Raw genomic sequence first — 55,771 nt, 5'->3', positions numbered from 1 at the left:
CTAACCGGGATCGAGGCGGTGACCGGACCGCTGTCGCTGGCCGCCGACCGGGCCGGTCTGGAGGGCGCCGTCCTGGCCGGTCCCGGCTACCGTCCCGACCCGCTCGACGGTCTGCCGACCGTCCCCGTGGACACCGACCACCTGTGGGCGGCACCGGTGCGCAAGTTCTACGTTCAGCATCCCGAACTGGACGGGGATCGACTGCACGAGATCGCGTCGCGGCTCGCCGGGCACCTGGTGACCACGACGAAGGCCGGACCGGGCGAGATCGAGATCCTGCCGCTCGGACTGTCGAAGGCGACCGGGCTGGCCCACGCCGCCGGTCTGCTCGGGCTGTCCGGCGCGGACACCATCGCCTTCGGTGACATGCCGAACGACGCCCCGATGCTGGCCTGGGCCGGGTACGCGGTGGCCATGGGCAACGCGCACCCCGAACTCAAGACGGTGAGCGACGAGGTGGCGCCCGGAAACGACGACGAGGGCGTCGCGGTGGTCCTCGACCGCCTCCTGGGCGCCCGCCGAAAGCGACCGGGTCCGTCGTCGCCGGGTACGGGGTGAGGTCGGGGCCCGAGGGCGCGTGTCCCCCGGGGGACGCCTCCGCCAGGAGCGGCACGCCGGGGCCCAAAGCCCGCGGCCGCTCCGGGGCCGCCACGCGGCGTGCGGATAGCACCGCGGGGACACACAAGGGTGCCCGTGCCCCCGGGGGCACGGGCACCGAGACCACGGCCGCAGAGCCTCAGTCCAGGCAGAACTCGTTGCCCTCGGGGTCGGCCATCACGATGAAGCCGGTCTCCATCGGCGGCTCCGGCTCGTGGCGGCGCACCCGCGTCGCCCCCAGCTCCAGAAGGCGCGCGCACTCGGCCTCCAGTGCCGCCATCCGCTCCTCCCCCAGCAGCCCGGGAGCAACGCGGACGTCGAGGTGGAGGCGGTTCTTGACCACCTTGTCCTCCGGTACCCGCTGGAAGAACAGCCGCGGGCCGCTCCCCTCGGGATCCTCGACGGCCGACCTCGTGTCGCGCTGGTCCTCGGGCACGCCCACCTGTTCCAGGAAGGCGTCCCACGCGGCCAGCGGGTCGGCGCCCTCGGTCAGGACGACGCCGGGCGGCCCGGGGTGGACGTAGCCCAGCACGTCGCGCCAGAAGGACGACAGCGCCCGGGGGTCGTGGGCGTCGAAGGTGATCTGGACGTCGAGACTCATCGGTTCGCTCCGTTCGCGGCTGCCGCCGTGTGCAGGTAGAGGTCGCGCAGCAGGCAGACCTCGGACAGATGATGGATCAGCTCGCGGTGGATGTGCAGCACCAGGTCCGCCATGGGCGCCTCGGGGTGGGGCTCCTTGTCGCCGACCGGGGCCCGCAGCGCGGCCTCGTCCAGGCCGCGCACCCCGGCCAGCCACACGTCGACCTGGGTTTCGAGCTGGTCGAGCGCGTCGGACGCGCTTCCGGCGTACTCCCACGTCTCGTACGAGGCCGCCGGTGCGCCGAAGTGCGACGCGTTGCGCATGGCGAGCACGCCTACGATGACGTGGCCGAGCCGCCAGGCGATCGTGGTGAAGGGCGCGGGGTCGGGCTCCGGGAAGGCGAAGTCGATCGTGAAGTCCCCCGAACCGCCCCGCACGGGCGCCGTCGAGCCGCCGCGCGGCCGCACGCTCCAGGAGCGGGAGTCCGGTACCGGCGACCAGAAGTACTCGTCGTCGGTGAGGCCCTCCAAACGGGGCCGGATGTGGTGGTTCCAGTGGAACTCCCACTGCTCGCGCAGGGTCTGGTTCCAGTCGGGTTCTGCTGTGCTCATGGGGCAACCCTGGCACCACTGGCGGACAGGATCGGTCCGCTATCTCTGGCAGGGTGGACCGCATGGACACGGCTGGCGCAGACGAACGCGGTACGACGGAACGGGTGCTCACCCTGCTCGGGCTGTTGCAGCGGCGCCGGGTGTGGACGGGTCCCGAACTCGCCGACCGGCTCGGGGTCACCCCGCGCACGGTGCGGCGCGACGTCGACCGCCTGCGCGCGCTCGGCTATCCGGTGCACGCCAGCCAGGGCGTCGGCGGCGGCTACCAGCTCGGCCCGGGCAAGGACCTGCCGCCGCTGCTGCTGGACGACGAGGAGGCGATCGCCACCGTGGTCGCGCTGCTCGCCGGAGCGGGCGGTGTGGACGGGGACGCGGGCGGCGCCGCGCTGCGGGCGCTGACCAAGCTCGACCGGGTGCTGCCCTCCCGTTTGCGCGACGAGGTGCGCGCGCTCTCCGGCTCGGTGGAGTCCTTCGGCTCTGGCCGCACGCCGGTCGATCCCGAGGTGCTCATGACGCTGGCCCGGGCCTGCCGCGACGAGGTCGAGGCCGGTTTCGACTACCCGTCCGGGGGCGGGGTGCGACGGCGGCGGGTCGAGCCCCACCGCCTGGTCGCCTCCGAGCGGCGCTGGTACCTGCTCGCCTACGACCTCGACCGCGACGACTGGCGCAGCTTCCGCGTGGACCGGATGACCGCTGTGGTCGCGCGGACCTGGCGCTTCCGAGCCCGTGCGGCCCCCGACGCGGCGGCGTACGTGCAGGAGGGCGTGGCCAGCCGGGTCTACCCCCGTCAGGCGCGCTTCCTCGTGCGCGCGTCGGCCGAGACGGTGCGCGCGCAGATCCCCGCGTCGGCGGCGGTCGTGCGGAGCCGGGTCGACGGGCGCTGCGAGGTGGTCAGCGGCGGCCACGACCTCGATTTCGTGCTCGTGCACGTGCTCCTGTTGGGCCACGAATTCGAGGTGCTCGACCCGCCGGAGCTGGCGAGGAGCTGTCATGTGCTGGCGCGAAGACTGATGTCGGCGGGGGCGGCGGTCCCGGCCGAGAAGGACCGCGAGGCACCCGGACCCTGAGTGGTCGGTCGCCCGCGAGGGGAACGGTCCGAGCCCCGGCTCCCACGAACCGACCGCGTCACCACGCGCGCCCCGGGGCGGCGCAGTAGGCCGCCAGCACCGCCGCGCCCCACACCGCCTGCGCCACGAACAGCGGCCCCGTCACCCCGGTTGCGAACGCCAGGAGCGCGGGCAGGCACCCGAGCACGGCGATGTCGGCGCCGGTCAGCGCCCACACCACCGGCCCCAGCGGCACCGGGCCCAGGGGCGTGTCCACAACGGGCATCGTGTGCTCTACGGGTCGGCGCCGGGCCAGCCGCAGCGCCCCCGCCGCCAGCGCCGGAGCGCACAACAGCCCCAGCGGCCACAGGAGCCCTCCGAAGCCCGTGAGGCCCAGCCCGGCCAGCGCGAGGGTCAGCCACAGGCCGCCGAGCAGGGCGGGCAGCACCGCCCGCGCTGCCGTGAGCACGCGCGGACCGGTGCCCAGCAGCCGCGCCAGCGCCGCGTCCCCGGCGTCCCGGCGCGCCCCCGCGGTTCCCGTCGCCGCGGCCGCAAGCGCGCCCACGGCGAGGACGGCCAGCGCACCCGCCTCCCCTGAGCCCGCCCGCGCGGCCAGCACGGGCAGGACGGTCGCCGCCGCCACCAGCGCCAGGAGCCCCGGCCGCCGCGCCAGCCGCCGCCAGTCCAGCCAGGCCACCGCCGCCGCTCCGCGCAGCCGCGACGGCCACGCGCGCGAGCGCAGCACGCGTGGTCGCCAGTGCGCGTCCTCGGCGATCCAGGACAGCGAACCCGGGTCCATGACCAGGAGCGCGCCCGCCGCGAGTTCCGCCTTGGACGAGGCATCCAGGACCGCCCGGGCCGGGATGCGCGCCAGGGCGCGCCAGGCCCGCCACGCCAGGGCCGCGGCCACCCCGGCCGAAGCGCACGCGGCCGCGCCCCACGCCGACACTGGAGCCGACGCGATGCCCACGAGCACCCCGCGCCCCGGGCCCGCGCTCATCACCGTCGCGGCGGCCGCCGCGACGACGAGGGCGACGAGCAGCGTGGTCAGCCGGTCGTCCCAGGGCTGCGACGCCTGCGCCAGCACGGCCGTCGCCGCCCCGCCCACCGTCCACGACACCGCCAGGACCACGGACGCCAGCAGTCGGAGCGCCAGCGCGTCGGGGGCGCCGAGCCCGCTCAGCAGCGCCAGACCGAACACCGCACCGACCACTGCGCACACCGCGGCCATGACAAGCAGGGCGGGGGCCAGCACCCCGCGGCGCGGCAGCGGTGAGAGCACCAGCCACGCCGCGTCCGCCGCCGACACCGCCGTCGGCCCGACCGCGCGCGCCAGCCTCAGGGAGGCCGCCAGCAGCAGCGCGACCAGCGCCAGGCCCGCACCCGCCCGCACCGGATCGGCCACGCCGGGCACGGCCGCCACCGCGCGGACGACCACCGGGGACACCGTCACCACCAGCAGCCCCAGGGCGAGCAGGAAGACGTAGCGGTCGGACCAGCTGCGGTGCCGACGGTTCCGGGCCCGCGCGAACGCCCGGACCCGAGCCGCCCCCGCTCCCGCCTGTGCCGTCCCGTTCACGCGGCGGCCTCCAGGGCGACGTGGCGGGCGTCCTCGGCGAACCCCGGGTCGTGCGTCACCATCACCACCGTTCCGCCGTCCTCGGCGTACTCGGCGAGCAGTTCCGCGAGCCGTTCCCGGAAGGCGGCGTCGAGCCCGCGTTCGGGTTCGTCCAGCAGCAGCAAACGGCTCGGCCGCAGCAGCGCCATGGCCAGGGAAAGCCGCTGGCGCTGACCGGTCGAGAGCGACGAGGGGGCCCGGTCCGCGCAACCGGACAGTTCGAACAGCTCCACGGTCGCCGCCACCTCCAGCCGTCCGGGGCCGTGCACGGCCCGCATCAGCTCCAGGTGCTCGCGCACGGTCAGCCCCGGGTACCAGGTGGGCTCGTCGCCGACCAGGGCGACCTCGCGCCAGAACCCGGGTTCGTCCACGGGCGGTCGGCCCAGGACGCTGACCTCGCCCACGGTCCGCTGGAGCCCCGCGAGGCAGCGGAGCAGGGTGGTCTTGCCGACGCCGTTGGCGCCGAGCACCGCGACCACCTCCCCGCGCGCGACCGTGAGGTCGACTCCGCGCAGGACCGGGACGCCGCCGAGTTCCACTTCCACGCCACGGGCCACGATGATCGGTTCGCTCACCGGACCAGCCTAGGGCTCGGGCTTCCCTCCGGCGCCGCCGGTGCCGGGGCGGACGCGGGGACAGCACGGCCGTCCCCGCCGCGCATGGGGGCCTTCGGCGCGCGTGCCCTCCGCTCAGGCCCTCCCGGGGAACGCCGGTCAGCGCTCCAGGTAGGCCCGCAGGTGGCGGGCGGTGAGGGTGTCGCCCTCCGCCACCAGCCGGGCGGGGCTGCCCTCGAACACGATCCGGCCGCCGTCGTGCCCGGCGCCCGGCCCCAGGTCGATGACGTGGTCGGCGTGCGCCATCACCGCTTGGTGGTGCTCGATCACCACCACCGTGTTGCCGTCGTCCACCAACCGGTCCAGCAGCGCCAGCAGGCGGTCCACGTCGGCCAGGTGCAGGCCGGTGGTCGGCTCGTCCATCACGTACACCGCCCCGTCGCGGGCCATGCTGATGGCCAGCTTCAGGCGCTGGCGCTCACCGCCCGACAGGGTGGTCAGCGGCTGGCCCAGACCCAGGTAGCCCAGGCCCACGTCGTGCAGCCGGTCCAGGATGGTGCGGGCGTTGCCGCCGGAGAAGAACCCCCGCGCCTCCACCACCGACATCGCCAGTACCTCGCTGATGTCCTTGCCGCGCAGCTTGTGCGCGAGCACCTCGGCCCGGAACCGCTTGCCCTCGCAGTGCTCGCAGGGCGAGGAGACCCCGGCCATCATCGCCAGGTCGGTGTAGACGACCCCGGCGCCCTTGCACTCGGGGCAGGCGCCCTCGGAGTTGGCGCTGAACAGCGACGCCTTGACGCCGTTGGCGCGGGCGAAGGCGGTGCGGATCGGGTCCAGCAGTCCGGTGTAGGTGGCCGGGTTGGAGCGCCGCGACCCCTTGATCGCCGACTGGTCGACCACCACCACGCCCTCGCGTCCGGGCAGGGCGCCGTGGATGAGCGAGCTCTTGCCCGAGCCGGCCACACCGGTGACCACCGTGAGCACCCCGGTCGGGATGTCCACGCTGACGTTTTTGAGGTTGTGCGAGTTCGCGCCGGTGATGGAGATGTGTCCCCGGGGCGTGCGCACCCGCTCGCGCAGGGCGGCCCGGTGGTCCAGGTGGTCGCCCGTGAGCGTTCCCGAGGCGCGCAGCCCGGCCACGTCGCCGGTGTAGGTCACGCGTCCGCCCGAGGGCCCGGCGCCGGGCCCCAGGTCCACCACGTGGTCGGCGATGGAGATCGTCTCGGGCTTGTGCTCGACCACCAGTACCGTGTTGCCCTTGTCGCGCAGGCTCAGCAGCAGGTTGTTCATCCGCTCGATGTCGTGCGGGTGCAGGCCCACTGTGGGCTCGTCGAAGACGTAGGTCACGTCGCTGAGGCTGGAGCCCAGGTGGCGCACCATCTTGACCCGCTGCGCCTCGCCGCCCGAGAGCGTGCCCGACTCCCGGTCCAGGCTCAGGTAGCCCAGCCCCACCTGCACCAGGGATTCCAGGGTGTGGCCGAGGTTGTCCAGCAGGGGCTTGACCGAGGGCTCGTCCAGGGAGCGTACGAACCCGGCCAGCTCGTCCACCTGCATGGCCGAGCACTCGGTGATGGTGCGCCCTGCGACCCGGACCGCCCGGGCCCGGGCGTTGAGGCGGGCGCCCCCGCACCCGGGGCAGGTGGAGAAGGTCACCGCGCGGTCGGCGAAGGCGCGCACGGCCGTCTGCATCTTCTCGCGGTCCTTGGCCAGGTAGGTGCGCCTGATCTTGGGGACCAGCCCCTCGTAGGAGAAGGAGTTGCCGACCGACTTGACCTTGGTGACGGGCAGGTACAGCAGGGTGTGCCGCTCCTGGTCGGTGTAGTCGGCCACCTTCTTGTCGGCGTCCAGCAGACCCGAGCTGACGAAGACCTGCCAGTACCAGCTGCCCACCCCGTAGCCGGGGACGGTGATCGCGCCCTCGTTCAAGGACAGGTCGCGGTCGAGGAGTTGGTCCACGTCGATCTGGTTGGTGCGCCCCAGGCCCTCGCACTCACCGCACATGCCCTCGGAGTTGTTGAAGCTGAAGGCGCTGGAGGGTTCCAGCCGCGGGGTGCCGACCCGGCTGAAGACGATCCGCAGCATGGCGGCGGCGTCGGTGGCGGTGCCGACGGTGGAGCGGGAGTTGGCGCCCATCCGCTCCTGGTCGACGATGATCGCCGCGCTGAGGTTGCGCAGGCTGTCCACGTCGGGCCGCCCCAGGCTGGGCATGAACGACTGGACGAAGGTCGTGTACGTTTCGTTGATCAGGCGCTGGGACTCGGCGGCGATCGTTCCGAAGACCAGGGAGGACTTGCCCGAGCCGGACAGGCCGGTGAAGACGCTCAGCCTCCGTTTGGGGATGTCCACCGAGACGTCGGCGAGGTTGTTCTCCCGGGCTCCCCGGACCTGGATGGTGTCGTGGGTGTCCGCTGTGGTGGGGTGGGAAGACACACTGCTCCTCAGGAGTCCTTATGGCGTAAGCTGATGGCTGGAGAACGTTAGTTTATAGCGTAAGGAGATGCAAGTGGTGGTCTACGCCGGGCAGGGTGACGCCCGTCGCACCATGGAACTGCTGTGGCGTTCGCGCGGCGGGGACAGCGCCCGGACGGCTCCCGGCCCCAAACCCGAACTCAGCGTGGACCTGGTGGTGGAGACCGCCATCGCACTCGCCGACGCCGAGGGGATGCAGGCGCTGTCCATGCGCGCGGTGGGTCAGCGCCTGGGGCGCACCGCCATGTCGCTCTACACCTACGTGGCCAGCAAGAACGAACTCGTGGAGCTGATGTACGACCACGTCTTCGCCGACCTGGCCGACGCCGCCGAGGCCGACGCCGAACCAGACTGGCGCACGGCTACGACATCCTGGGCCACCCGGCTGTGGGACTTCTACCTGGACCACCCCTGGACCCTGGAGGTCTCCCAGGCGCGGCCGGTGCTGGGCCCCAACGAGTACCGGCTCTTCGAGTCGCTGGCCGTGGTGCTGCACCGCGCCGGGCTGGGCCCCACACAGATCCGCAGCGCCTACGGCAACCTGTTCACCCTCGTGCGCGGACCCGTGCAGATCGCCTCGGAGACGCGCCGCGCCCCGGAGGTCACGGGCGTGGCCGAGGACGCCTGGTGGTACGAGCGTTCCGCGCAACTGGAGCGGGTCGCCCCGGACTTCGACCGGCGCTTCCCCGTGCTGGCCCTGCTGTCGGAGCAGGGGGCGTTCAGCAACGAGAACCAGGACGAGCCCTACCTGGAACAGGAGGCGTGGGAGACCTTCCTGTTCGGGCTCAACGCCCTGCTGGACGGGCTCCAGGCCAGTCTCGGCCCGCGCGGGTGAGCCCGCCGGTGTCCGGACCGCCGCCGGGGCGGGCGCCGCTCACCGGGGCCGAGCGAAAGTGATGATCTCCGTGCTCGCGTCGGTGAGCGGACCGCGGTCCCAATAGCCGTACTGCGCGCTCACGTCGAATCCGGCCTCGGCCAGGAAGCCGTTCAGGGCCTCGGCGTCCAGGAAGCGCAGCGTGCTGCGGCTGCTCTTGGGCCGGTCCCACCCCTCGACGCCGTAGTCGGAGGTGAAGGTGACCAGGTCGCCCTCCACGCTCTCCAACCGGTGGACACACGTGGCCCTGCGCCCTCCGGGGCCGTCCACGGTGCGCACCCGTTCGGGGGTCCACGCCTCCCAGCCCCGCGCGGCCGGGTTGCGGGTCTCGAACACGAACCGTCCGTCGGCGGTCAGGGCACTGCGCACCGCCGACAGGAACTCCCGCAACTCGTCGTCGGTGAGGAACACCTGGAAGGCGTGGCCGGTCATGACGACGAGGTCGAACTCACCCTCGAAGGGACGTGTGAGCAGGTCACCCAGGGTCCACTCGACGTCGTCGCGGTCAAGCCGCCCGACCTCCAGCATCGCCTCGGCCGGGTCCAGGCCGACCAGGCGCCCGGTGTGGCCGCGCCCGCGCGCCATCCGCTGGAGCTTGCCCGTCCCGCAGCCCACGTCCAGGACGGATCGGGCGTCCATGACCAGGTCGAGGTAGAAGTCGTCCTGGGGCGAGCTCCGCCAGGGATTGAAGTAGTCGTAGAGCTCGGCCAGGTCCGGCTGGGAGAAGTGTCGGTCGACCATCGGGCCATTGTGGCCCACCGCTCCCCCGCCGTCACCGGGTTTTCGGGTGCGCGCGAACACGCGGCGCCACCGATCGAGGCCCCGCCGCACCCGGTCGATCTGCGTTAGAGCGGCTTCGAGAACCGCACTCCCGACGCGGTGTAGCCGCGCCGCCTGTAGAAGGCGTGGGCCCCGGTCCGTCCGGTCGAGGAGTTCAGCATGGTTCGGGCCGCGCCCCGTTCCGCGGCCCAGGCCTCGAACGCGGCGCACAGCGCCGTGCCCACGCCCTTCCCCCGTGCCTCTTCGGCGGTGACCAGCGCGATGAGCTGAGCGGCCGGGGTGTCGTCCTCCACCGGGAACAGCAGGTGCCCGGCGGCGAAGCCCAGCAGCTCTCCCGAAGCGGCCTCGCCGACCCAGAAGCCGTAGGTGGGATCACCTGCCAGCCGTTCGAGACGACTGCGCACCTGAGCGGCCGTGGCGGGGTGGGACAGCGCCGCGTAGAGCGGCACGAGCCCGTCCGCGTCGGCGGTCCGGACCGTGCGGATGGTCGCGTGGTGAGCCATTTCCCGCACGTTACCCAGGGGTGTGCGGGCCGGTCGTCACCCCCACCGGTTTCCGGCACTGCGGGCCGGGCGGGGAGCACCGTGACCTCCTCGGGCCCGGCTGTCGTCCGGGTCCGGCCGATACCGCCGACTCCGCCCGCCGACCGTCTCCACCTGCGAGCATGCCCCCCATGACCACCACCGCACCGCACTACCGGGACGGCGCATGGGCGCCGGGGCCCGGCCCCGTCGAAGGAGCGTGCGCCACCCAGACCGTCGAGGAGGACTGGACGGACCGCGTGGCCCGCTGGGCCCCCGCTTTCGCCCTCCAGAACGAAGGCCCCGAGCTTGCCTCGCCCGACGTCGGGGCCGCCTCGACCGTCCCGAGCTTCGCCGGGGACTTCGACGAGGAGGAGCTGACCAAGCCGCGGCGGGCCCCCACTCCACCCCTGATCCGGGCTTCCTCCCGGTCGGTGCCGGTGGGTGGACCGCCTCCAGCCGTCTCACGGCCTCGCGGTCCTCCGAGGTCTGGTGCGCGCTCCCGCACCCTCCCGGCGCTGGGCCGCCGCTTCGTCCGGCCCGCCACCGCACGCCCCCGCGACGGGTCGTCCACAGCCCGGAAGAACTCCTTCTCCCGCCGCCCCGGGCCTCCTAGCCTGAAGGTATGAGCGATACCCCCGGCACCTCCGGTCAGCACGAGCACCCCTTCGACGTCGACGCCTTCCTCGCCCGACCCCTGGTCGCCAGGGTGGCCGCCTCCGACTCCTCCGGCGCACCCACGGTGCGTCCGGTGTGGTTCCTGTGGGAGGAGGGCGCTGTCTGGTGGATCACCGGCGCCTACTCGCGGATGTCGCGGTTCCTGGCCAAGGACCCCCGGGTCGCTCTGGTCGTGGACACCTGTGACCTGGAGAGATTGGAGTTCCTCCAGGTCATCATGCGCGGCGGGGCCGAGGTCGTGCCCTACGACGAGGAACGCTCCAGACGCAAGCTACGCCGCTACCTCGGCGACGACGAGACCACCTGGCCCACCGGCTTCAAGGACTTCGACGACGACGCACGCCTCGTCCGCTTCGTCCCCGAACGGACCATCGTCCAGGACCTGTCCAAGACCCGCCCCTGATCCCGCGAACGGCTGCCGGGCTCCGGATCCCGGTCCGGAGCCCGGTCCCGGCACGGTGCGCCCTCCTCCTCAGGTGAAACCGGGCGGGAAGGCCCGGCGGCCCCGGGACGCGCCCCCGTTCCGGCGGGCGCGCCCCTCAGGCGCCCATGGCGGGCCCGGTGGTGGCGTCCACGTGGTCGGGCACCTCCTCGTGCCGGTCACCCACCGTCAGGGTTCCCGTCGGCTCGAACAGGAGGATGACGGCCCCGCCGTGGGACTCGGGCCGGTGCTCGGTCCCGCGCGGCATGACGAAGACCGACCCCCTCTCCAGGGTGACCACCCGTTCGGCTCCCCCTGCGTGCTCGCGCAGCCGGATGCACAGGTCCCCGTTCAACAGCAGGAAGAACTCGTCGGTGTCGTCGTGGGCGTGCCACACGTACTCGCCCCGGACCTCGGCCACGCGCACGTCGTAGTCGTTGACCCGGGTGACGATGCGCGGGCTCCACAGCTGTTCGAAGGAGTCCAGTGCGTCGTTCAGGTTGATCGGCTGTTCGCTCATGAGGGCCCTCCCGGCGATGCCGCCCGGGCGTCGGTCAGCGCCGCGAGCCCGCACCGCCGTTTCCGGGCGGAGCTGGGTACGACGGTTGGCCAGCGCCACGAACAGCACCAGCGACCGCAGTGGCACGTCGCCCCACACGAAGCGCAGCCCTTCGGACAGGTCGGAGAGCACCGACCGCGCCGCCGCCGCGCGACCGCCGCCCACGTGCGGCTGCGGTGAGGGCGCCGCTCCCGGCCCCCGGGCCGCCAGGGGCAGGCCGAGCAGCACCAGGGCTCCCAGGGCCCAGGCTCCGGCGTTGACCGCCAGCGGCAGGAACGCGGCCACCACGAACAGGAACCCGCCCAGCGGCGCCCCAACGAACTCCTGGGCGACCTCGCGCCCGCCCGCAAGACGCCCGTTGGCCCGGTCCAGCGCACCCCGTGCCGGGGACGGCAGCACCGCGCGCGCCGCCACGTCGTAGAAGATCTCGCAGGTCATCACCGTGAACATGACCGCGTAAACGGTGCGGGGACCACTCGTTCGAGCCTGGTCCAGCCGGACCAGCCCCGCTCGCCCAGCAGCTCGATCAGCCGCTGGGCCGGAGGCACCGTGTCGAAGACCAGTCTGTCCATCAGCTCGGCGAGCGCCGGTTCGACGCCGGTGTCGTCCACGTAGTGCCCGCCCCGTTCGTCGGCCATCCGCGTGAGGTAGTCGGCCAGTTGGTCTGCCAGCCCGGCCAACCGCGGGTCGTCACCGCTCCAGTCGAGCGCCCGGCCCAGGACGAGGTAGAAGTCGACGAACTCCGGATCGGCGAGCTGTTCGCGCTTGCACGCCGTCCACTCCGCGACCCGTTCGGGTGAGTGCGCGGCCATCAGGATCCAGCCCTCACGCTCGGCCCGGACGATCCGCTCGTGGACCCCGAGCGCCCGCAGCCGGGCGAGGTGGTCGACCACCTCCGGTGGCAGCGCCAGGGCGTCCCCCGCCCTGAGGCGGGCGACCTGCTCCCGGTGCCGCTGCCGCTGCCGGATCTCCGCGCGCAGCCGCGCGTCGATGTCCGCGACCGCGGCGGCGAACTCCTCCTCGTCGGCCCGCAGCAGCTCCCGCACGCGCGCCAACGGGACTCCGGACCCGGCGAGGGTCCTGATCCTGATCAGCTCGACCACGGCGTCGGCGCCGTACCTGCGGTAGCCGGAGCGGTCGCGTTCGGGCTCGGACAGCAGTCCCTTGGCGTGGTAGTGCCGCACCGCGCGCACTGTCACCCCCGCGTACGACGCCAGTTCGCCGATGGTCAGCACGGCACCGATCCCTCCTGGTCAGGATGTGTGCGGGGGTTCGGCTCGCCCGGCCGGGCCCCGCGTGTCCCGGATGATACGGGCGATCTCCGGGGCGTGGGTGAAGACGAGTTGGTGGTCGGCGTCGAGCCGGTGCACCACGATGCGCGGCTGCGCGCGGACGAGCCGCGCGACACCGGCACGCCAGTTCCGGTTGAACCGCGGCGCGTGCTCCCCGCCCCTGTCACCGGCCATCGCGGCCGACACGACCATGCTGATGGGCAGGTCGATCCGGTCGTAGCGGTCGAGGATCGTGGACCGGGCGGCGTCGATCTCCCTGTTGAGGTCGATGACCTCCTGGGTGGTGAGCAGCACCTGGTGCGCGGTGCCCCGCTGGGCTTCCCGCCGCTCCGCCTGCTCCTGCCACATCGCGCGGAAGAGCGGCAGGTCGGCCTCGGTGACGAACGGTTCGGGCGTCGGGTTCGCCCCGTCGAGGAGCACGAGTTCGGCGATGCCGCCGGGGCGCTCGGAGGCGTGGTGCACGACCAGGTCCGCACCCAGCGAGTAGCCCACGAGCACGGGCGCCTCGGGAAGGTCGAGCCGTTCCACTCCCGCCATCACGGCGCCGAGGTCGCCGAGGAAGGACTCGAAGGAGTACTGGTCGGCGGCGGAGGCGAGGCCGTGGCCCCTGAGGTCGAAGGCCACCACGTCGTGGTCGCGCCGCAGCAGCCCGGTCAGCTCGCGCAGGTCGGCCTGGGTCGTGTGCAGCCCGGGGCACAGGACCAGCGGCCGTCCCCGGCCGCCCCGGGTCACCGGGATCGTGACACCGTCGTGGTGGACCGTGAAGCGCCGCAGCGTCCCGCCGCCCCGTCCGCCGTACGGCTCTTGGGGTCCGTTCGTCTCGGTCGTGGTGCTCTCGGTGTCCATGCCGCCATGGTGCGGGGTTGACCCCGGGTCAGGGTCAACCCCGCCGCCGGCGCCGAACGCTATCAGGGGAGTCCACGCAGATGGGAACGCTCCCAAGGGCCTAGGATCGCACCCATGGAAACACGCGTACTCGGCCGCACCGGCAACAACGTGGGCGTCATCGGTTTCGGCGCCTGGCAGATCGGCGCCTCCTGGGGCGAGGTCAGCGAGGCCGACGCCCTGGCCGCCCTGCACGCGGCCGCCGACGCCGGTGTCACCTTCTTCGACACCGCCGACGTCTACGGCGACGGTCGCAGCGAGCGGCTCGTCGGCCAGCTGATCAAGGAGCGCCCCGGCATCACGGTGGCCACCAAGATGGGCCGCCGCGCCGACCAGACCCCCGACAACTACAACCCCGACAACTTCCGCGCCTGGAACGACCGTTCCCGCCAGAACCTGGGCGTGGACACGATCGACCTCGTCCAGTTGCACTGCCCGCCCCCGCGGGTCATCGCCACCGACGCCGTCTTCGACGACCTGGACGCCATGGTCGCCGAGGGCCGCATGCGCGCCTACGGCGTGTCGGTGGAGACCGTGGACGAGGCCCTGACGGCGATCGCCCGGCCCAACGTGGCCACGGTGCAGATCATCCTCAACGCCTTCCGCCACAAGCCGCTGGAGAAGGTGCTGCCCGCCGCCCGCGAGGCCGGGGTCGGCGTCATCGCCCGCGTGCCCCTGGCCAGCGGTCTGCTGTCGGGCAGGTTCACCGCCGAAACCGCCTTCGGCGAGGACGACCACCGCAACTTCAACCGCGAGGGCCAGGCCTTCGACAAGGGCGAGACCTTCTCCGGCATCGACTACGCGACCGGGTTGGAGGCGGTGGAGCGCCTGCGCCCGCTGGTGCCCGAGGGCGTGACCATGGCCCAGTTCGCCCTGCGCTGGATCCTGGACCAGGAGGGGGTCAGCGTGGTCATCCCCGGCGCCCGCAACGCCGACCAGGCGCGCGGCAACGCCTCCGCCGCCGGACTGGCCCCGCTCGACCCCGGGGTCCGCGCCCGGGTGGCCGAGGTCTACGACGAACTCCTCCGGCCCCGGGTCCACCACCTGTGGTGACGCACGGGTGACCGCCTCCGGGCCCCGATGCCCGCTGGCCCCCGCCCGAGGGCCGTGAGCCAGCGGGCCGGGGCGCCGACGCGCGCCCCGGCACCACCCGTCCCCGGCCGCCGGAGCACCGGCGGCCGGGGGCGCGGGTCAGGCCCGGTCGGAACCGTCGGAGACCGCCTCGGGGATCTCGGTAGGCCGCACCAGGGTCCGCGCGCTATCGCCGGTCAGTACCGAGTGCACTCCGACGGCCACGGCCTCAATGCTGTCCACCCCGTACTGCATGCCGTCGTTGCCGTCGGTCAGGACGACGACCCCGTAGTCGCCGATCGGCGTGTCCTGGAACCCGCCCATGCTGTTGATCCGCCAGGTGTCGGTGTTGTCGTAGGGCAGCCAGCCGTTCTTGAGGTAGACCCGCGCGCCCGCGGGCGCACCCGTGGGAACGCCCCAGCGCTGCGACTCGACCACGTCGCCCATGAGGCCGCGCGCGTACGCACGCTCCTCGGCTCCGAGTACGTCGTTGTCGGAGCCGATCACGTCGAGCAGGGTGAGCTGGTCCCGAACGTTGATCTTCATCAGCCCGACGTAGCCCTCGGGGTGCAGCGTAGTGCCGTCCATCCCCGCCAGGTCGAGGAACCGCTGGAGGCGGTCCAGGCCGAGCTGGTTGCGCAGCTCCACCGCGGAGTCGTTCCCCGACACCGTGATCATGTCGGTCGCGAGCTCCTTCTCGCGGGGAGTGAGTTCGCGCCCCTCCTCCATGGCGGTGCGCAGCAGCGCGCCCAGGACCACCACCTTGCCGACGCTGGCGGCGTCGAACCCGGTGTCCGCGCCGAGCGCGCAGGTGAGGTCGCCCCCGTAGGCGGAGACTCCCACGGCGACGGTCCCGGCGCGCTGGCCGACCTCCTGGCGGATCCGCTCGTCGAGGCGCTGCGCGACCTCGGGGTGGGTCTGCGAGACGCAGACGGGCTCCGGCCGCATGTCGGCGGCGGCCGCCGAGGGCAGGGCGACGGCGGACCCCGCTGCGATCAGCGCGGTGAGCACTGCGGCCGTGCACTTGCGGCGGGGGTCGGTGTTGGCGCGGTCAGCGGACATACGTGTCTCCTCGTGGTGCTGGGACGACCTGTGGTCGGATGACGGGCGGGGAGTTCGGGGACGCCGGATTTCAAGGAGCGGGGGCCTGCCAGCCCAGGCGTCGCGGACGCGTCGTGTGCGGCGGCGCCGAAACCACCGCGGCGCCGGGGGTATCCTCCGTTTCCTTCGACGGCCCGGGCGAAGTGCGTCAACGAGTGTTAGCGGCAGGGATGATCACCGCAAGCCGATGTCCGGCCTGCGGTTCTTCCGGTTTTTCCGGAGTTTTCTTTTTCGGCACGGAACGAGCGGCGGACGGCACGTCTTTTCACCGGTCGCGGCCGTTTTCTCCGGGAATTATTTCTCACCTCGGAGAACAGGGGAAGAAAATGCGGGGAAAATTCACGGTGATCCCTGATTGGAATTCCCTGACCTATCGGGTCGGGAACGGGCGACGGCCCGTCCCGCGCCCGTACCGACGGGATCCACGCGCCTTTCCGCGTTCCCGCACCGAAGAAACGCTCCTGCCCGCGGGTCGAGGGAACAACGGCGAGGGCATGTGTGACAGAGGGCAAACGGCGACGTCTCTCGGCACGCGCGAACTCCAAAGGCCAGAACCAAGTGCGTTCACATCCTTCACCCTCCGCGTTCGGAGTGTCAATATCCTCCGAAACCCCACACAGGTTCTTCACAAGTCACTCCGGGGCAGAGGTGCGGCACGTCACTGTCGCGGCCAAATTACGGCCTCCTGCCCGGAGCAAAGGAGAAGCCTCCGCCACAGTTCCTCGTAACGGAGGCTTCTCCTGGAATTACTCGACTGGTCCGCGTCAGATGAGGCCCTGGGCCAGCATCGCGCCCGCAACCCGCTCGAACCCGGCCACGTTGGCGCCCAGCACGTAGTCGCCCGGGGCCCCGTAGCGCTCGGCCGCCTCCTCGCAGCGGTCGTGGATGCCCGCCATCGTCTCGGCGAGCTCGGCCTCGGCGTGCTCGAAGGACCACGACGTGCGCCGCGCGTTCTGGCGCATCTCCAGCACGCTGGTGGCCACACCGCCGGCGTTGGCCGCCTTGCCCGGCGCGAACAGCACACCGGCCTCGCGCAGCACCTTGACCGCCTCGGGCGTGGTGGGCATGTTCGCGCCCTCCGCCACCGCCGCGACGCCGTTGCGCACCAGCGTGTGCGCCGCGTCGGCGTTCAGCTCGTTCTGGGTGGCCGAGGGCAGCGCCACGTCGCACGGCACGTCCCAGATGCTGCCGCCCTCGACGTAGTGGGCGCCCCCGCCGCGACGATCGGCGTAGACGCCGATCCGGGCGCGCTCGACCTCCTTGACCTGCTTGAGCAGGTCAAGGTCCAGGCCCTTGTCGTCCACCACGTAGCCGCCGGAGTCGGAGACGGCCACCACGTTCGCGCCCAGTTGCTGGGCCTTCTCCACCGAGTAGATCGCCACGTTGCCCGACCCGGAGACGACCACCCGCTGGCCGTCCAGAGCGCGGCCCGACCGCTCCAGCATCCGCTGGGTGAAGAGCACGCTGCCGTAGCCTGTGGCCTCGGTGCGCACCCGCGAGCCGCCCCACTCCAGGCCCTTGCCGGTGATCACACCGGCCTCCCAGCGGTTGGCCAGGCGCCGGTACTGGCCGAACAGGTAGCCGATCTCGCGGCCGCCCACGCCGATGTCCCCGGCCGGGACGTCGGTGTGCTCACCCAGGTGGCGGTGCAGCTCGGTCATGAACGACTGGCAGAACCGCTCGATCTCCGCCTCGGAGCGGCCCTTGGGGTCGAAGTCGCTGCCGCCCTTGCCGCCGCCGATGTTCATGCCGGTCAGGGCGTTCTTGAAGATCTGCTCGAAGCCCAGGAACTTGATCACGCCGAGGTTGACGCTGGGGTGGAAGCGCAGCCCGCCCTTGTAGGGGCCCAGCGCGCTGTTGAACTCCACCCGGAAGCCCCGGTTGACGTGCACCCGGCCCTGGTCGTCACGCCAGGGCACCCGGAAGATCACCTGGCGCTCGGGCTCGCACAGGCGCTCCAGGATGCGCTGCTCGGCGTACTCGGGGTGCCGGGTCAGGGCCGGGGAGAGGTCGTCCAGGACCTCCAGCACCGCCTGCTGGAACTCCGGCTCGTCGGGGTTGCGGCGCACGACGTGCTCGTAGGCGGATCGGACTCCGGGGTGGTGGTCACGGCCTGCCTCGTCGGCGAAGGGCATGGGTGAACGTTCCTTTCAGCACAGGTGGAACGGGCACCCCACACGCCGTTGTGTCGGGAACCTCGAACGCGCGCACGCTGGCGCAACACATGGTGGTGATCCCAGGCCCTGAGGTCCTCACGCCTGCGGATCGTGGCTGTGTGAGGAGTGTATTACCTCGATGTAAACATAATCCTTCGTGGCCCCGGTCGGTCCGCCGCCTCCGGAGAACTGGTGTCCCCGCAGTTCAGAGCATGCCCGTACGGGGAGTGCACCCGAGGAGGGGCGGGGTCGCTCCCCGCCGCCGGTGTTTCCACTGTGTTGCCTTCGGGTGACACTGTGCGGAACTGGTTTTCGCATTCCGAAATCTGAGTAGTGCCCACGACCGGCGCCCGGCGCCCGGCGCCCGGCGCCCGGCGCGCCCGCTCCCGTGCCCGCCGGGACCCGCGGGGGACGATGACGCCCCCATGCGCGTGTGAGTGGTGGGACTGGGGATGGGCCTGCACTTGGCGGCGTGGGCCGCCAGACTGGGCATGGACGTGGCGGCGGCCTGCGACCGCGACCCCGCATCGCGCGCCGCGGCCCGGGAGCGGCTGTCCGGCGCGGTCCTCACCGAAAGCTGGCGGGACCTTCTCGACCAGGACCTGGACGGGGTGGTCCTGGCCAACGACTCCGACGCCCACGCGCCCCCGGCCCTGGCCTTCCTGGACCGCGGCGTCCACGTGCTCTCCGAGGCAGTCGCGTGCGCGGACGAGGCCGAGGCGAGGGCGTTGGTCGCGGCGGCCGACCGCTCCTCGGCGACCTACTCCCCGGCCGGGAACCGCGCCCTCCACCCGCACGTGCTGCTCGTCCGCGAGGCCGTCCGGGCGGGCGAACTGGGCCGGATCAGCCTCATCGAGGCCGACTACCTGCACGGCATGTCCCACGAGGGCGTCACCGGGCTGACCGGCGACCCCGCCCGCTGGCGCGGGTGCGGGGAGAGCGCGCCTGGCCGGTGCGCGTGCGCCACGAGGGGTGGACCCGCCCCGACGGCGACGCCCGCGAGGAGGAACGCGTCCCGCCTGCGCTGCTGCTGGACGGCGAGCCCGTGGTGCGCGCGGCCGTGGCGGCCTCCCTGGTCGGGGCCGAGGCGCTGGCCCGGGGCGTATCCGGTACCGGTTCCGCTGCTGTGATCGGGGTTTCTCCTCTTCCGAAACGACCTCGAACGCGGCGCGGCCTCCCCTTGGGCGGTCGCTGGCACTAGTTTCGAGGTGGACCCGCCGCCGCAGGTCCTCGACGCCGAGGAGAGCGATGACCCACCCGAGCGACACCGACAGCGGCACCGACAACAGGGGGAAGCGGCTGGCAGGCGGCATGATGACCACGGTGTTCCGGTACGGCGGCCACGTCGTGCGCACCGCGACACCCGCCGCACCCGCGATCCACGCCCATCTGGGCGCCCTGGCCGAGAGCGGTTTCAGGGGCGCGCCGGTGCCGCTCCGGCTGCGCGACGACGGCCGCGAGGAGCTGACCTTCGTGGAGGGGGACGTCGCCCTTCCGCCGTTCCCCGACTGGGCGTACACCGAGCACACCCTGCTCTCGGCCGCCGAACTGCTGCGCCGCTACCACGACGCCGCCGCACGCGTGCCCGTGGACACCTCGGCCGCCTGGAACACAGGCTCCACCGGGATGGCCGACCCCGAGGGCGGTCCCATCCTGTGCCACAACGACCCCTGCCTGGAGAACATCGTCTTCCGACGGAGCCGGGCCGCGGCCCTGATCGACTTCGACCTGGCCGCGCCGGGCCGCCCGGTCTGGGACGTGGCGGCGCTGGCCTACTACCTGGCGCCCGCGCTCGACCCGGCCTCGGCCGCCGGAACCCCGCACGAGGAGAGCGGTGTCGCGCACCGGCTGCGCCTCATCGCCGACGCCTACGGGCTCTCCCCCGACGACCGCCGCGCCCTTCCGGGGGTGGTCGAGGAGTACACGGCCGTCGCCCGCGTCTTCGTGGCCGAACGGGTCGAGAACGGTGACGCGCTGTTCGCCCGCGACCTGGAACGGATGGGCGGCTGGGAGCGCTGGGACCGCCGCCAGGCCTGGTTGGCCGACCAGCGCGCGGTGTTCGTCCGGGCGCTGGCGCCCTGAGTCGGGCGGCGTTTCCCCGGCCCGGCCGCCGTCTCAGGCTCCGCGCCGGGAGATGACCACCAGGTACCGGCAGTCCGCCCCGGTCGGGTTGTGGAACTCGCACGGCTCGGGCGGGCCCAGGTGCAGGCAGTCGCCACGCTCCAGCACGTGCTCCACACCCCCCTCGCGGAAGGCCAGCGTGCCCTCCAGCACCCAGATCTGGTGGTGGGTGAGGGCGTAGGCCTGCGCGGGGAAGCCCACCCGCGCACCCGGCGGCAGCTCCACCTCCACCAGTTCGATCGGGCCGCCGGACGCGGGTGAGACCGCGCGCCGCCGGTAGCCCGTCCCGGGGTCGGTCCACACGGGCTGCTCGTGCGCGCGGACCAGGCGACGGTCCCCCTGTTCGGCGCGGGCGATCAGCTCCGACAGGGTGATGCCCAGCGCGGCGGCGATCCGCCCCAGCAGGGAGGCGGTGGGCTGGGCCTCGCCGTTCTCGATCCGGCTGATCATGCCCCGGGAGACACCGGACAGCTCGGCCAGCGCCCCTCCGCTCAGCCCGCGGGCCCGGCGCAGCTCTCGCAGGGTCGAAGCCAGGGCCGTGCCCAGTGTGTCGCTCATGATGCTCACTATAGGGAGCAGAACTGAATACCATGATCGACATGACTTCGATGCCGACCCTCACCGTCCGCGACGCGACCCCCGCGGACGCCCCGGCGTGCGCGGTGATCTACTCTCCCTACGTCACCGACACCGCGATCACCTTCGAGTACGAGCCGCCCACCGCCGAACAGATGGCCGAGCGGATCGCCGCGGCCCAGCGGCGGCACGCCTGGGTCGTGCTGGAGGACGCCGACGGGGTCGTCGGCTACGCCTACGGCGGGCCCTTCCGCGCCCGCGAAGCCTACCGGTGGTCGTGCGAGGTCAGCGTCTACCTGGCCACGGGCCGCAGGCGCACCGGCGCGGGCCGCGCCCTGTACCGGGAACTGCTGCCCCGCCTGGCCGAACGCGGAATGCGCACCGCCGTCGCGTGCATGACCCTGCCCAACGAGGCCAGCCTGGGCCTGCACCGCTCCCTGGGCTTCGAGGACGTGGGCGTCATGCGCCGGGTCGGCCGCAAGTTCGACGCCTGGCACGACGTCGCCTGGGCCCAGATCGACCTCACACCCGCACAGGACTGAGGCAGGTTCCACCGGCGGGCAGCGCGGTCCCCGCCCGGTCCGTGCCCGCGCACAGCATCCGGTGCCGAAGGGCGCACACCGCCCGAAGACTTCCCCGGACCCAGCCGTATGCTCGTCAACACCCCCATGTCCCCACCATCCCCCGGGAGCACCGCCGTGTCCGTCCCAACCGCGCGCCACCGGAGCTCGGGGCTGGCCTTCGCACTCGCCTCGGCACTCGCCTTCGGCGGATCGGGCGTCTTCGCCCGCCCCCTGCTGGACGCGGGGATGGACTCCCTCCACGTCACCTGGCTGCGCGTGGCCGGTGCGGCACTGCTGCTGTCGCCCGTGGCCCTGGCCCACTGGCGCACCGCCCGCCGCCGCCCGCTGCTGGTCCTGGCCTACGGCGTCCTCCCGATGGCCGGGGTCCAGGCCCTGTACTTCGCCTCCATCTCGCGTATCCCCGTGGGCATCGCCCTGCTCATCGAGTTCCTCGGCCCGGTCCTGGTCCTGCTGTGGCTGCGCCTGGTGCGCCGCACCCGCGTCTCACCCGCCGCCGTGGTCGGCGTGGTCCTGGCCGTGGCCGGGCTCGGCCTGCTGCTGGAGGTGTGGGCGGGCGTGCGCCTGGACGCGGTCGGCGTGGGGCTTGCCCTGGGCGCCGCCGCGGCGCAGGCCGTCTTCTTCCTGCTGTCGGACAGCATGGACGAGGACACCCGCCCGCTGGCCGTGGTGGCCTTCGGTTCCCTGGTCGCCGCGGTGCTGCTGGGAGTCCTGGCCCGGCCCTGGACTCTGCCCTGGCACATGCTCGCCGACCCGGTCGCGCTCGGCGGGTTCTCCCTCCCCGGCTGGGCGACGGCCCTGTGGCTGGGCATGGTGTGCACCGCGCTCGCCTACTTCCTCGGCATCTCGGCGATCCGGCGCCTGTCCCCGCAGGTCGCCGGAGCGGTCGCCTACCTGGAGGTGGTCACCGCGATCGTGCTGGCCTGGGCGCTGCTGGGCGAGGCGCTCACCCCCGTGCAGGCCGTCGGCGCCGCCGTCATCGTCGCGGGAGCCCTCGTCGCCCAGACCGCCGTGCCCCCGGCCCCCGCGCCGCCCGAGGCCGACCCCGAGGAACCGCCGGTCACCGCCCGGCCCTGAGGAACGGGGAACCGCGAGCGGAGGCCACCCGAACGCCTCACCGGGCTGCCGCCCGCGCGCTGGTGCCGGTAGGTCCGGATCAGGCCTCGCCGGTGGCCGCCTCGACCTCCGCGATGAACTGCTCCGCGGCCTCGGCCGGAGTCAGGTCACCGAAGGTCAGGTCCTCGGTGACGCGCTTGGTGATGTCCACGACCTGACCGGCGCCGATCGGCGGCGGCGGGTTGCCGTCCACGATCGCGCCCTCGATCTCGGACAGGAACACCGCACTGCGGGCGTCGGCCTCGGGCAGCGAGTCGATGACCTGGGCGCGCACGTCCACGTTGGCGGGCAGACCGCGGTCGGCCAGGATCAGCTCGGCGGCCTCCTCGCTGTTGAGCAGGAAGTCCACGAACAGCGCCGCCTCCTCCGGGTGCTCGGTGCCCGAGGAGATGGAGTAGAACATGGCCGGCTTGAAGAACATGCCGGTGCGGTCCTCGGTGCTCTCACCCGGGTAGCGCAGCAGTTCGATGTCGCGGCCGGAGGAGGCCGAGATGCCGCCCAGTTGGTTGGTCCAGAAGTGGGCCATCGCGCCCTGGTTGGTGGAGAGCACCGACTGGTCGGGGCCGCCCGCCTCGATCTCCACGCTCTCGGCCGCGCCGGGCTGGCCCCCGTTCTCCGTCAACTGCTCGGTGACGGAGAACCACTCCTCCAGCGTCTCCTGGGAGAAGCCGAGGGACCCGTCCTCGGCGTAGAGGTTCTCCCCGCGCTGGCGGGCGAAGATCTGGAAGCCCGTCTCGTTGTAGGACATGCTCTGGGTGCCCACGATCTCGCCGTCGGTGGCCTCGCTGATCTGGGCCGAGATCTCGACGTAGTCGTCCCAGGTCCACGTCTCGTCGTCGGGCATCTCCACGCCCGCTTCCTCGAAGGCCTGGGGGTCGGCCAGGATCGCGTAGGCGTTCACGCCGGTGGCCACTCCGAAGGTCTGCCCGTCCAGGTCGCCGCTGTCGGCCACCAGGGGATCGATCCCCGACAGGTCCAGGTCGACCTCGTTGAGGTCGAGGAGGGCGCCTCGGTCGCCGTACTCGCGCAGGTAGCGCTCCTCCTGCGTGATGATGTCGGGGGCGTCGTTGGCGGCGGTGCTGGTGGCCAGGCGGTCCCAGTAGCCGCCCCAGTCGGTGTACTCGGGGACGATGGTGATGCCCGGGTTCTCGGCCTCGAACAGGTCGATGACCTGCTGGGTGGTGGAGTGGCGGTCGTCCGCGCCCCACCAGGAGAAGCGCAGCTCGACCGTTCCGTCGTCGGCCTCGGAGCCGCCACAGGCGGTGGCCGCCATCACGATGGCGCCCACTGCCGCGGCCACGGACAGGAAAGGGCTGCGGCGACGGGCCTGGGGGCGCCCGCTGCCAGGGTGTGCGTGCATGTGTTCGGTTCCCTTCGACTACTTGATTCCGGTGGTGGCGATGCCCTTGACGAGGTATCGCTGACCCGCGAGGAAGAAACCGAAGACGGGCCCCAGGGCGACGATCGACATGGCGAACAGCGGACCCCAGGAGGTCTGCGAGGTCGAGTCGACGAAGGTGCGCAGGGCGACGGGGACGGTGTACATCGACGGGTCGGTGAGGAAGATCAGCTGGCTGAAGAAGTCGTTCCAGGTCCAGATGAAGGTGAAGATCGCGCTGGTGGCCAGGGCCGGCAGGGACAGCGGCATGATGATCTGGAAGAAGATGCGCACGTGGCCGCAGCCGTCGATGCGCGCCGCCTCGTCCAGGTCGCGGGGCAGTCCGCGGATGAACTGCACCATGAGGAAGATGAAGAACCCGTCCGTGGCCAGCAGCTTGGGCACGATCAGCGGCAGGAAGGTGTTGATCCAGTCCAGCTCGGCGAAAAGGATGTACTGCGGCACGATCACGACGTGGATCGGCAGCATGATCGTGGCCATCATGACGGCGAAGAACAGCCGCTTGCCGCGGAACTCCAGCCGGGCGAAGGCGTAGGCCGCCATCGAGCAGCCGATGAGGTTGCCCACGATCGCACCGGCCACCACGATCGCCGAGTTGAGCAGGTAGTGGTGGAACGGGAACTGGAGGGCGTTCCACCCCTCGGTGTAGTTGCCCGGGGTGAAGGTCTCGGGGATCAGTCCCGGAGCGCGGAAGATCTCCTCGGTGGGCTTGAACGAGCTGGAGAGCATCCACAGCAGCGGGTAGAGCATGACCAGCCCGAAGCCGATGAGCCCGATGTGGGTGATCAGCCGTCGTGTGCGTTCGGCCCGCGTGCGCTTCTGCGAGGTCACGGGGGCCATTGTCTTAGTCGCCATAGAAGACCCAGTACTTGGAGGCGACGAAGTTCACCGCGGTGAACCCGCCGATGATCAGCAACAGCAGCCAGGCCATCGCCGAGGCGTAGCCCATGTCGAAGGAGCCGAAGCCGCGCAGGTAGAGGTAGAGCGTGTAGAAGAGCGTGGAGTCCGAGGGGCCGCCGGTGCCGCCGCTGACCACGAACGCCTGGGTGAAGGTCTGGAAGGCGTTGATGAACTGCAGCACCATGTTGAAGAAGATGATCGGGGTGAGCATCGGCACGGTGATGTTCCAGAAGCGGCGCAGGGGGCCCGCCCCGTCCACCGCGGCGGCCTCGTAGTACATGGCGGGGATCTGGCGCAGACCCGCCAGGAAGATCACCATGGGCGCGCCGAAGGTCCACACGTTGAGCACGATCAGGGTGCCCAGCGCGTAGTCGGGGTGGGAGACCCAGCCCTCGCCCTGGACGCCGAAGAAGGCCAGCACCTGGTTGATCAGGCCCTCAGCCCCGAAGACCTGGCGCCACAGGATGGCGATGGCCACGCTGCCGCCCAGCAGGGAGGGCAGGTAGTACACCGACCGGTACAGGGGCAGTCCCCGCACGCCGCGGTCCAGGATCATCGCCAGGGCCAGGGCCAGGGCGAGCTGGAGCGGCACCGAAACGAAGACGTAGACGAACGTGACCCTGAGCGCGCTGTGCAGGCGCTCGTCGTCGAACATCCGCTGGTAGTTCTCCAGGCCGACCCACTCGTAGTCGCCGATGAGGTTGTAGTCGGTGAAGGAGAAGTACAGGGAGGCCAGGAGGGGGCCCGCGGTGATGAGCACCAGGCCGACGAACCACGGGGCCAGGAAGCCGTAGGCGGCGAGGTTCTCGTTCCGCCGCTTGCCAGGGGCCGGGCTCTTGCCGACCCTGCGGCGCGGCTCGGCGCCGGCAGGGGCGTCGGGGGCCTTGGCGGGCCGCCGTTGCAGGATGGCGCTCACGGGGATCCACCCTCCTGTGGGGCCACCGCCGGAGCGCTGGCGGGCGCGTGCGGTCCTGGATTCATGGAAACTGCCAATCTCGTTCGGAGACGCGTACGCTGTGGGCGAGAACACGTGTTGAACTGCCTAAACATGTTCTGGTAAGCGCTATCCACGTACTAAGATGTTCAGTTTCTAGCACCGGGTCACATGGGTGTCAACGGCAGATTTCCCGAAAACTGTGATCCAAGCCCCATATCGTTACGCTTCCCGCGGCCCCGGAGGGGCGGATTCTGCCGCGCGCTTTCCAGCCTCGCGCTCGTTCGCACGAGAAATCCCACTCTCCGGATTCATTCGACTACTCCCAGTCTTGCGTCACGGATGCGCGGATGCTCGGACACGTCTTGGCCGACGCCCTTGTCGACCGAATGGGAAAGCGTTTACCATGCCCTGTGTGAACCACACCACCCCACGCAGGTACGCGATCGTCGGCACCGGATCCCGCGCACGGATGTACACCCGGGCCCTGACCGGCACCCACCGGGACCGGGGACGTCTGGTCGCCCTCTGCGACACCAACAGCACCCGCATGGCCGTGCACAACCGCATCGTCACCGACGCCGGGCTCGACGCCGTGCCGACCTACTCCCCCGACGACTTCGTCCGCATGCTCAAGGAGGAGAAGGTCGACGAGGTCATCGTCTGCACCGTCGACCGCACCCACGCCGACTACGTCGTGGCGGCCCTGGACGCCGGGCTCGACGCCATCACCGAGAAGCCCATGACCGCCGACCTGGAGGGCCTGCGGCGCATCAACGAGGCCCAGGCGCGCACCGGGGGGCGGGTGACCGTCGGCTTCAACTACCGCTACAACCCCGTCCACCGCCAACTGCGCGACCTCATCTCCTCCGGAGTGATCGGCGAGGTCGGGTCGGTGCACTTCGAGTGGCTGCTGGACCTGCGCCACGGCGCCGACTACTTCCGCCGCTGGCACCGCGACAAGACCCAGTCCGGCGGCCTGCTCGTGCACAAGGCCAGCCACCACTTCGACCTGGTCAACTGGTGGATCGGCGCCCGCCCCACCGACGTGTTCGCGTCGGGGAGGCTGTTCTTCTACGGTGACGACAACGGCCGCCGCCACGGCCTGTCCGCCGATTACGAGCGCGGCCACGGCGAGGACGCCGCCCAGGGCGACCCCTTCGCCCTGCACATGGACGACAGCGCCGACCTGCGGGCCCTGTACCTGGACGCCGAGCACGAGGACGGCTACCGCCGCGACCTCAACGTCTTCGGCCCCGGCATCACCATCGAGGACGACATGTCCGTGCTGGTCGGCTACGACAGCGGCGCGCGCCTGACCTACCACCTGGTCGCCTACGCTCCCTGGGAGGGCTACCGGATCGCGATCACCGGCAGCCGGGGCCGCCTGGAGCTGGACATGACCGAGTTCGAGTACACCTCGCCCGAGCAGGACGAGACCACGCCCGTGCGCGGCATGCCCGCGCCCAAGGAGCACACCAGCGCGCGGCTGTGGCTGCGCCGCCACTGGCAGCCACCCGAGGAGATCCCCGCGGCGGTGGGCGAGGGCACCCACGGCGGCGGCGACCAGCTCATGCTGGACTCGCTGTTCGGCGGCGAGGACGACGGCATCCGCCCCGACCACTCCGACGGCGGCAACGCCCTGCTCACCGGGCTGGCGGCCAACGCCTCCATCGCCTCGGGGGCGCCGGTCCGCGTCGCCGACCTGCTCGGGGGCAGCTGATGGGCGAACCCGTGCCCGTGCTGCTGGCCGGGGTCCACGGACACGGCCGCGCCCACCTGCGCTCCCTGCGCGAACTGGCGCAGAGCGGCCTGGTCCGGCTCGTGGGCGTGTGCGACCAGCGCCCCGTGGCCCAGGACGACGACCTGGAGGGGCACGGCGCACTGCCCTGCCACGCCGACCTGGGCGAGGCGATCGAGAGCACCGGCGCGCGGATCACCGTCCTGGCCACGCCCATCCACACCCACCTGCCCCTGGCCCGCACCGCGCTGGAACACGGCTCCCACCTGCTGCTGGAGAAGCCCACCACCGCGACCCTGGCCGAGTTCGAGGAGCTCACCGCGGCCGTGGACGCCTCCGGGCTGGCCTGCCAGGTGGGCTTCCAGAGCCTGGGCTCGGCCGCCGTGGAGGCCGTGCGCACCCTGGTGCGCGAGGGCGCGGTGGGGCGCGTGCGCGGCATCGGCGGTACGGGCACGTGGGTACGCACCTCGGCCTACTACGACCGCGCCCCCTGGGCGGGGCGCCGCCGCCTCCAGGGGCGCGACGTGGTGGACGGGGCGCTGACCAACCCCTTCGCCCACGCCCTGGCCACCGCGCTGGCCGTGGCCGGAGCAGCGAACGAGGCGCCGCGGGGCGTGGAGCTGGAGATGTTCCACGCCCACCCCATCGAGGCCGACGACACCTCGTGCGTGCGCGTGCGCACCGCGGACGGGCTGCCCATCACCCTGGCGGTGACCCTGTGCGCGCCCGAGCACCTGCCGCCGCGCCTGGTGGTCCACGGCGACCTGGGGCGCATCGAGTTCGAGTACACGCTGGACCGCGTCACCGTGCACCGGCCGGGCCGACCCCCGGCCACCACCACGCACCCGCGCACCCGCCTGATGTCCAACCTGGTCGAACACGTGCGCGGGGGCGAGCCGCTGCTGGTGCCTCCCCGGGCCACACGGGCGTTCATGCACGTGCTCGAAGCGGTGCGCACCGCGCCCGACCCGGTGGCTCTGCCCGCGGGCATGCAGCACGTGTACCGGACCGAGGAGGGGGTGCGCCGGATCGTCCCCGGCATCGAATCCCTCATCCACCGCAGCGCCGAGCACCTGGCGCTGTTCTCCGAACTCGATCCGGCCTGGTCCCCCGCGGCCCGGGCGGGAGCGACCGACGCGAAGGCCACGCCGTGAACACGCTGACCCTGGACGGTTGCGTCCTGGCCGTCCTCAGGGACGGGACCGACATCGAGCCGGCCCTGTCGCCGCGCCCCTACCTGCACCCGGTGCGCACCCTCGCCGGGGTTCCGGTCACCGAGGAGCGGCCCGCCGACCACCCGCACCACTTCGGGGTGGGCGTGGCCGTGCCCGACGTGTCGGGGGTGAGCTTCTGGGGCGGGCGCACCTTCACCCGCGACCGGGGGTCGGTGCTGCTGGACAACCACGGCCGCCAGCGGCACGTGTCCTGGCTGGAGCTGGCCGCGGACCGCCGTGTGGAGGCGCTGTCGTGGACCGGCCCCGACGGGGCCGAGATGTTGAGCGAGGAGCGCACCGTGCGGGCCGCGGTCCTGGACGGGCGCACCTGGGTGCTGGACGTGCGCACGCAGTTGCGCAACACCTCCGGGCGCGACCTGAGCATCGGCAGCCCCGCCACCAACGGCAGACCCGGCGCCGGGTACGGGGGCCTGTTCTGGCGCGCGCCCGTGGCCGCGGCCCCGCCCGCGGTCGTGGGCGCGGGCGGGCTGGAGGGCGAGAGGGACCTGCACGGTTCGCGGGCGGAGTGGCTGGCCATGGTCGGCGTCGGTGGTGAGGGAGTCGGGGCCGCTGGCGCCGCTGAGGGAGAGGGCGCCGGAGGCCGTGATGCCCCGGGCGGCGGCGCGGCGGACGCCGACGAGGCCGTGGGCGGGGGGTGGACCCTGGTCTTCCTCCAGCCCGGGGAGCACACCGACCCGTGGTTCCTGCGGGCCGAGGAGTACCCGGGGGTGGGGCCCGCGCTGGCGTGGGACACGCGGCTGCCCCTGCCCGAGGGCGGGCGGCTGGAACGGCGGCTGCGCGTGGCGGTGCGCGACGGGCGCGCCGACGGGGCCGGGGAGCTGGCGGCCCTGGCCGAGGCCGCCCGGGACCTGTTCTAGCCCGGGGTCCGCCCTGGCCGGAACCACGCGGCTGGGAACCGCCCTGGTGCGGTGACCGTGAAAGGCCGCCGCTGCGCTCCTCGTCCCTTTCCGCCGTTCGGGGGACGGGCCCCTTCCACCGCAACGGCGACGTTCGCGGCCGCTCCGCCCCACGGTTCCCGGTCGCCGGTGAGGTCCGCCGGTGCCCCGGCCCTCGGCGAACAGGTCCTCTAGGGCCCGGACCGCGAACGGCTGGCTGGAGGAGGGGAAGGGCGGCCCGGGCATCGGGGGCTGCAGCACGAAGCGGGCGGACCCGGGGCCTCCGACGTCAACGTTAGGACCGCCGCGCGGGGCGGCGCCAGTGCCCCGCACGACCTGTGGACAACCCCCCGGACCCGGGGGCTAGGGAAGGAAGACAACACCCATGCGCGTTCTCGTCACCGGCGGCTCCGGACGGCTCGGCCGCAGCGTCGTGGCCGCCCTGGCCGCACGTGGACACCAGGTGACCTCCGTGGACACCGCCGCGGCCGACCTGCCCGAGGGCGTCGACGCGGTCACCGCCGATCTGCTGGACCCGGACGCCCTGGAGGCGGCCTTCACCCGGGCCAGTCCCGAGGCCGTCGTCCACCTGGCCGGGATCGCCGTGCCCTTCGCCCGCCCCGACGTGGAGACCCTCCAGGTCAACACCGGCCTGGCCTGGGCGGTGCTCTCCGCGGCCGTCGCCCACGGCGCCCACTCGGCGGTGGCCGCCTCCAGCCCCACCGTCTACGGGTACAACACCCCCTCCTGGGCGCCCAGCTACCTGCCGCTGGACGAGGCCCACCCGGTCGCGCCCTGGCACGCCTACGGGCTGAGCAAGGCGATCATCGAGGACACCGTGCGCGCCCTGGCACGCACCTCCGCCACCTGCGTCCTGTCGTGCGTGCGCCCGGGCTACGTCGTGGCCCCCGAGGAGTGGGAGGGCGCGCCCACCCAGCTCGGGCACACCATGGCCGAGCGGCTGGCGGACCCGGCCCTGGCCGCCACCTCCCTGTTCAACTACGTCGACGCCCGCGACGCCGCCGAGCTTTTCGCGCTGGTCATCGAGAACCCTGCCAAGGTCAGCGGCGGCCAGGTGTTCAACGCCATGGCCCCCGACCCGCTGTCCGAGGCGCCCGTCGACGCCCTGCTGCCCCTGCACCACCCCGGCACCGGCCCGGCGGCCGCCGCCCTGGCCGACGGCCGCGCGGTCTTCTCCTCCCAGGCGGCCCGCGCCGCGCTGGGCTGGGCCCCCTCCAGGACCTGGCGCACGCAGCTGCGCACCGGGCGCAGTCGTGCGGCCGCCTCCGAGGCCGGGGCCGCGGCAGACGGGGCGCGTGGGGCATCAGAGCGTCCGTGAGCTGGTCGAGGGCTCCGCTAGGGTAGGAAAGAGTTTTCCCATGGGCCGAGGCAGGAGAGGGAGCGGCGTGGAGTCCGGTTACGTGACACTGGAACAGGTCGCCGAGCACGCCGGGGTGTCCCTGGCCACGGCGTCCAGGGTGATCAACGGCAGTACACGTCAGGTCAGTCAGCGCCTGCGCGACAAGGTGACCGCCAGCGCGCGCGAACTCGGCTACCTGGCCAACGCCTCGGCCCAGACCCTGGCCCGCAACAGCAGTGCCCTGGTCGGCCTGCTCGTCCACGACATCTCCGACCCCTACTTCTCCTCGATCGCCGCGGGGGTCACCCGCCACACCGAGGAACGGGGGCTGGTCCTGGTGCTGGGCACCACCAACCGCTCCGCGCAGAAGGAGGGCCGCATCCTGGCCACGCTGCGCGCGCACCGGGCCCGCGCGGTGGTGCTGGTCGGCTCGCGCTCCACCGACGAGGAGAGCAACCGGCGCCTGTCCGAGGAGATCCGCATGTTCCGCCGCCAGGGCGGGCGGGTGGCGTGCGTGTCCCAGGAGGGCCTGCCCGCGGACACGGTCACCCCCGACAACCACACCGGGGCCTCCGACCTGGCCCGCCGCCTCATCGCCCAGGGTCACCGCGAGTTCGCCATCCTGGCCGGGCCCACCGACCTCCAGACCGCACGCGAACGCCTGGACGGGTTCCACTCCGCGCTCTCGGGCGCGGGACTGGAGCTGGCCCACCACAACGTGGTGCACGGCGCCTTCACCCGCGACGGCGGCTACGAGTCCACCCGCCGCCTGATGGCGGTGGGCACCGACGCCACCTGCCTGTTCGCCGTCAACGACGTCATGGCCACGGGGGCGATGGCCGCGCTGCGCGACCTGGGACTGCGGGTGCCCACCGACCTGTCGGTGGCCGGGTTCGACGACATCCCCACCCTGCGCGACCTCACACCCGCCCTGACCACGGTGCGCCTGCCGCTGGAGGAGATGGGCGAACGCGCCGCGGTGCTCGCCCTGGACGGCGAGCCCAGCGACCAGCCCCGTGTGGTCACCGTGCGCGGCGAGGTCGTCGAGCGCGAGAGCACCGCGCCGCCCACCCGCTGAGCCCCACTGGCGGCTCCGGTACGCCCGACGTGTGCGGTGCGTTTCCCCGGGCACGCCGGCGCCCCTCATGAGGGTTGGCAGCGGGCCCTGATGTGGAAACGTCCGCCCCGCGCCCGAGGGCACACGCCACACCCACGACACCGTCCTGCGAGCCCGCCGCGCGGGATGACGCCGCACCCCGCCCGGTGACCGCGCCGGGCGGTGGCAGGACCGGCGCGTGCGGGGACGCTCCGCGAACGCCCCCTTGCGCGGGGGCGCGGGCTCAGGCGCGGGCCGAGCGGCCCAAGCCCAGGATCAGCACCGCCCCGACCAGGACGTGCATCCCCTCCAGCACCAGTACCACCACCGGTGCGGCGCCGCTGGTGAGGGGGCCGGCCAGGGAGAGCACGAGCACCGCGCAGGCGGTGACCGTCCACGCCAGCCGGGGCCGCCGCGCCGTGCGCTCCAGCACGGCGAGCAGTGCCCAGGCCGCAGCGGCGCTGAGCATCCCCGCGAATGCCACGGCCCCCGGCCCCACCGGGCGGGCCTGCCCGCCCGGGAAGGCGGTCAGGTCCACGCCCATCAGCGGCACGGCCAGGCCCCACAGGGCCAGCGGGGCGAGCACCGCGGCGGCCGCGGTGAGCATCCGCCGGGGGACGGCGGAGGCGGTTCGGTCGGCGGTTTCCTTGGCGGCCATGGTCTTTCCCAACGTCGTCGTGTGGTGCGGCGCGGTCCGGGGCCGGCCTCGGACCGCTGGACGAAGGTCCGTCCGCGTCCCCTCGGAGGCGTACTCCCGCAGGTCCGCGAGCCGGACACCGGGGCCGCACCGGTGCGGTGCCGGCCCACGAACGCCCCGGTCCCCACACTCCCCGGCACGGCACCGCCGCCGCATCGGCCCCGGGGCGCGGACGGGGCCGACCGCGGACGGGGCCGTATCCGACTTTGGTCGGTGTCGGGGCGGGGACGCCCGGAGCTACGCTGACCTGGTGCCGAGCCCGATCGACGACGAAACCCGGTCCGCGCGCCGCGGCTCCCAGCGGGCCCTGACCGCCGTGGTCGTCCTGGTCTGCCTCCAGGTCGCGGCGGCGGTCTGGGCCCGCTGGGAGGGCCACACCGAACCCTGGACACGGGAACTGGACCTGGCCGTCGGCCTCGTGGTCTGCGTACTCTCCCCCGTACTGCTGCGGTGGCCCGTCACCGGCGCGCTGGGCGCGTCCGTCCTGGCCGTCCTCTCCCCCGCCGCCACCCCGGCGGCGGCGCTGGGCGTGCTCCAGGTCGCCCACCGGCGCCCCCTGCCGCTGGCCCTCGCGGTCGCCGCGGCCGCCGTCGCCGCGCACGCGGTCCAGGGGCTGTTCCAGCCCAGCACACAGATCTCCTACGCCTGGTGGCTGGCCCTGATCACCACCGCCACCGGCGCTCTGGTGGGCTGGGGCGCCCTGGCCCGGGCCCGCCGCGCACTGGTGATGTCGCTGCGCGAGCGCGCCCGCCGGGCCGAGGCAGAACAGGGCCGCCGGGTGGCCGAGGCGCGGATGCTGGAGCGCACCCGCATCGCCCGCGAGATGCACGACGTGCTCGCCCACCGGCTGTCCCTGCTGGCCACCTACGCCGGGGCGCTGGAGTACCGCCCCGACGCCCCGCCCGAGCAGCTCGCCCGCGCCGCCGGGGTGGTGCGCACCGGGGTCCACCAGGCCCTGGAGGAGCTGCGCGAGGTGATCGGCGTGCTGCGCGAGGAGGAGCCCGAGGCGGGCGGGCGCCCGCAACCGGTCCTGTCCGACCTCCCCAGCCTGGTGGAGGAGGTGCGCGGGGCCGGGGAACGCGTGGAGCTGCGCGACGCGGTGGCCGACCCCGGCCTCCTGCCCGCCTCCACCGGCCGCACCGCCTACCGCCTGGTCCAGGAGGGCCTGACCAACGCCCGCAAGCACGCCTCCGGCCAGCCGGTGCGGGTGCGCGTGGAGGGTCGGCCCGGCGACGGCCTGGTCATCGACCTGCGCAACCCCGTCACCGGGCCCGGCGGGGCGGCACCGTACGGGGAGGGGTCCCCGCCGGTACCGGGCAGCGGGACCGGGTTGGTCGGTCTGACCGAGCGGGTGCGCCTGGCCGGGGGGCGGCTGGACCACGAGCGCACGCCCCACGGCTTCCACCTGCGCGCCTGGCTACCATGGCCGACATGAACCGTGCGCCGCGTGTCCTGATCGTCGACGACGACGCCCTCGTGCGCGGCGGGCTGACCATGATGCTCGACGGGGTCCACGGCATCCGCGTGGTCGGAGAGGCCCGTGACGGCGACGAGGTGCTGGCCGCGGCCGACGCCCGCCGCCCCGACGTGGTCCTGATGGACCTGCGCATGCCCCGGGTGGACGGCATCACCGCCACCCGCAGGCTGCGTGCCCGCACGCCACCGCCCGAGGTCGTGGTGCTGACCACCTTCGACACCGACGAGAACATCCTCTACGCGCTGCGCGCCGGGGCCAGCGGCTTCCTGCTCAAGGACACCCCGCCCGCGCGGATCGTGGACGCGGTCCTGCGGGTGGCCGTGGGCGAGCCCATCCTGTCCGCGAGCGTCACCCGACGCCTGATGGACCGCACCGCCGTCCAGGCCGGATCCCACGAGCGGGCCCGCACGGCGCTGGCCCGGCTCAGCCCGCGCGAGCACGAGGTGGCCATGGCCGTGGCCCTGGGCCGCACGAACGCGGAGATCGCCGCGCAGCTTTACATGAGCGTGGCCACGGTCAAGGCCCACGTCTCCAACGTCCTGGCCAAACTCGACATGGACAACCGCACCCAGATCGCGCTGCTGGCCCACGACGCCGGACTCGCCTGACCCCGGCCGCCGCCGCTGCGCCGGGCCCTCCCCGTCGCCGGGGACCCGCCCAGCCCGTGTCCACACCTCGTCCCACCGGCAGCGGCACCGGAAGGCACGGTAGGACCCGGTCGCGCCCGGGCCTCAGGGCCTGCGGCCGCGGAAGGTGCGGCGCAGGTCGTCCACCCAGGCGTCGGGGTTCTCCCAGGGGATGAAGTGGCCGCCGCGCTCGTGGGCGGTGACGTTGACGTGGTTGAACCAGGCGCCCTGCGGGCCCTCCCTGAACGCCCTGACGCGCTCGTCGGCGGTGTGGACGCCGGGCGGGTTCTCGTACGTGACCAGGGTGAGGCCGACCGGGGCCTGCACGACCGGGGTGCGGTCGTGGGCGGGGACCCAGGGGTAGCGGTTGGCGTTGGCGTAGTAGCGCATCGACGTGGCGATGGAGTTGTTCGCCCAGTAGATCGTGGCGTGGGTGAGCAGGTCGTCCTTGGTGAAGACCGACTCGACGTCGCCGCCGTTGTCGCTCCAGGACCTCCAGCGCTCCAGCAGCCAGGCGAGCAGGCCGGCGGGCGAGTCGCTCAGCCCGTGGGCCAGGGTGGCCCCGTCGAGCATGTGGACGGCCAGGTGGGATGCCGAGCGGTGGTCCATCTCCACCATCCTGGCGCGCACGTCGGCGGGCTGGTCGTCGGTGAGGGGCCGGTTCCGGGCGAAGTCCCAGGCCCGGGGGCCGTTGAAGAAGTCGAGCGGCAGCCCGGAGCCGATGTGGACGCCGTACAGCTCGTCGGCGTACTTGTGGCCGAGCTGGCTGGAGACGATCCCGCCGATGTCGCAGCCCCCGGCGGCGTACCTCTCGTAACCCAGGGTGCGGGTCATCAGGGTGTGCCAGAGGTCGGAGACCTTCCAGAAGTTGACGTCGGGAAAGCCGGTGAGCGGGCCGGGGAAACCGAAGCCCGGCAGGGACGGCACGATGACGTCGAAGGCGTCGGCGGGGTCGCCGCCGAACGCGGCCGGGTCGGCGAGCGGGCCGATCACCTTCGACCAGTGCCAGAACGTCCACGGCCAGCCGTGGGTGAGGATCAGCGGGATCGGCCGGGGTCCGCGGCCGGGCTCGCGCATGAAGTGCACCGGGACACCGGCGACGCTCACCCGGTAGTGCTCGTGGGCGTTGATGGCGGCCTCCGCGCGGCGCCAGTCGTAGCCGTCCCGCCAGTGGGCGACCAGCTCACGCAGGTAGCTGTCGGGGACGCCGTAGGACCAGTCCTCGTTTCCCTCGTCCAGCGGCGCCCGGGTCGACGTGAGGCGGGCGCGCAGGTCGTCCAGGACCTCGTCGGGCACGTGGATCGGAACGGGCTCCAGGGGGAAGGCGTGCGGGGTGCTCAACGCGTGGCTCCTTGCTGTGGCGTGTCGCCGGCCTGTCCGCCGGCGAACCGTGGCGGCCCGCCGCCGGGTCCCTCCGACCGCCCGGGCCGTCCTCGGACGATCGTACGGCGACAGGAACCGCGGGCGCCCGCCGCACCAGAACCTGCCGTGGGGGCCGCGTGCACGCTCGGCGCGCCCGCGGCCCGGCGGTCAGCCCTCGCGTCCGAGTGCGGCGGCGACGACCCGTGAGCTCTCGACCCGCAGGGCCTGCGCAGCGGTCCGGCCCGTCGCGGCCAGGTAGGCGTCCACCAGCCTGTTGCCGACGGCGTACCCCGCCCCGGTCGGCAGCCCCACCGGGGCGGCGCCGAAGCGCCGCGCGCTGGCGTCGCCGTGTACCCAGGCCGTGAAGTTCTCCATGCCGGTCACACCGAGCCCGGACACGACCTTGTCGAAGACCGCGTCGTCGCGCAGGGGCGGCACACCGATGCGGGTGCGGCCGAGTCCGTCTCCGTACAGTTCGCGGGCGAACGCGTCGGCCAGCCCCTCGGAGACCACGTGCTCGCCGACCGTCACGGTCGCCGGGTCCCACACCACCCCGCCGGGCCCGTAGCGCAGGTTGTGGTGCAGTTCGTGCACGGCGGTGGCCTCCAGCCGCGCCACGTTCTCGGGGAAGGGCCACAGGGTGATCACGATGTAGCCCGACAGCCCGCCGTTGCCGGACACGCCCAGGCAGGGACCCGTGAAGTGGTCGTCGCCGGGGTCCCCGAGCACGAACAGCACGGTGATGTCGGGGACCTCCAGATCCGGGGTCGCCGCCAGCAGCGCGGACAGCGCCTCGTCGAGCGCGCGCCGCATGCGCTCCCAGGCCCCGGCGGCCGCCAGCGTCTCCAGCGCGTCGAGGCAGCGCTGTTCGTCGCGGTCCAGGGGGAATCCGAACGACCGCCGGTGCATGTCGGCCAGGTCCACCTCGCCGGGGAGGTAGCGGTACATGCCCCGGACGGGTTCGAGCATCGAGCGCAGCAGGCCGGGGCGGTCGGCGGCCGGGGCCCGCAGGACGCGCCGCATGGAGGAGAGGGTGTCGGGAACGGTGATCGTCATGCCCACGGACGCTAGGGGTTGACGCAGCGTCAATGTCAACCGCTCCCGGGGACCACCGCCGTGCCCCGCCCCGCGCCGTTCGGCCCGCAGCCCGTCCGGTGCCGGCGCGGGCGCCGGCCGCTCACACCCCTACCCGCCGCGCCGCGCGGCGGCGCAGGGCCAGCCACCCGGCGACTACCCAGGTCAGGGCCACGATCGCGGCCATGACCAGGCGCGAGGTGAGCAGGTGCTCGGGCGGATACAGGTTCCCGGTCAGGTAGAAGTCGATGAAGCCGTTCCCCATCACCGTCCGCCCGGTGCGCGCACGCGACCAGTTCTCGATCTCGGTCAGGAAGCACGGCCAGTCGACTATGACGATGCCCAGGGCGTAGGCCGCCACCGCCAGGTGCGCCCAGAACATGCGGGGCCAGCGCCAGGCCAGCGCGCCTCCGAACACGACGAAGGCGAGGAAACCGAAGTGCAGGGCCGCCGCGGCGTGGCCCACCAGGAGGGAGGTCATGACCCGAACCTAGGACCGGGCCGCCCCGCCCGCATCGGTACGCGCACCCGGTCCCCCTGAGTACCCCTACTCTTGTGCCTTCGGTGCGGCGGCGGAAGGCCGCGGAACCGCCCGCCGGTGGCCGCGAGGCCGGAGCCCCGTCCCGGTCCGCCGGGGAGGCCGCGAAAGGGCCGGGACGCCACCGCCACGGGGCGTCCCGGCCCCTTTCCGGTCGCGACCCGGTGCTAGGGGGAAGCGTCCGCGACCGGTGTGAGCGTGTCGGCGAACACCAGGCCGTGGCCGCGGCCGGTGTCGGCGCGCACCCGGCCCCGGTCGAACTCCACCCCGCTGGGGCGGGCCAACGCTCCCAGCGCGGCGAAGGAGGCCCGGTCGATGTCCTCGACCATGGCCACCCGGGACAGGCACAGCGCCAGCTGCCCCGACAGCTCGGGCAACAGGTGCGGAGCCACCGGCACGCCGCGGCGCGCCATCGACTCCGCGATACGCAGGAACGGGGTGATGCCGCCCACCCGCACCACGTTGGGCTGGGCGACGTCGCACACCCCCAGCTCCACGGCCCGCTCGAACTCGGCGACCGTGCGCAGGTTCTCACCCACGGCGAAGGGCACCCGCGTGCGCTCGCGCAGGCGGGCGTGCGCCTCCAGGTCCTCGGCTGGGAGGGGCTCCTCCACGAAGTGCGGGCCGAACTCCTCCAGCGCGTCCAGCGCCCGGACCGCCCCGGGCACGTCCCAGCGCTGGTTGGCGTCCACCATCAGCAGCCGGTCCGGGCCCAGCACCCCGCGCACCGCGCCCACCCGCTCGGCGTCCCGGGCAGGGTCGGGCGAGCCGACCTTGATCTTGGCGGCGACGTGCCCGGCCTCCACCCAGCCGCGCACCTGTTCCAACAGGTCGGACAGGGAGTAGTCCAGGTTGACCCCGCTGCCGTAGGCCGGCGCCGACTCGCGGCGCCGACCCACCAGGTCCACCAGGCTCGACTCGGCCGCGCGGGCGCGCAGGTCCCACAGGGCGATGTCCACTCCCGCCAGCGCCATCAGGGTGAGCCCGCTGGTGCCCGCCTCGCGCAGGTGCCAGCGCAGCTCGTCCCACCGGGCCGGATGGGCCTCGGCGCCCACCAGCGCGGGCCGCAGGTCGTCGTTGACCAGCGCCGCCACCGCCCGGGCCCCGATCAGCGGGGTCCACGCGAACCCCGTGCCGACCAGCCCGGAGTCGCTGGCCACCCGCACCACCACGACGTCGTTGCGGCCCACGCCCCCGTCCCAGGACCGGTGCAGCGGCAGCCGGAAGGCCCGGGCGCCGACCTCGGTGACACGCACGTTCAGCCCTCCTTGACCAGGGACAGGCCGGTCTCGATCAGTTCGGCCAGCTCGGCCTCCTCGTCGGCGGTGGGGTCGCTGAACGGCGCGCGCACCCCGCCCATGTCCGCCCCGCGCAGTCGCGCGCCCGCCTTGACCAGCGACACCGCGTACCCCGGCGTCCGGTCGCGCAGCCGCACCAGCGGCTCGAAGAACTCGCGCATCAGGGTGTCGGCCAGCGCGTCACCGGAGTGGAAGGCGCGGTAGAAGGCGTCGGCCACCTCGGGCACGAACGCGAACGCCGCCGAGGAGTACAGCGGCACGCCCACCGACCGGTAAGCCGCCACGGTCAGCTCCGCCGTGGGCAGTCCGTTGAAGAAGGTGAACTCCTCGCCGCGCAGGTCGCGCACCGCCATCACGATCTGGTGCATCCGGCCCAGGTCGCCCACTCCGTCCTTGATCCCCACCACCTGCGGGATCGAGGCCAGCTCCGCCGCGCTCTGGGGGGTGAAGACCATCGTTCCGCGCTGGTAGACCACCACCGGGATGTCGGAGGCCGCGACCACGGTGCGCACGTAGTCCACCAGCCCCGCCTGAGGCGCGCCCACCAGGTAGGGCGGCAGCAGCAGGATCGCGTCCGCGCCCAGCTCGCGGGCCGCGCGGGCCTGCTCGATGGCGGTGCCCACGCTGCCGCCCGCACCGGCCACCACCGGCACGCGGCCCGCGGTGACCTCCACCGACCGCCGCACCACCGCGGCGTGCTCGGCGGCCGACAGGGCGTGCACCTCACCGGTGCCGCAGGCCGCGAACACCCCTCCCGCGCCGTGCTCCACGCCCGAGGCGACGTGCTCGGCCAGCACGTCCTCGTTCACTCCTCCTTCGGAATCGAAGGGGGTCAAGGGGAAGAAGAGGATTCCGTCGAAGTTCAAACTCGCTCCTTGAGCTCGGGGGGCCGGGGGCGCGTGCGCCCCCGGGGCCTCACAGGACGTGCTGGACGTGGCGTCGGGCCAGGGTGGCGATGACGTCGTCGCCGTCGGCCGACCAGATCCGCTCGTTGAAGATCTCCACCTCGATGTCGCCGTCGTAACCGGCCGCGTCCACCGCGCGGCGCAGGGCGCGCACGTCGGCGTGGCCGTCGCCGACCATGCCGCGCCCCAGCAGGGCGTCGGCGGGGATGGGCAGCTCCCAGTCGCAGGCCTGGAAGGAGGCGATGCGCCCGCCCGCCCCGGCGCGGGCGATCTGCTCCCACACCTGGGGGTCCCACCACACGTGGTAGGCGTCCACCACCACGCCGACGGCGGCCGCGTCGAAGCGTTCGGCCAGGTCCAGGGCCTGGCCCAGTGTGGAGAGCACGGCACGGTCGGCGCAGAACATCGGGTGCAGGGGCTCCAACGCGAGCCGTACCCCCCGCTCCAGGGCGTAGGGGGCCAACTCGGCGATACCGTCCGCCACCCGCTCGCGGATCCCGACCAGGTCGCGCTCGCCGTCGGGCATCCCGCCCACGACCATGACCAGGCAGGGAGCACCGAGCTCGGCGGCCTCGTCCACGGCGCGCCGGTTGTCCTCCAGCGCCGCGGCCCGATCCGGTCCGGTGAGGAACCCGCCGCGGCAGTGCGAGGACACGCGCAGCCCGGAACGGCGCAGCAAGGCGGCCGCCTTGGCCAGGCCCGTCTCCGCGACCGGATCGCGCCACGTTCCGATGGCGGGCAGCCCGGCGCGCAGGCAGCCGTCCACGGCCTGGGTCAGGTTCCAGTACTTGACGGTGGCCTGGTTGAGCGAGAGCCGTGCCAGGCGCGGGTCGCCCGGTTCGGGGGTGGGCACCGCGGCGGGTCGCCCGGAGGGCACGTCCACCGCGCCGGGCACGACCGCCGAGCCGGTGGTCCGCGCGGAGGGCGCCGCGGCGCCCTCGGGAACCGCGGTCACTGGTCGACTCCTGACACCTGGAGGAGCGCCCGCATGCGTGCCGCGGCCAGGTCCGGGTCGGTCAGGGCCCCGGCTGCGTCGGCCAGGCGCACCGCCTGGGCCAAGTGGGGCAGGTCGCGGGCGCTGTGCAGCCCGCCCACCATGTGGAAGCCCTTCTGGTGGCCGTTGAGCCAGGCCAGGAAGGCCACGCCGGTCTTGTAGTAGAAGGTGGGCTCGGCGAACAGGTGGCGGGCCAGCGGGACCGTGGGGTCCATCAGGGCCCGGTACCGTTCGGTGTCGCCCTCGTCCAGGGCGGCCAGCGCGCGGGCGGCGGCCGGGGCGATGGCCGCGAACACGCCCAGCAGGGCGTCGGAGTGGCCCTGCTCGTCGCCCAGGACGAGGTCGGGGTAGTTGAAGTCGTCGCCTGTGTACAGGCGCACGCCCTCGGGCAGCAGCCGCCTCAGCCGCACCTCCAGCGAGGCGTCGAGCAGGGAGACCTTGATGCCCTCCACCTTCGCCGCGTGCTCGGCGATCAGTGCCGCCACCGGCTCGATCGCCTCGGCCGGGTCGGCGAAGCCCCAGTACCCGGCCAGGGCCGGGTCGAAGGCGGTGCCCAGCCAGTGCAGGATGACGGGCTGGTCGGCACGGCCCAGCAGGTCGGCGTAGACCTTGGCGTAGTCGTCGGGGCCCGAGGCGACCGCTGCCAGGGCGCGCGAGGCCATGAGGATGGGGGTGGCTCCGGCGCCCTGGACGACGTCGAGCTGCTCACCGTACGCGGTGATAACGCTTTCCAGATCGGCCCGCGAAGGATCGAGCTGGTCGGTGCCCACCCCGCAGGCCAGGGCGGCGCCGCGGGCGGCGGCCTCCGCACCCGACCTGCGGATCAGCTCGGCGGTGGCGGCCCAGTCCAGGCCCATGCCGCGTTGGGCGGTGTCCATGGCGTCGGCCACGCCCAGACCCTGGTCCCACAGGTGGTGGCGGAAGGCCAGGGTGGCCTCCCAGTCCAGGCGGGCCGGGGCGCCGGGGGCGTTTGCCGCCAGGGGGTCGGCGACAACGTGGGCCGCCGCGTAGGCCGTGCGCGAACGGGAGGGGGGAAGCGGGGAGGCGTCGACGGTGGCGCCGCTCAGGGTGTAGGGGGCGGCGGTGCCGTCGGCGGCGGGCAGCAGGAGTGTGCTCATGCGAGGCTGACCTCGTCCAGTTCGATCGTGCGTCCGGTGCGCGCCGACTGGAGGCCGGCCTCGGCCATCTGGAGGCCGCGCGCGCCCGAGAGCAGGTCGTGCGGGAAGGGGGTGTCCAGGACCACGTGGCGCAGGTAGTCCTCCCACTGGGCGCGGAACCCGTTGGGGAACTCGGTGTTGTCGGGCACGGGCTCCCACTGCTCCCGGTAGCGCCCCAGGTCCTCCAGGTCGGGGTTCCAGACAGCCTTGGGCGTGGCCGAGCGGTGCTGGGCCCGGCAGGAGCGCAGCCCCGCCACGGCGCTGCCGTGGGTGCCGTCGACCTGGAACTCCACGAGTTCGTCGCGGGCCACGCGCACGTTCCAGGAGGAGTTGATCTGGGCGATGACGCCGCCGTCCAGTTCGAAGATGCCGTAGGCCGAGTCGTCGGCCGTGGCCTCGTAGGGCCGGCCCTCCTCGTCCCAGCGGCGCGGGATGTGGGTGGCGACCTTGGCGGTCACCGCGCGCACCGGGCCGAACAGGTGCTCCAGGATGTAGTGCCAGTGCGGGAACATGTCCAGCACCATGCCGCCGCCCTCCTCGGCGCGGTAGTTCCAGCTGGGGCGCTGGGCGGGTTGCCAGTCGCCCTCGAAGACCCAGTAGCCGAACTCGCCGCGCACCGAAAGGATGCGGCCGAAGAAGCCGCTCTCGACCAGCCTGCGCAGTTTGAGCAGGCCGGGCAGGAAGAGCTTGTCCTGGACCACGCCGTTGCGCACGCCCGCGTCGCGGGCCAGTTTGGCCAGCTCCAGAGCGGCGCTGAGCGTGCTGGCGGTGGGCTTCTCGACGTAGACGTGCTTGCCCGCGGCGATGGCGGCGCGCACGGCCGCCTCGCGGGCGTGCGTGATCTGCGAGTCGAAGTAGACCGTGATGTCGTCGTCGGAGAGCACACCGTCCAGGTCGGTTGACCAGCGCTCGATTCCGTGGCGTTCGGCGATCTCGCGCAGCTTGTGCTCGGAGCGTCCGACCAGGACGGGCTCGGGAATGATCCGGGAGCCGTCGGGCAGGCGTACGCCGCCCGCCTCCCGGATGGCCAGGACAGACCGGGTCAGGTGCTGCCTGTACCCCATGCGTCCGGTGACGCCGTTCATGGCGACACCCAGCACGTGATCACCCATAGGTTGTTACCACCTTTCCGTGTGAAAGCGCTTTCCAGACTACGGCAAGAACACCCCCTTGCACCAGAGGGGCCCGGACCTGCCACGACGCGAAGCGCTTCGGCACCCGTCCCCGCCGGCCCGGAACGGCCGGGGCCGGGCGCGCCCGGCCCCGGCCGTTCCGGGCCGCACACGTGCGCGAACCCTCCTCCCGCGTCCGCCCGTGCCCGGGCCGACGGTCGTCCTAGGCGGAAACGCGCGCGCTGAGCAGGAGGTTGAGCGGCTCCCCCGCCCCCGGGGGAATGCCCTCGACGGGCTCCCAGCGCACCCGGTCGAACCCCGCGCCGCGCAGAGAGTCCTCCATGGCCTCACAGCTCCAGTAGCGGGTCGGCAGGACCGTGGGCGGGGCCGTGGGGATGGTGACCGGGCAGGGGGCTCCGTCGACGGGGTGCTCGGGCATGTCGATGACGAACCCGTTCATCTGCGCTGTTCCGGAGGGGAGCCGGGGGTTGCCGACATAGGCCAGCAGCCGCCCTCCGGGGACCAGGTTCTCCCTCGCCCGCAACACCATGCGGTCGAGCATGCGCCGGTCGCCCGCGTAGTGCAGGACGGCGACCGCCACCACCGTGTCGAAGGCGCCCAGGGCGGGCATGTCGGCCATGTCGTGGACCTCGTACCTCAGGCCCAGGGGCTGTCGTTCCTCGATCAGCCGCGCGGCCCCGACCATGCCGGGGGAGATGTCCACGCCCACGACGGGGTGCGCGCCCCGCCGTCTCAGGAGCCGGGTGTAAGCGCCTGTCCCGCACCCGAAGTCCAGGACGGAGGTCCCCTGGACGGGGCCGAGCGCCCTGAGGAAGGACGGGGTCTCGACGAGGCTGCGGTACGTGCTGACCACGCGTTCCACTTCTCCGTGGTTCTCCGCGATCTGGTCGTAGCGTTCGGCGACGGCCACGGCGCGCCTCCCGATGGCTGGTGTACGCTCCCGCGGGCGCTTCTCCCGCCGACGGTGTTCCACCGCCCGCGCACTCCTGTGTTCGTACCCCGACGCGGTGTCCGCCAACACCGGGCCGCGCCGTTGCGGCCTCTGACTTCTCCGGATATGCCAGGACCGACCCGCCTCGGCTACCTTCGGCAGAGTGAGCAACCTGGACACCCATCCCGCCGAAGAGCGCGTCTGCGGCGGAGAGGTCGACCCCGTCGGCACCGCCGTCCCCGGCGGCACCGAACTCCTCGAACCGCGCGAGGTCCCGCTCGGCGGCCCGCGCGCCATGCTGGTCCGCCGCGCACTGCCCGGGAAGAACCGCCGCATGGTCGGCGCGTGGTGCTTCGCCGACGTCTACGGGCCAACCGGCGTCGCCGACGGCCCCGGCATGCAGGTCCCGCCGCACCCCCACATCGGCCTGCAGACCGTGAGCTGGCTGGTCCGGGGCTCGGTCCACCACCTGGACGGCCTGGGCTCGGACCAACTGGTCCGCCCCGGCCAGCTCAACCTCATGACCGCCGGACACGGCGTCGCCCACTCCGAGCGCTCCCCCGCCGACGCCCCACCGCTGCTGCACGGCGCCCAGTTGTGGATCGCCCTGCCCGAGGACGACCGCGAGGGACCGGCCCGCTTCGAACACCACGCCGACCTGCCCGTCTTCGACCTGCCCGGCACGGACGCGCCGGGGGCCAGGGTCACGGTGATCGCCGGAGAGGTGGAAGGCCGCCGCTCCCCCGCCCGCGTGCACACCCCGCTCATGGGCGCCGAGGTCGTGCTGGAGCCCGGGGCCCGGGTGCGCCTGCCCCTGGACGCGTCCTTCGAACACGGCGTCCTGCCCCTGGACGCGCCCGTGCGGGTCCTCGGCCACGACGTCGAGGCCGGTGCGCTGCTCTACGCGGGCGAGGGGCGCACGGAGTTGGAACTGCGGGCCGAAGAGACCGCGCACGTGCTGGTGATCGGCGGAGAACCCTTCACCGAGGACCTGGTCATGTGGTGGAACTTCGTCGGCCGCGACCACGACGAGATCGTGCGGGCCCGCCGCGCCTGGGAGGACGACCGGAACGGCGCCGTCGGCGCGCACGGGCGGCGCTTCGCCGCGGTCGCGGCCGACGACGACGCGGCCCTCCCCGCCCCGGAGCTGCCCAACGCGCGCCTGCGCGCACGCCCGCGCCACCGCGGCGCGTAGTAGCCCGCGACGGTCGGCCGGGGTCGGCCGGGGCGGGGCGCGTCCGCGTGCCACGGCCCGGCAGGCCCCGGCCGCGCCCTTGTGGTCCCGGGCCCGCGCCCGCCGGGAACCGGCCGGTTCCGCAAGAGACGCTCCCGGCCCCCGGCGTTCGCCGCCGCGTGCGGGCAAGGACGGCTGAAGGTTTCCGGTAAGTGCCCCTTGTCGTTTCCGTCCCTCGTGCGAGTCTGGACAAAAGCAAACGAAGGGAGCATCGTGGGGTGACACCCTGTCCAGGCTCCGCGCCCCACGATGCTGGCCAGGCCAACTCCTGCTAGCGTGCGAATCGCGAACTACGGGATGATTTAGGAGACCTGAACATGGTCCAACAGACTCGCGAGCACTGGGGATCGCGCGCGGGCTTCCTGATGGCGGCGATCGGCTCCGCCATCGGTCTGGGCAACATCTGGCGATTTCCCTACATCGCCTACGAGAACGGCGGCGGCGCCTTCATGCTGCCCTACCTCATCGCCCTGCTCACCGCCGGAATCCCGTTGCTGATCCTGGAGTACAGCATCGGGCACCGCTACCGCTCATCCGCGCCCCTGTCCTACCGGCGCATCACCCGGCCCGCCGAGGCCATCGGCTGGTGGCAGGTGGCCGTCTGCTTCGTCATCGCGGTCTACTACGCCGTGATCGTGGCCTGGGCCGCCCGGTTCGCGTGGTTCTCCATCGGGCAGCAGTGGGGCGACGACCCCAACGCGTTCTTCTTCGAGGACTTCCTCCAGATGAGCGAGGGACCCGGCATGGTCTCGGGCTACGTCGCGGGCGTGGCCTGGCCGCTCGTGGGCGTGTGGGCCGTGGTCCTGCTCATCCTGGCGCTGGGCGTGCGCAACGGCATCGAGAAGGCCAACAAGGTCTTCATCCCGCTGCTGCTGGTGCTGTTCCTGGTCCTGGTCGTGCAGGCGCTCACGCTCGACGGGGCCGTGACCGGCCTGAACGCCCTGTTCACACCCGACTGGGGCGCCATGCTCGACGGCAGCGTCTGGATCGCCGCCTACGGGCAGATCTTCTTCTCCCTGTCCGTGGGCTTCGCCATCATGGTCACCTACGCCTCCTACCTGCGCCGCAAGGCCGACCTGACCGGCTCGGCGATGGTGGCTGGCTTCGCCAACAGCTCCTTCGAACTGCTCGCGGGCATCGGCGTGTTCGCCGCCCTGGGCTTCATGGCCACCGCCGCGGGCACCGGGGTCGAGGACGTCGCCGCCAACGGCATCGGCCTGGCCTTCGTCGCCTTCCCGCAGATCATCTCGACCCTGCCCATCGGCGGCGCGCTGTTCGGGGTGCTCTTCTTCGGCTCCCTGGTGATCGCGGGCCTGAGCTCGCTGATCAGCATCGTCCAGGTGATCATCTCCGCGGTGCAGGACCGCACCGGCCTGGGCCGCACCCAGGCCGTGCTGCTGGTGGGCGGCGCCACCGCGCTGGCCTCGATCCTGCTCTTCCCCACGCCCGAGGGGCTGCACTTCCTCGACGTGTTCGACCACTTCATCAACCAGTACGGCATCGCACTGGCCGGGCTCGTCATGATCGTGGTCTTCGGCTGGATCGCACGCAAGCTGCCGATGTTCCAGGAGCACACCAACGCGATCTCCTCGATCCGGCTCGGCCTGTGGTGGAAGGCCGTCCTGGGCGTGGTCACCCCGATCCTGCTCGGCTTCATGATGTGGGACAGCCTGCGCACGGAACTGACCGAGAACTACGCCGGCTACTCGACCGGGTTCCTGCTGATCGCCGGTTGGGGCCTGGCCATCGGGGCGATCGTCTTCGGGATCGTGGTCTCGCTCTTCCCCTGGAAGCGCGCCGACGCCCTGGCCGGACAGGACGCCGACACCGAGGACGCCACGACCAAGGAAGGGGAACGCTGATGACCACCAGCGCGATCGTCATGATGGCCGTCGCCATGGTCCTGCTGTGGGGCGGGCTCATCGCGGCCATCGTCCACCTGCGCCGCCACCCCGAGAAGCCCGAAGAGGGGTAGCCGCGGCCGAACGAAGACGGGGCGGTGGGAGCCGATCGGCTCCCACCGCCCCGTCTTCACTGCCAGGCCCTCGCGGGAGGCCGCCTACTTCGCGGCGAACTCGCGGACGATGCGCTCGCAGAAGGCGGGCAGGTCGTCGGGGTTGCGACTGGTGGTGACCCCCTGGTCGGTGACCACCTTCTCATCGACCACGGTCCCGCCCGCGTTGCGGATGTCGGTGCGCAGGCTGGGGTAGGAGGTCACGGTGCGCCCCCGCACCACGTCGGCCTCCACCAGGATCCACGGCCCGTGGCAGATGGCTGCCACGGGCTTGCCCGCGGCCACGAAGTCGCGCACGAACCCCACCGCGTTCTCGTCCGAGCGCAGGTTGTCCGGGTTGACGGTCCCACCGGGGACCACCAGGGCGTCGTAGTCGTCCACCCCGACTCCGGACACCACGCGGTCCACGTCGAAGGTGTCCGCCGGTTCGATGTCGCCGTTCATCGCCTGGATCCGCCCGGACTTGAGCGAGACCAGGTCGACGGTGGCGCCCTCCTCGTTCAGCGCCTTGCGCGGTGTGACGAGTTCGACCTGCTCGACCCCGTCCGCGGCCAGAATCGCGACCCGACGGCCGTTGAGCGTGTCGGCCATGGCTGCCCCCTCAGCTGGACTCTTTCCGGCACCCTCCGTGCCGCGTTGGCGCCCCTACCCGTACAGGCCGCCATCTCACACCACCCGCCGGGGAGGCGCACACCACGTTCGGGGGGTTCACCCGCGCGAACCGGACCCGGCCGCGCGGAATCGAACCGGCGAAGCCCCGAAAAGAAGGCAGGACCACCGTGCCCGCGACCCGCCACCTCTACCTGGCCCGGCACGCCGAGGCCGAACACGAGAACGGCTCACTGACCGAGAAGGGCCGCCACCAGGCCGCCTCGCTCGGCCGTCGCCTGCGCCATGCCGGGGTGGACAGGCTCCACCACGGCCCCCTCGCACGCACCACCCAGACCGCGCGACTGGCCGCGAGGGAGTTGGGCACCACTCCCGTGCGGGTACCCGAGGCGGGTGACTACGCCCCCCACCTGCCACTGCGCGCGGAACTGCCGCAAGAGCACGCCGACGGCGTGCTCGGCTTCGTCGCCTCCCTTCCAGAACACGAGCGCCTATCCGGGCCCGCCATGGCCCGCCGTGCGCTGAAGCGCTTCACCGGCCCGGTGGAGGGGGAGCACGAACGGCACGAAGCCGTCATTACCCATGCCTACCTGGTCGCATGGATCGTGTGCGTCGCGCTCGACGCTCCCGTGTGGCGCTGGACGACACTGGCCCCGGCCAACGCCGCACTGACAGTGCTGCGCTACTCCCCGGGCCGTCCGGCATCGGTGCTGGCCTTCAACGACACCGCGCACCTGGACTGAGACACGTGTCCCGGGAGCGCTCCCCAGTCCCCTCGAAAAGGCGCGCGCCACGTTCGGGGGGTTCACCCGCGCGACCTCTGGGTGACGGCGACGCACACGAGGACGACGACGGCCGCGGCGGGCGCGGCCGGGGTCAGCGGCTCTCCCACCAGCAGCACCGCCCACATCAGGGTCAACAGCGGCTGGGCGAGCTGGAGCTGGCTGGCCCGCGCGACGCCCATCGCGCCCATCCCCCGGTACCAGACCACGAACGCGCCGAACTGCGACACCGCGGCGAGGTAGGCCATACCCGCGAGTGCGCGCGGCGCGGCGTCCACCGGCTCGGCGGCCAGAGCCCACAGCGCGGCGGGCACGGTCAGCGGCGCGGCGGCGACCAGCGCCCAGGCGATGACCTGCCAGCCCGGCATGTGCGCGGCCAGCCGACCGCCTTCGGCGTAGCCCGCGGCGCACAGCACCAGTGCCGCCAGCAGGTATAGGTCGGCCGGGCCGGGTGTTCCGCCGCTGCGCACCAGCGCGAACGCGACTACGGCCGCGGCGCCGCACACCGCGGCCGCCCAGAACCGGCGCGGGGGACGCACCGGGCTGCGGCGCAGGGCGAACACGGCGGTGGTGAGCGGCAGCAGCCCGACCACGACCGCGGCGTGGGAGGTCGAGGAGGCCTGGAGCGCGAGCGTGCTGAACAGCGGGAACGCCACCACGCAGCCCAGCGCGACTACGGCGATGCCCCGCCGGTGGACGCGGTCGGGCAGCGGGGCGCGCACAGCCGCGAGGCAGCAGCCCGCCAGCGCGGCGGCCAGCGCGCACCGCACCACCGCCACGCTCCAGGGCCCGAAGCCCTCCAGGGCCCACGCGGTGGCCGGGAGGGTGAACGAGAACCCGAGGACGCCGAACGCCGCGCACAGCGTCGCGCCGAGCACCGCTACTCCACGCGCTTCGATAGCGCTATCTTGTATCTTCATGAAACAGCGTAGCAGTGTGCGAGAACTGGCGGACTTTCTGCGCAGGGAGGTCGACCGCTACTCCCCTGGGGAGAAGCTGCCGTCGAGTAGGGCACTCGTGGACCGCTACGGAGTGAGTCCGGTGACCGTGTCGCGGGCCGTCGCGGCGCTGGTCGCCGAGGGCGTGGTGGTCACCCGCCCCGGCGCCGGGGCGTTCCGTGCGGGCGCGGGCGCCTCCGGGCGCCCGGTCGGCGACACCTCATGGCAGGAGGTCGCGCTGAGCGCCGAGACGGCGGCGGCCTCCGGCGAGCCGGTTCCGCGCACCGTGGACGCCTCAGGGGTGCTGGCCACCCTCACCCCACCCGCCCTGGGAGTCATCGTGTTCAACGGCGGCTACCTGCACCCCGCTCTCCAGCCCGAGCAGGCCATGGGCGCCGCACTGGCCCGCGCGGGACGGCGGCCGGGAGCCTGGGCACGACCGCCCGCGGAAGGGGTGGAGGAGCTGCGCGGCTGGTTCGCCCGTCAGATCGGCGGCTCCGTCGGCGCGGCCGACGTACTGGTCACCGCGGGCGGGCAGAGCGCTCTGACCACCGCGCTGCGCGCCCTGGCCCATCCGGGGGCGCCCGTGCTGGTGGAGTCGCCCACCTATCCCGGTCTGCTGGCCATCGTGCGGGCCGCGGGCCTGCGGCCCGTTCCCGTCCCGGTCGACTCCGAGGGGATCCGCGCCGACCTGCTGGAAGAGGCGTTCACCGCCAGCGGTGCCCGTGTGCTGGTGTGCCAGCCCCTCTTCCACAACCCCACCGGAACGGTCCTGGCTCCGGCCAGGCGGGGCGAGGTGGTGCGGATCGCGCGCGCCGCGGGCGCGTTCGTCGTGGAGGACGACTTCGCCCGCCACCTGGCGCACGCCGACGCCGCCGCACCGCCGCCCCCGCTGGCGGCCGAGGACCCCGACGGCACCGTGGTGCACGTGCGGTCGCTGACCAAGGCGACCTCTCCCAGTCTGCGCGTCGGGGCGATCGCCGCTCGGGGACCGGTGACGCGGCGCCTGCGCGCGATCCAACTGGTGGACAGCTTCTTCGTGGCGCGTCCCCTCCAGGAGGCCGTGCTGGAGCTGGTCGGCTCCCCCGCATGGGGACGACACCTGCGCGCGGTCGCGGCGGGCCTGCGCGAGCGCCGCACGGCCATGGCCGCGGCCCTGGCACGTGAACTGCCCGAACTGGCGGAGCCGCACCTGCCCGCGGGCGGGTACCACCTGTGGCTCCGGCTTCCCTCTGAGACCGACGAGGCCGCGCTCGTGTCGGCGGCACTGCGCGCCGGGGTGGCGGTGGCCGCCGGCCAGGCCTACTTCCCGGCGGAGCCGACCGCCCCGCACCTGCGGCTCAGTTACGGCGGCGCGGCCGGGACCGCCGAGATCACCGAGGGGGTGCGCCGACTGCGTGCCGCGTTCACCGGCACCGCGCCCCGGGAGTGAGGGGCACCGCCCCTGACGCCGTCCGCTGCGCCCGGCCCCGGAAGAGCGCTCACCCCAGGGTGTCCTGCGCGCTCCCCCAGACACCGGACGGAACCCGCTCCAGCAGGCCGATCGCCGCGTCGGCGCGCTCCCGGACGCGAGCGGTCTCCAGCGGTCCGCGCTCCCAGGCCAGCAGGTACCGGCCGCCGAGGCGGAACGGGCACACGCCCCCGCGCGAGAGCAGCCACTCCCGCACCGGTTCCCCCAGGACGGCCGCCGCGAAGGCCCCGTCGTCGGTCACCACGGCGAACCGCTCGTCGAAGGCGGCCTCGCCCGCGGTCCAGGCGCTGGCGCCGTCCGTCCTGGGCTGGGGCGCACCGGTGCCGACCTCCTCCGCCTGGAGCAGCGGCACGCCCGCCGGAAGGGCCACCGCCACCACGGTGTACACGTGCGCGACGGTGCGGTGCCGCTGCTGGGGGTGGGGCGCGGCGTAGCCGTACTCGTAGGCCAGGACCCGGCGTCCGCGCAGTTCGGCGCAGAGCACGTGCCTGGCCCGGGCGTTGGACCGCCGTTCCAGGAAGGGGGCTCCCTCGAAGCGGTCGACCAGCTCGGGCCGCTCGCGGTCGTAGCGCCACCCCTCCCGCGAGGCCCACAGGGACAGGCCGCGGGAGCGGCGGCGGTCGGCGGCCGAGCCCGCGACCGCCGCCCCGGTCACGCCGACGGCCACCAGGGCCGCGATCACCAGAACCAGGACGGTGGTGGTCTCCATGGGGCTCTCCTCGTGCGCGGTGCGGTTCCTGCCCCCTGAGACGCCGCCCGCTCCCCGACCGGTTCCACCCTTCTCACGGCCCCGCGCCCCGCCGTCCGCGCCCCGCCCCCGTGGGCTAGGACGCGGCGAAGACCTTGCCCGGATTGAAGATGCCCCTCGGGTCCAAGGCGTCCTTGACGGCCCGGTGCATGGCGAGCACGTGCGGACCCATCTCCCGGGCGGCGCCGCGCATCTTGAGCAGGCCGACGCCGTGCTCGCCGGTGACCGTGCCGCCCAGTGCGATCGCCTCGTCCACGATCACCTCGAAGGCCTCCTGCGCGCGCTTCTTGGCGTCCTCGTCACCGGCCGGGACGATGAACAGCGGGTGCAGGTTGCCGTCACCGGCGTGCGCGATGTTGCCGATGCGGGTGTCGAAGCGCCTGCCGATCGCCTCGATGCGCTCCAGCATCAGGGGCACCTTCGCCTTGGGCAGGCACATGTCCTCGGTCAGCAGCGGGCCGAGCCGCTCCAGAGCCGGGTAGGCCAGGCGGCGGGCCTCGAACAGGGCCTCGGCCTCCTCCTCGTCGGTGGAGCGCACCGCGTAGACCGCGCCCTCGGCCTCGAAGCACGCCAGGACGCGGTCGGCCTCCTCCTCGCCCGCCGCCCCGGGCTGGTCGCTGCGCGCCAGCAGCAGCACCTCGCCCTCGGCGGACAGCCCCATGTTCTTCCAGTCGTCCACCGCCTGGAGGCAGAACCGGTCGATCAGCTCCATCGCCGAGGGCACCACCCCGGCCGCCGAGACCGCCGCGACGGCCCTTCCGGCCTCCGCCAAGGAGTCGAAGTAGCCCACCACGGTGTGCTCGGTGCCGGTGCGCAGCGGCCGCATCCGCAGCGTCACCTCGGTGACCAGGCCCAGTGTCCCCTCCGAGCCCACCATGAGCCCGCACAGGTCGTAGCCGGTCACGCCCTTGGCGGTGGTCCGGCCCAGCCTCACCACCTCGCCCGAGCCCACGACCGCCTCCATGCCCAGCACGTAGTCGCGGGTGACGCCGTACTTGACGCAGCAAAGGCCGCCCGCGTTGGTGGCCACGTTGCCGCCGATCGTCGACCAGGACGCGGAGGCCGGGTCCGGCGGGTACCACAGGCCGTCCCGGGCCACCCGCTCGCGCAGGTCGTTGTTGACCACGCCGGGCTGCACGGTGGCGGTCTGCTGTACGGGGTCGACCTCCAGGACCCGGTTCATCCGCTCGAAGGAGACCACGACCCAGCCGTCCACGGCGTTGGCCGCGCCCGACAGCCCAGTCCCGGCTCCGCGCCCGACCACCGGGACGCCCAGTTCCGCGCACACGGTCACCGCGGCCGCCACGTCCTGGGTGTGGCGCGGGCGCACGAGCGCGGCCGGGGCACCGTGGGGAGCCCACTCGGCCTCGTCGTGGGAGTAGCCCTCCAGGACGGCGGGGTCGGTGACCACCTGCTCCGCGCCGACCGCTGCCGTCAGTCTCCCGGCGATCCCGGACATGGGCACACTCCCTCACCGCTCGCTCGGCCGCTCCGCTGTGCCGACGCCGCCAGCACTCTAACCGGACACCGGGCGGCGAAGACACCACCGCCCCCTGGTCAGGGCGGTCGGCGGCGCGTCCCGGCGCGGACACGCCCCGGGGAGTCCCGGCGGGGACCGACGTGTCAGGTTCCCCGAGACCTAGCATGGGTCCTCCAGGAAGCGAAGGAGCGCCCATGAAGACAGTCCTCGTCACCGGCGGCACCGGCACCCTGGGACGTCCCGTGGTGGAACGCCTGCGCCGCACCGGGCACCAGGTGCGCGTCCTGAGCCGCCGACCCGACCCCGAGGACCCCGCGTCCTTCGCCGTGGACCTGCGCCGGGGCACCGGGCTGGCCGAAGCGGTCCGGGGCGTGGACACCGTCGTGCACTGCGCCAGCGCGCCCTCGGGCGGCGACATCGAGTCGGCCACCCACCTGGTCCGCGCGGTCCGCGAGGCGGGGGTGGCGCACCTGGTCTACGTCTCCATCGTCGGCGTGGACCGGGTTCCGCTCGGCTACTACAAGGCCAAGCACACCGTGGAGAGCGCGCTGGCGGCCTCCGGTCTGGGGTGGACGGTGCTGCGCGCCACCCAGTTCCACGACCTGGTGCTCAGGCTGTGCGCGGGCGCGGCCCGCCTGCCCTTCATGCCCGTCCCCGACGTGGACGTGCAGCCCGTGGCGGTCGAGGAGGTCGCCTCCCGGCTGGCACACCTGGTCGGCCGCGCTCCGGCCGGGCGCGTGGCGGACATGGGCGGCCCGCGCGTGGAGTCCTTCCGCGACCTGGCCGCGGCCTACCAGCGCTGGGCGGGGACGGATCTGCGGACGGTGCCCGTGCGCCTGCCGGGCGCCGTCTTCGCGGCCTACCGCGCCGGGGGCCATCTGGCCCCGGACCGGGCCGTGGGCAAGCTGACCTTCGCGGAGTTCCTGGACGGCCGGAAGCCGGCGTGAACAAAATGTTGAAAATTATTCGTTGACAACTGGGTGTTTGCGTCTTCATGCTGGAGGCATGAGCGAGGAACAGCGCGAGAGCGCCTTCACCCGACCCGACCCGCGAAGCGCCCGCCGCATGCGCACCCACGAGGCGCTGCTGCGCATCACCGAACGCCACGCAACCGGAGAGCACCGCACCCGCTGGGACGAGGCACGCATGCCCATGGCGCCCCTGGACGCCCTGCGGCGCGTCGCCGACCTGGCCGCGGGCGGCGCACCCCCCGAGCCCGGCGCCCCGGCCGTGGACCAGGACGACCTCACCGCCGCCCTGACCCTGGTGCCCTGGGCGCGCGCCGAGTTCGACCAACTGGAGGCCGGACTGCTCCAGATGGCCAAGGGACGCGGCATGACCTGGCAGGAGATCGCCTTCGGACTCGGGCTGGGCTCGGCCCAGGCCGCCCGCCAGCGCCACGAACGCCTCCTGCAGCGCGGCGAGAGCTGAGGCACCGGGCCCGGTCCGGGCGGTGGACGGCCCCGACCGCCTCAGCCCGGCACCGGGTGGTCGTAGCGCACCACACCACGCGGGTCGCGCTCGGCCCCGATCCCCCGCAAACGCCGCAGCACCCGGCCGGAGAAGCTCGTCGGAGAACGCGCCGCCCGGCACGCCGATTCCGAACTGTCGGCCTCACGGGTGTCGAAGACCTCGAAGACTTCCTTTCACACCCGTTCCAGAGGTGTGTGGGCGCCCCGGGGCACCCGCACGCGCACCGGCATACCGGGTTCGACGGTGCCGCTGGTCAGCACGACGCCCATGACTCCGGCCCTGCGCACCACGTTGCCGTCCTCCCCGCGACGCAGAACCTGTTTGAGCAGCCCCCGGGAGAAACCGTCGATCTGCGCGCAGGGATTGCGCAGGCCGGTGACCCGCACGCTGGCCCCGTCACCGAAGGCCAGGACGGTGCCCGCGGACAGGGACAGCAGATCCAGACCGCGGGTGGTGATGTTCTCACCCAGTTGGCCCGGGGAGACCGCGAATCCCGCCTCGCCGACCTCCTCCAGGAGCTCGGCGGCCACCAGGTGGACCTGGCGCAGGTTGGGCTGGTCGGGATTCACCGCGATCCGGGACAGGTGCTGAACGGTGGCGCCCAGGTGGGCGTCACCCTCCACACCCAGCCCCGCCAGAAGGCGGATCCGTGGCAGGACGTCCTTGCTGAAGGTGTGTCCGGAACTGCGGCTGACCGAATCCACCACCGGGCCCATGGGCACCGCCTCCTCGCTCAGGTGCACCGGGCCCCAGCCTAACGAGCCCGGTCCCGGGGCCTGCCGCCCGGTGCCGGAAGCGCCGTCGGCGGGGCCCGAACTGGAATGAGGCGCACCATAGGGGCGGGGGCAGGGACGGCACGGAGCCGGGGCACAACCGTCGGCGGCCAGGCCACCGCCGCACGGCCTCGCCTCGCCCCAGGACGTGCGCGGCCCGACCCGTGGACGGGGCACCATGACCACCGACCTCCACCGGATCCGCGTCCTGGCCGACGCCGACTGCGAGGTGCCGGTGGACAGCGGCGACGAGTTCGCCATGGACGGCTCCCACGGCGTGGTGCGCCTCGCGCCCTGAGCGATGCGGCCC

Annotated in this window: 55 protein-coding genes (1 of these 55 cut by a window edge); 24 read left to right on the top strand and 31 right to left on the bottom strand. The window is 73.1% G+C overall.

The genetic code is table 11. From position 1 onward, the window contains the following. Positions 1–558, top strand: partial view of an HAD family hydrolase gene (locus tag ABD54_RS00765; RefSeq protein ID WP_200904010.1) — the 3' portion only. Its footprint begins 324 nt before the window's first position; the window shows 558 of its 882 coding nt (coding positions 325–882); the start codon falls outside the window, past its left edge; its stop codon occupies positions 556–558. A 178-nt stretch (positions 559–736) separates the two neighbouring features. Here the strand turns inward: ABD54_RS00765 and ABD54_RS00760 are convergent, their stop codons facing one another. Further along, positions 737–1,198, bottom strand: coding sequence for a VOC family protein (locus tag ABD54_RS00760; protein WP_047867474.1), 462 nt, complete (start codon positions 1,196–1,198; stop codon positions 737–739). Next, complete coding sequence (locus ABD54_RS00755) at positions 1,195–1,788, bottom strand: DinB family protein (RefSeq protein WP_047867473.1); 594 nt, start codon at positions 1,786–1,788, stop codon at positions 1,195–1,197. The genes ABD54_RS00760 and ABD54_RS00755 overlap by 4 nt, the downstream gene beginning before the upstream one ends. 62 nt (positions 1,789–1,850) lie before the next feature. On the opposite strand from ABD54_RS00755, the gene ABD54_RS00750 reads away from it, so the two are divergent. After that, positions 1,851–2,855, top strand: a complete 1,005-nt coding sequence (locus ABD54_RS00750; protein WP_047867503.1) for a YafY family protein — start codon at positions 1,851–1,853, stop codon at positions 2,853–2,855. A gap of 58 nt (positions 2,856–2,913) precedes the next feature. On the opposite strand, the gene ABD54_RS00745 is transcribed toward ABD54_RS00750, so the two are convergent. From ABD54_RS00745 to ABD54_RS00735, 3 genes are all read right to left on the bottom strand, one after another. After that, positions 2,914–4,413 (bottom strand): DUF6297 family protein, encoded by a 1,500-nt coding sequence (locus ABD54_RS00745; protein ID WP_047867472.1) that lies wholly within the window; start codon positions 4,411–4,413, stop codon positions 2,914–2,916. Beyond that, entirely contained in the window at positions 4,410–5,027 is a 618-nt protein-coding gene (locus ABD54_RS00740) for an ABC transporter ATP-binding protein (RefSeq protein WP_047867471.1), read from the bottom strand. Before ABD54_RS00740 ends, ABD54_RS00745 begins: the two co-directional genes overlap by 4 nt. A 138-nt stretch (positions 5,028–5,165) precedes the next feature. Beyond that, positions 5,166–7,436, bottom strand: a complete 2,271-nt coding sequence (locus ABD54_RS00735) for an excinuclease ABC subunit UvrA (protein ID WP_047867470.1) — start codon at positions 7,434–7,436, stop codon at positions 5,166–5,168. Positions 7,437–7,509: 73 nt separating this feature from the next. On the opposite strand from ABD54_RS00735, the gene ABD54_RS00730 reads away from it, so the two are divergent. After that, a complete protein-coding gene (locus ABD54_RS00730; protein WP_047867469.1) occupies positions 7,510–8,310 on the top strand; it encodes a TetR/AcrR family transcriptional regulator in 801 nt (266 codons plus the stop codon). Positions 8,311–8,349: 39 nt separating this feature from the next. Here ABD54_RS00730 and ABD54_RS00725 read toward each other — a convergent pair whose 3' ends face one another. Next, on the bottom strand, positions 8,350–9,090 hold the full coding sequence (locus ABD54_RS00725; protein ID WP_047867468.1) for a trans-aconitate 2-methyltransferase: 741 nt from the start codon (positions 9,088–9,090) through the stop codon (positions 8,350–8,352). Between the two features lie 104 nt (positions 9,091–9,194). After that, complete coding sequence (locus tag ABD54_RS00720) at positions 9,195–9,632, bottom strand: GNAT family N-acetyltransferase (RefSeq protein ID WP_047867467.1); 438 nt, start codon at positions 9,630–9,632, stop codon at positions 9,195–9,197. Between the two features lie 170 nt (positions 9,633–9,802). Here ABD54_RS00720 and ABD54_RS28705 point away from each other — a divergent pair, with 170 nt between their 5' ends. Next, complete coding sequence (locus ABD54_RS28705) at positions 9,803–10,279, top strand: hypothetical protein (protein ID WP_235431915.1); 477 nt, start codon at positions 9,803–9,805, stop codon at positions 10,277–10,279. Then, positions 10,276–10,731 carry a pyridoxamine 5'-phosphate oxidase family protein gene (locus ABD54_RS00715; protein WP_047867466.1) on the top strand — a complete coding sequence of 152 codons (456 nt, stop codon included), beginning with the start codon at positions 10,276–10,278 and terminating at the stop codon, positions 10,729–10,731. The genes ABD54_RS28705 and ABD54_RS00715 overlap by 4 nt, the downstream gene beginning before the upstream one ends. Before the next feature lie 136 nt (positions 10,732–10,867). On the opposite strand, the gene ABD54_RS00710 is transcribed toward ABD54_RS00715, so the two are convergent. The 3 genes from ABD54_RS00710 to ABD54_RS00695 all read right to left on the bottom strand — a co-directional run bounded on the left by ABD54_RS00710 (position 10,868) and on the right by ABD54_RS00695 (position 13,446). Then, positions 10,868–11,269 (bottom strand): cupin domain-containing protein, encoded by a 402-nt coding sequence (locus ABD54_RS00710; protein WP_047867502.1) that lies wholly within the window; start codon positions 11,267–11,269, stop codon positions 10,868–10,870. Positions 11,270–11,745: 476 nt separating this feature from the next. Further along, the gene (locus tag ABD54_RS00700; protein WP_047867465.1) at positions 11,746–12,543 is read right to left on the bottom strand and encodes a MerR family transcriptional regulator; all 798 of its coding nucleotides are present in this window, start codon (positions 12,541–12,543) and stop codon (positions 11,746–11,748) included. A gap of 18 nt (positions 12,544–12,561) precedes the next feature. Then, on the bottom strand, positions 12,562–13,446 hold the full coding sequence (locus ABD54_RS00695) for an alpha/beta fold hydrolase (RefSeq protein ID WP_047867464.1): 885 nt from the start codon (positions 13,444–13,446) through the stop codon (positions 12,562–12,564). A gap of 114 nt (positions 13,447–13,560) precedes the next feature. On the opposite strand from ABD54_RS00695, the gene ABD54_RS00690 reads away from it, so the two are divergent. Continuing rightward, positions 13,561–14,538, top strand: coding sequence for an aldo/keto reductase (locus ABD54_RS00690; protein ID WP_047867463.1), 978 nt, complete (start codon positions 13,561–13,563; stop codon positions 14,536–14,538). A gap of 138 nt (positions 14,539–14,676) precedes the next feature. Here ABD54_RS00690 and ABD54_RS00685 read toward each other — a convergent pair whose 3' ends face one another. Beyond that, positions 14,677–15,618 carry a serine hydrolase gene (locus ABD54_RS00685; protein ID WP_047867462.1) on the bottom strand — a complete coding sequence of 314 codons (942 nt, stop codon included), beginning with the start codon at positions 15,616–15,618 and terminating at the stop codon, positions 14,677–14,679. A gap of 803 nt (positions 15,619–16,421) precedes the next feature. After that, positions 16,422–17,792 carry an NADP-specific glutamate dehydrogenase gene (gene gdhA / locus ABD54_RS00680; protein WP_047867461.1) on the bottom strand — a complete coding sequence of 457 codons (1,371 nt, stop codon included), beginning with the start codon at positions 17,790–17,792 and terminating at the stop codon, positions 16,422–16,424. A gap of 473 nt (positions 17,793–18,265) precedes the next feature. Here gdhA and ABD54_RS00675 point away from each other — a divergent pair, with 473 nt between their 5' ends. Beyond that, positions 18,266–18,943 (top strand): Gfo/Idh/MocA family protein, encoded by a 678-nt coding sequence (locus ABD54_RS00675; RefSeq protein ID WP_235431914.1) that lies wholly within the window; start codon positions 18,266–18,268, stop codon positions 18,941–18,943. A 118-nt stretch (positions 18,944–19,061) separates the two neighbouring features. After that, on the top strand, positions 19,062–19,895 hold the full coding sequence (locus tag ABD54_RS00670) for a phosphotransferase (protein WP_047867460.1): 834 nt from the start codon (positions 19,062–19,064) through the stop codon (positions 19,893–19,895). Between the two features lie 33 nt (positions 19,896–19,928). Here ABD54_RS00670 and ABD54_RS00665 read toward each other — a convergent pair whose 3' ends face one another. Then, positions 19,929–20,492, bottom strand: a complete 564-nt coding sequence (locus tag ABD54_RS00665; RefSeq protein ID WP_019607297.1) for an XRE family transcriptional regulator — start codon at positions 20,490–20,492, stop codon at positions 19,929–19,931. A 32-nt stretch (positions 20,493–20,524) separates the two neighbouring features. Here ABD54_RS00665 and ABD54_RS00660 point away from each other — a divergent pair, with 32 nt between their 5' ends. Then, positions 20,525–21,052 (top strand): GNAT family N-acetyltransferase, encoded by a 528-nt coding sequence (locus ABD54_RS00660; RefSeq protein ID WP_082166604.1) that lies wholly within the window; start codon positions 20,525–20,527, stop codon positions 21,050–21,052. Between the two features lie 156 nt (positions 21,053–21,208). Beyond that, positions 21,209–22,168 (top strand): DMT family transporter, encoded by a 960-nt coding sequence (locus ABD54_RS00655; RefSeq protein ID WP_152691956.1) that lies wholly within the window; start codon positions 21,209–21,211, stop codon positions 22,166–22,168. Positions 22,169–22,247: 79 nt separating this feature from the next. Here ABD54_RS00655 and ABD54_RS00650 read toward each other — a convergent pair whose 3' ends face one another. The 3 genes from ABD54_RS00650 to ABD54_RS00640 are packed head-to-tail and all read right to left on the bottom strand — an operon-like array spanning position 22,248 to position 25,422. After that, on the bottom strand, positions 22,248–23,567 hold the full coding sequence (locus tag ABD54_RS00650; RefSeq protein ID WP_047867459.1) for an ABC transporter substrate-binding protein: 1,320 nt from the start codon (positions 23,565–23,567) through the stop codon (positions 22,248–22,250). 18 nt (positions 23,568–23,585) lie between these two features. Further along, the gene (locus tag ABD54_RS00645) at positions 23,586–24,461 is read right to left on the bottom strand and encodes a carbohydrate ABC transporter permease (protein ID WP_047867458.1); all 876 of its coding nucleotides are present in this window, start codon (positions 24,459–24,461) and stop codon (positions 23,586–23,588) included. Further along, positions 24,451–25,422 (bottom strand): carbohydrate ABC transporter permease, encoded by a 972-nt coding sequence (locus ABD54_RS00640; RefSeq protein ID WP_047867457.1) that lies wholly within the window; start codon positions 25,420–25,422, stop codon positions 24,451–24,453. Before ABD54_RS00640 ends, ABD54_RS00645 begins: the two co-directional genes overlap by 11 nt. 433 nt (positions 25,423–25,855) lie before the next feature. On the opposite strand from ABD54_RS00640, the gene ABD54_RS00635 reads away from it, so the two are divergent. The 5 genes from ABD54_RS00635 (at position 25,856) to ABD54_RS00615 (ending at position 31,729) form a co-directional block, all read left to right on the top strand. Continuing rightward, on the top strand, positions 25,856–27,163 hold the full coding sequence (locus tag ABD54_RS00635) for a Gfo/Idh/MocA family protein (protein ID WP_082166603.1): 1,308 nt from the start codon (positions 25,856–25,858) through the stop codon (positions 27,161–27,163). Beyond that, a complete protein-coding gene (locus ABD54_RS00630; RefSeq protein WP_047867455.1) occupies positions 27,163–28,335 on the top strand; it encodes a Gfo/Idh/MocA family protein in 1,173 nt (390 codons plus the stop codon). The genes ABD54_RS00635 and ABD54_RS00630 overlap by 1 nt, the downstream gene beginning before the upstream one ends. After that, positions 28,332–29,273: a PmoA family protein gene (locus tag ABD54_RS00625; protein WP_047867454.1), complete on the top strand. Its 942-nt coding sequence runs from the start codon at positions 28,332–28,334 to the stop codon at positions 29,271–29,273. Before ABD54_RS00630 ends, ABD54_RS00625 begins: the two co-directional genes overlap by 4 nt. 403 nt (positions 29,274–29,676) lie before the next feature. Further along, positions 29,677–30,630: an NAD(P)-dependent oxidoreductase gene (locus tag ABD54_RS00620; RefSeq protein WP_047867453.1), complete on the top strand. Its 954-nt coding sequence runs from the start codon at positions 29,677–29,679 to the stop codon at positions 30,628–30,630. Positions 30,631–30,697: 67 nt separating this feature from the next. Beyond that, a complete protein-coding gene (locus ABD54_RS00615) occupies positions 30,698–31,729 on the top strand; it encodes a LacI family DNA-binding transcriptional regulator (RefSeq protein WP_047867452.1) in 1,032 nt (343 codons plus the stop codon). Between the two features lie 262 nt (positions 31,730–31,991). On the opposite strand, the gene ABD54_RS00610 is transcribed toward ABD54_RS00615, so the two are convergent. Further along, complete coding sequence (locus tag ABD54_RS00610) at positions 31,992–32,405, bottom strand: DUF6069 family protein (RefSeq protein ID WP_047867451.1); 414 nt, start codon at positions 32,403–32,405, stop codon at positions 31,992–31,994. A gap of 289 nt (positions 32,406–32,694) precedes the next feature. Between ABD54_RS00610 and ABD54_RS00605 the strand changes: the two genes are divergently transcribed. Both ABD54_RS00605 and ABD54_RS00600 read left to right on the top strand, forming a co-directional pair. Next, positions 32,695–33,879 (top strand): sensor histidine kinase, encoded by a 1,185-nt coding sequence (locus tag ABD54_RS00605; RefSeq protein WP_047867450.1) that lies wholly within the window; start codon positions 32,695–32,697, stop codon positions 33,877–33,879. Continuing rightward, positions 33,867–34,529 carry a response regulator transcription factor gene (locus tag ABD54_RS00600; protein ID WP_047867449.1) on the top strand — a complete coding sequence of 221 codons (663 nt, stop codon included), beginning with the start codon at positions 33,867–33,869 and terminating at the stop codon, positions 34,527–34,529. Before ABD54_RS00605 ends, ABD54_RS00600 begins: the two co-directional genes overlap by 13 nt. Before the next feature lie 123 nt (positions 34,530–34,652). Here the strand turns inward: ABD54_RS00600 and ABD54_RS00595 are convergent, their stop codons facing one another. From ABD54_RS00595 to ABD54_RS00555, 9 genes are all read right to left on the bottom strand, one after another. Further along, the gene (locus ABD54_RS00595) at positions 34,653–35,888 is read right to left on the bottom strand and encodes an epoxide hydrolase family protein (protein WP_047867448.1); all 1,236 of its coding nucleotides are present in this window, start codon (positions 35,886–35,888) and stop codon (positions 34,653–34,655) included. 189 nt (positions 35,889–36,077) lie between these two features. After that, the gene (locus tag ABD54_RS00590; RefSeq protein ID WP_047867447.1) at positions 36,078–36,965 is read right to left on the bottom strand and encodes a DUF2268 domain-containing protein; all 888 of its coding nucleotides are present in this window, start codon (positions 36,963–36,965) and stop codon (positions 36,078–36,080) included. Positions 36,966–37,086: 121 nt separating this feature from the next. Beyond that, positions 37,087–37,464: a DUF2784 domain-containing protein gene (locus tag ABD54_RS00585; protein WP_047867446.1), complete on the bottom strand. Its 378-nt coding sequence runs from the start codon at positions 37,462–37,464 to the stop codon at positions 37,087–37,089. A 224-nt stretch (positions 37,465–37,688) separates the two neighbouring features. Next, a complete protein-coding gene (locus tag ABD54_RS00580; protein ID WP_047867445.1) occupies positions 37,689–38,777 on the bottom strand; it encodes a mandelate racemase/muconate lactonizing enzyme family protein in 1,089 nt (362 codons plus the stop codon). Between the two features lie 2 nt (positions 38,778–38,779). Further along, positions 38,780–39,685, bottom strand: coding sequence for a 5-dehydro-4-deoxyglucarate dehydratase (locus ABD54_RS00575; protein WP_047867444.1), 906 nt, complete (start codon positions 39,683–39,685; stop codon positions 38,780–38,782). Between the two features lie 49 nt (positions 39,686–39,734). Beyond that, positions 39,735–40,679, bottom strand: a complete 945-nt coding sequence (locus ABD54_RS00570; protein WP_082166602.1) for a sugar phosphate isomerase/epimerase — start codon at positions 40,677–40,679, stop codon at positions 39,735–39,737. Beyond that, the gene (locus tag ABD54_RS00565) at positions 40,676–41,836 is read right to left on the bottom strand and encodes a dihydrodipicolinate synthase family protein (RefSeq protein WP_047867443.1); all 1,161 of its coding nucleotides are present in this window, start codon (positions 41,834–41,836) and stop codon (positions 40,676–40,678) included. Before ABD54_RS00565 ends, ABD54_RS00570 begins: the two co-directional genes overlap by 4 nt. Next, the gene (locus ABD54_RS00560) at positions 41,833–42,987 is read right to left on the bottom strand and encodes a Gfo/Idh/MocA family protein (protein WP_047867442.1); all 1,155 of its coding nucleotides are present in this window, start codon (positions 42,985–42,987) and stop codon (positions 41,833–41,835) included. The genes ABD54_RS00565 and ABD54_RS00560 overlap by 4 nt, the downstream gene beginning before the upstream one ends. Before the next feature lie 223 nt (positions 42,988–43,210). Then, the gene (locus ABD54_RS00555) at positions 43,211–43,918 is read right to left on the bottom strand and encodes a class I SAM-dependent methyltransferase (protein ID WP_047867441.1); all 708 of its coding nucleotides are present in this window, start codon (positions 43,916–43,918) and stop codon (positions 43,211–43,213) included. 184 nt (positions 43,919–44,102) lie between these two features. On the opposite strand from ABD54_RS00555, the gene ABD54_RS00550 reads away from it, so the two are divergent. The 3 genes from ABD54_RS00550 (at position 44,103) to ABD54_RS26820 (ending at position 47,148) form a co-directional block, all read left to right on the top strand. Continuing rightward, positions 44,103–45,134 (top strand): pirin family protein, encoded by a 1,032-nt coding sequence (locus tag ABD54_RS00550; protein ID WP_047867440.1) that lies wholly within the window; start codon positions 44,103–44,105, stop codon positions 45,132–45,134. A gap of 356 nt (positions 45,135–45,490) precedes the next feature. Continuing rightward, positions 45,491–47,035 carry a sodium-dependent transporter gene (locus tag ABD54_RS00545; RefSeq protein WP_047867439.1) on the top strand — a complete coding sequence of 515 codons (1,545 nt, stop codon included), beginning with the start codon at positions 45,491–45,493 and terminating at the stop codon, positions 47,033–47,035. Continuing rightward, positions 47,035–47,148, top strand: a complete 114-nt coding sequence (locus tag ABD54_RS26820; RefSeq protein ID WP_082166601.1) for a methionine/alanine import family NSS transporter small subunit — start codon at positions 47,035–47,037, stop codon at positions 47,146–47,148. Before ABD54_RS00545 ends, ABD54_RS26820 begins: the two co-directional genes overlap by 1 nt. An 84-nt stretch (positions 47,149–47,232) precedes the next feature. On the opposite strand, the gene ABD54_RS00540 is transcribed toward ABD54_RS26820, so the two are convergent. Next, positions 47,233–47,778, bottom strand: coding sequence for a type 1 glutamine amidotransferase domain-containing protein (locus ABD54_RS00540; RefSeq protein WP_047867438.1), 546 nt, complete (start codon positions 47,776–47,778; stop codon positions 47,233–47,235). Positions 47,779–47,966: 188 nt separating this feature from the next. Here ABD54_RS00540 and ABD54_RS00535 point away from each other — a divergent pair, with 188 nt between their 5' ends. Next, positions 47,967–48,539, top strand: coding sequence for a histidine phosphatase family protein (locus ABD54_RS00535; protein ID WP_047867437.1), 573 nt, complete (start codon positions 47,967–47,969; stop codon positions 48,537–48,539). Positions 48,540–48,601: 62 nt separating this feature from the next. On the opposite strand, the gene ABD54_RS00530 is transcribed toward ABD54_RS00535, so the two are convergent. Next, complete coding sequence (locus tag ABD54_RS00530) at positions 48,602–49,456, bottom strand: DMT family transporter (RefSeq protein ID WP_047867436.1); 855 nt, start codon at positions 49,454–49,456, stop codon at positions 48,602–48,604. Positions 49,457–49,496: 40 nt separating this feature from the next. Between ABD54_RS00530 and ABD54_RS00525 the strand changes: the two genes are divergently transcribed. Then, positions 49,497–50,948 carry a PLP-dependent aminotransferase family protein gene (locus ABD54_RS00525; RefSeq protein ID WP_047867435.1) on the top strand — a complete coding sequence of 484 codons (1,452 nt, stop codon included), beginning with the start codon at positions 49,497–49,499 and terminating at the stop codon, positions 50,946–50,948. Between the two features lie 49 nt (positions 50,949–50,997). On the opposite strand, the gene ABD54_RS00520 is transcribed toward ABD54_RS00525, so the two are convergent. Next, positions 50,998–51,696, bottom strand: coding sequence for a hypothetical protein (locus tag ABD54_RS00520; protein ID WP_047867434.1), 699 nt, complete (start codon positions 51,694–51,696; stop codon positions 50,998–51,000). A 115-nt stretch (positions 51,697–51,811) separates the two neighbouring features. Then, complete coding sequence (locus ABD54_RS00515) at positions 51,812–53,194, bottom strand: FAD-binding oxidoreductase (protein ID WP_047867433.1); 1,383 nt, start codon at positions 53,192–53,194, stop codon at positions 51,812–51,814. 215 nt (positions 53,195–53,409) lie between these two features. On the opposite strand from ABD54_RS00515, the gene ABD54_RS00510 reads away from it, so the two are divergent. Both ABD54_RS00510 and ABD54_RS00505 read left to right on the top strand, forming a co-directional pair. Continuing rightward, positions 53,410–54,162, top strand: coding sequence for an SDR family oxidoreductase (locus tag ABD54_RS00510; protein ID WP_047867432.1), 753 nt, complete (start codon positions 53,410–53,412; stop codon positions 54,160–54,162). Between the two features lie 58 nt (positions 54,163–54,220). Beyond that, positions 54,221–54,646, top strand: a complete 426-nt coding sequence (locus ABD54_RS00505) for a hypothetical protein (protein ID WP_047867431.1) — start codon at positions 54,221–54,223, stop codon at positions 54,644–54,646. A gap of 215 nt (positions 54,647–54,861) precedes the next feature. Here the strand turns inward: ABD54_RS00505 and ABD54_RS00500 are convergent, their stop codons facing one another. Beyond that, the gene (locus ABD54_RS00500) at positions 54,862–55,404 is read right to left on the bottom strand and encodes an MOSC domain-containing protein (protein ID WP_047867497.1); all 543 of its coding nucleotides are present in this window, start codon (positions 55,402–55,404) and stop codon (positions 54,862–54,864) included. Positions 55,405–55,771: the final 367 nt, after the last annotated feature.

The organism is Nocardiopsis sp. RV163 (genome assembly GCF_001029525.1).
GTDB lineage: Bacteria > Actinomycetota > Actinomycetes > Streptosporangiales > Streptosporangiaceae > Nocardiopsis > Nocardiopsis dassonvillei.
The sequence above is the reverse complement of the archived record's forward strand: the minus strand, read 5'-3'. Positions and strand labels throughout refer to the sequence as shown.

Bases quoted from the DNA above. Each gene is read 5' to 3' on its own strand.
- ABD54_RS00515 (WP_047867433.1), bottom strand. From the start codon at position 53,194: ATGTCCGGGATCGCCGGGAGACTGACGGCAGCGGTCGGCGCGGAGCAG.
- ABD54_RS00755 (WP_047867473.1), bottom strand. From the start codon at position 1,788: ATGAGCACAGCAGAACCCGACTGGAACCAGACCCTGCGCGAGCAGTGG.
- ABD54_RS00750 (WP_047867503.1), top strand. From the start codon at position 1,851: ATGGACACGGCTGGCGCAGACGAACGCGGTACGACGGAACGGGTGCTC.
- ABD54_RS00505 (WP_047867431.1), top strand. From the start codon at position 54,221: ATGAGCGAGGAACAGCGCGAGAGCGCCTTCACCCGACCCGACCCGCGA.
- ABD54_RS00690 (WP_047867463.1), top strand. From the start codon at position 13,561: ATGGAAACACGCGTACTCGGCCGCACCGGCAACAACGTGGGCGTCATC.
- ABD54_RS00630 (WP_047867455.1), top strand. From the start codon at position 27,163: ATGGGCGAACCCGTGCCCGTGCTGCTGGCCGGGGTCCACGGACACGGC.
- ABD54_RS00585 (WP_047867446.1), bottom strand. From the start codon at position 37,464: ATGACCTCCCTCCTGGTGGGCCACGCCGCGGCGGCCCTGCACTTCGGT.
- ABD54_RS00760 (WP_047867474.1), bottom strand. From the start codon at position 1,198: ATGAGTCTCGACGTCCAGATCACCTTCGACGCCCACGACCCCCGGGCG.
- ABD54_RS00525 (WP_047867435.1), top strand. From the start codon at position 49,497: ATGAAACAGCGTAGCAGTGTGCGAGAACTGGCGGACTTTCTGCGCAGG.
- ABD54_RS00715 (WP_047867466.1), top strand. From the start codon at position 10,276: ATGAGCGATACCCCCGGCACCTCCGGTCAGCACGAGCACCCCTTCGAC.
- ABD54_RS00540 (WP_047867438.1), bottom strand. From the start codon at position 47,778: ATGGCCGACACGCTCAACGGCCGTCGGGTCGCGATTCTGGCCGCGGAC.
- ABD54_RS26820 (WP_082166601.1), top strand. From the start codon at position 47,035: ATGACCACCAGCGCGATCGTCATGATGGCCGTCGCCATGGTCCTGCTG.
- ABD54_RS00590 (WP_047867447.1), bottom strand. From the start codon at position 36,965: ATGACGATCACCGTTCCCGACACCCTCTCCTCCATGCGGCGCGTCCTG.
- ABD54_RS00650 (WP_047867459.1), bottom strand. From the start codon at position 23,567: ATGCACGCACACCCTGGCAGCGGGCGCCCCCAGGCCCGTCGCCGCAGC.
- ABD54_RS00665 (WP_019607297.1), bottom strand. From the start codon at position 20,492: ATGAGCGACACACTGGGCACGGCCCTGGCTTCGACCCTGCGAGAGCTG.
- ABD54_RS00610 (WP_047867451.1), bottom strand. From the start codon at position 32,405: ATGGCCGCCAAGGAAACCGCCGACCGAACCGCCTCCGCCGTCCCCCGG.
- ABD54_RS00560 (WP_047867442.1), bottom strand. From the start codon at position 42,987: ATGGGTGATCACGTGCTGGGTGTCGCCATGAACGGCGTCACCGGACGC.
- ABD54_RS00645 (WP_047867458.1), bottom strand. From the start codon at position 24,461: ATGGCGACTAAGACAATGGCCCCCGTGACCTCGCAGAAGCGCACGCGG.
- ABD54_RS00565 (WP_047867443.1), bottom strand. From the start codon at position 41,836: ATGAGCACACTCCTGCTGCCCGCCGCCGACGGCACCGCCGCCCCCTAC.
- ABD54_RS00520 (WP_047867434.1), bottom strand. From the start codon at position 51,696: ATGGAGACCACCACCGTCCTGGTTCTGGTGATCGCGGCCCTGGTGGCC.
- ABD54_RS00675 (WP_235431914.1), top strand. From the start codon at position 18,266: ATGGGCCTGCACTTGGCGGCGTGGGCCGCCAGACTGGGCATGGACGTG.
- ABD54_RS00660 (WP_082166604.1), top strand. From the start codon at position 20,525: ATGATCGACATGACTTCGATGCCGACCCTCACCGTCCGCGACGCGACC.
- ABD54_RS00510 (WP_047867432.1), top strand. From the start codon at position 53,410: ATGAAGACAGTCCTCGTCACCGGCGGCACCGGCACCCTGGGACGTCCC.
- ABD54_RS00620 (WP_047867453.1), top strand. From the start codon at position 29,677: ATGCGCGTTCTCGTCACCGGCGGCTCCGGACGGCTCGGCCGCAGCGTC.
- gdhA (WP_047867461.1), bottom strand. From the start codon at position 17,792: ATGCCCTTCGCCGACGAGGCAGGCCGTGACCACCACCCCGGAGTCCGA.
- ABD54_RS00600 (WP_047867449.1), top strand. From the start codon at position 33,867: ATGGCCGACATGAACCGTGCGCCGCGTGTCCTGATCGTCGACGACGAC.
- ABD54_RS00720 (WP_047867467.1), bottom strand. From the start codon at position 9,632: ATGGCTCACCACGCGACCATCCGCACGGTCCGGACCGCCGACGCGGAC.
- ABD54_RS00710 (WP_047867502.1), bottom strand. From the start codon at position 11,269: ATGAGCGAACAGCCGATCAACCTGAACGACGCACTGGACTCCTTCGAA.
- ABD54_RS00725 (WP_047867468.1), bottom strand. From the start codon at position 9,090: ATGGTCGACCGACACTTCTCCCAGCCGGACCTGGCCGAGCTCTACGAC.
- ABD54_RS00670 (WP_047867460.1), top strand. From the start codon at position 19,062: ATGACCCACCCGAGCGACACCGACAGCGGCACCGACAACAGGGGGAAG.
- ABD54_RS28705 (WP_235431915.1), top strand. From the start codon at position 9,803: ATGACCACCACCGCACCGCACTACCGGGACGGCGCATGGGCGCCGGGG.
- ABD54_RS00695 (WP_047867464.1), bottom strand. From the start codon at position 13,446: ATGGACACCGAGAGCACCACGACCGAGACGAACGGACCCCAAGAGCCG.
- ABD54_RS00545 (WP_047867439.1), top strand. From the start codon at position 45,491: ATGGTCCAACAGACTCGCGAGCACTGGGGATCGCGCGCGGGCTTCCTG.
- ABD54_RS00500 (WP_047867497.1), bottom strand. From the start codon at position 55,404: ATGGGCCCGGTGGTGGATTCGGTCAGCCGCAGTTCCGGACACACCTTC.
- ABD54_RS00685 (WP_047867462.1), bottom strand. From the start codon at position 15,618: ATGTCCGCTGACCGCGCCAACACCGACCCCCGCCGCAAGTGCACGGCC.